The organism is Acinetobacter sp. MF4642, from assembly GCF_002018925.1.
GTDB classification, from domain to species: domain Bacteria; phylum Pseudomonadota; class Gammaproteobacteria; order Pseudomonadales; family Moraxellaceae; genus Acinetobacter; species Acinetobacter johnsonii.
This window is the reverse complement of the sequence record NZ_MVON01000008.1, coordinates 1-57,671: the sequence shown is the minus strand read 5'-3', so window position 1 is coordinate 57,671 and position 57,671 is coordinate 1. Positions and strand designations below refer to the sequence as shown.

60 protein-coding genes and 1 rRNA gene (1 of these 61 running past the window's edge) are annotated in these 57,671 nt (G+C 42.4%); 28 read left to right on the top strand and 33 right to left on the bottom strand.

Annotation, left to right across the window (positions count from 1 at the left end):
• The 5 genes from MF4642_RS06440 to secF all read left to right on the top strand — a co-directional run.
• Positions 1–439: the 3' portion of a LemA family protein gene (locus tag MF4642_RS06440; RefSeq protein ID WP_004697696.1), read on the top strand. 131 nt of this gene lie to the left of the window's left edge; 439 of the gene's 570 nt are visible here — the last part of the coding sequence; the start codon falls outside the window, past its left edge; its stop codon occupies positions 437–439.
• Between the two features lie 316 nt (positions 440–755).
• The gene (tgt, locus tag MF4642_RS06435; protein WP_078425676.1) at positions 756–1,886 is read left to right on the top strand and encodes a tRNA guanosine(34) transglycosylase Tgt; all 1,131 of its coding nucleotides are present in this window, start codon (positions 756–758) and stop codon (positions 1,884–1,886) included.
• A 104-nt stretch (positions 1,887–1,990) separates the two neighbouring features.
• Positions 1,991–2,320 (top strand): preprotein translocase subunit YajC, encoded by a 330-nt coding sequence (gene yajC / locus MF4642_RS06430; protein ID WP_004697692.1) that lies wholly within the window; start codon positions 1,991–1,993, stop codon positions 2,318–2,320.
• A gap of 55 nt (positions 2,321–2,375) precedes the next feature.
• Complete coding sequence (secD, locus tag MF4642_RS06425) at positions 2,376–4,277, top strand: protein translocase subunit SecD (protein ID WP_078425675.1); 1,902 nt, start codon at positions 2,376–2,378, stop codon at positions 4,275–4,277.
• Positions 4,278–4,285: 8 nt separating this feature from the next.
• Complete coding sequence (secF, locus tag MF4642_RS06420) at positions 4,286–5,260, top strand: protein translocase subunit SecF (protein ID WP_171262502.1); 975 nt, start codon at positions 4,286–4,288, stop codon at positions 5,258–5,260.
• 33 nt (positions 5,261–5,293) lie between these two features.
• Here secF and MF4642_RS06415 read toward each other — a convergent pair whose 3' ends face one another.
• From MF4642_RS06415 to MF4642_RS06310, 22 genes are all read right to left on the bottom strand, one after another.
• Positions 5,294–5,968, bottom strand: coding sequence for a 4'-phosphopantetheinyl transferase family protein (locus tag MF4642_RS06415; protein WP_171262501.1), 675 nt, complete (start codon positions 5,966–5,968; stop codon positions 5,294–5,296).
• 90 nt (positions 5,969–6,058) lie between these two features.
• Positions 6,059–7,468 (bottom strand): ribosome biogenesis GTPase Der, encoded by a 1,410-nt coding sequence (gene der / locus MF4642_RS06410; RefSeq protein ID WP_004697684.1) that lies wholly within the window; start codon positions 7,466–7,468, stop codon positions 6,059–6,061.
• A 168-nt stretch (positions 7,469–7,636) separates the two neighbouring features.
• Positions 7,637–8,782, bottom strand: coding sequence for an outer membrane protein assembly factor BamB (gene bamB / locus MF4642_RS06405; RefSeq protein ID WP_078388498.1), 1,146 nt, complete (start codon positions 8,780–8,782; stop codon positions 7,637–7,639).
• Entirely contained in the window at positions 8,779–9,477 is a 699-nt protein-coding gene (locus tag MF4642_RS06400; protein WP_078425673.1) for a YfgM family protein, read from the bottom strand. The genes bamB and MF4642_RS06400 overlap by 4 nt, the downstream gene beginning before the upstream one ends.
• A gap of 27 nt (positions 9,478–9,504) precedes the next feature.
• A complete protein-coding gene (gene hisS / locus MF4642_RS06395) occupies positions 9,505–10,800 on the bottom strand; it encodes a histidine--tRNA ligase (RefSeq protein WP_078425672.1) in 1,296 nt (431 codons plus the stop codon).
• A gap of 3 nt (positions 10,801–10,803) precedes the next feature.
• Positions 10,804–11,925, bottom strand: a complete 1,122-nt coding sequence (gene ispG / locus MF4642_RS06390) for a flavodoxin-dependent (E)-4-hydroxy-3-methylbut-2-enyl-diphosphate synthase (RefSeq protein WP_010327530.1) — start codon at positions 11,923–11,925, stop codon at positions 10,804–10,806.
• Positions 11,926–11,943: 18 nt separating this feature from the next.
• On the bottom strand, positions 11,944–12,720 hold the full coding sequence (locus MF4642_RS06385) for a helix-turn-helix domain-containing protein (RefSeq protein WP_004697676.1): 777 nt from the start codon (positions 12,718–12,720) through the stop codon (positions 11,944–11,946).
• Positions 12,711–13,511, bottom strand: coding sequence for a type IV pilus biogenesis/stability protein PilW (gene pilW / locus MF4642_RS06380; protein WP_004697674.1), 801 nt, complete (start codon positions 13,509–13,511; stop codon positions 12,711–12,713). The genes MF4642_RS06385 and pilW overlap by 10 nt, the downstream gene beginning before the upstream one ends.
• A 16-nt stretch (positions 13,512–13,527) precedes the next feature.
• The gene (gene rlmN / locus MF4642_RS06375) at positions 13,528–14,763 is read right to left on the bottom strand and encodes a 23S rRNA (adenine(2503)-C(2))-methyltransferase RlmN (RefSeq protein ID WP_004697671.1); all 1,236 of its coding nucleotides are present in this window, start codon (positions 14,761–14,763) and stop codon (positions 13,528–13,530) included.
• Positions 14,764–14,886: 123 nt separating this feature from the next.
• On the bottom strand, positions 14,887–15,318 hold the full coding sequence (gene ndk / locus MF4642_RS06370; RefSeq protein ID WP_078425671.1) for a nucleoside-diphosphate kinase: 432 nt from the start codon (positions 15,316–15,318) through the stop codon (positions 14,887–14,889).
• 110 nt (positions 15,319–15,428) lie between these two features.
• Positions 15,429–15,629 (bottom strand): Fe-S cluster assembly protein IscX, encoded by a 201-nt coding sequence (iscX, locus tag MF4642_RS06365; protein WP_004697668.1) that lies wholly within the window; start codon positions 15,627–15,629, stop codon positions 15,429–15,431.
• Positions 15,630–15,719: 90 nt separating this feature from the next.
• Positions 15,720–16,271: a phosphatase PAP2 family protein gene (locus tag MF4642_RS06360; protein WP_004697666.1), complete on the bottom strand. Its 552-nt coding sequence runs from the start codon at positions 16,269–16,271 to the stop codon at positions 15,720–15,722.
• A gap of 192 nt (positions 16,272–16,463) precedes the next feature.
• Positions 16,464–17,744 carry a glycosyltransferase family 4 protein gene (locus MF4642_RS06355; protein WP_078425670.1) on the bottom strand — a complete coding sequence of 427 codons (1,281 nt, stop codon included), beginning with the start codon at positions 17,742–17,744 and terminating at the stop codon, positions 16,464–16,466.
• 81 nt (positions 17,745–17,825) lie between these two features.
• On the bottom strand, positions 17,826–18,296 hold the full coding sequence (locus MF4642_RS17060) for an IS5/IS1182 family transposase (RefSeq protein WP_005399975.1): 471 nt from the start codon (positions 18,294–18,296) through the stop codon (positions 17,826–17,828).
• 118 nt (positions 18,297–18,414) lie between these two features.
• Positions 18,415–18,639 carry a transposase family protein gene (locus tag MF4642_RS17055; RefSeq protein WP_202971249.1) on the bottom strand — a complete coding sequence of 75 codons (225 nt, stop codon included), beginning with the start codon at positions 18,637–18,639 and terminating at the stop codon, positions 18,415–18,417.
• 164 nt (positions 18,640–18,803) lie between these two features.
• A complete protein-coding gene (locus tag MF4642_RS06340; protein WP_004983505.1) occupies positions 18,804–19,220 on the bottom strand; it encodes a hypothetical protein in 417 nt (138 codons plus the stop codon).
• Positions 19,221–19,233: 13 nt separating this feature from the next.
• Entirely contained in the window at positions 19,234–21,537 is a 2,304-nt protein-coding gene (locus MF4642_RS06335; RefSeq protein ID WP_078425669.1) for a fimbria/pilus outer membrane usher protein, read from the bottom strand.
• Between the two features lie 20 nt (positions 21,538–21,557).
• Positions 21,558–22,262, bottom strand: a complete 705-nt coding sequence (locus MF4642_RS06330; RefSeq protein ID WP_078425668.1) for a molecular chaperone — start codon at positions 22,260–22,262, stop codon at positions 21,558–21,560.
• A 72-nt stretch (positions 22,263–22,334) separates the two neighbouring features.
• On the bottom strand, positions 22,335–22,847 hold the full coding sequence (locus MF4642_RS06325) for a hypothetical protein (RefSeq protein WP_004983496.1): 513 nt from the start codon (positions 22,845–22,847) through the stop codon (positions 22,335–22,337).
• Positions 22,848–24,011: 1,164 nt separating this feature from the next.
• Complete coding sequence (gene ilvC / locus MF4642_RS06320; protein ID WP_078425667.1) at positions 24,012–25,028, bottom strand: ketol-acid reductoisomerase; 1,017 nt, start codon at positions 25,026–25,028, stop codon at positions 24,012–24,014.
• 105 nt (positions 25,029–25,133) lie between these two features.
• The gene (gene ilvN, locus MF4642_RS06315; protein ID WP_004697653.1) at positions 25,134–25,625 is read right to left on the bottom strand and encodes an acetolactate synthase small subunit; all 492 of its coding nucleotides are present in this window, start codon (positions 25,623–25,625) and stop codon (positions 25,134–25,136) included.
• Entirely contained in the window at positions 25,622–27,349 is a 1,728-nt protein-coding gene (locus MF4642_RS06310) for an acetolactate synthase 3 large subunit (RefSeq protein ID WP_010327538.1), read from the bottom strand. Before MF4642_RS06310 ends, ilvN begins: the two co-directional genes overlap by 4 nt.
• 769 nt (positions 27,350–28,118) lie before the next feature.
• Between MF4642_RS06310 and MF4642_RS06305 the strand changes: the two genes are divergently transcribed.
• The 7 genes from MF4642_RS06305 to MF4642_RS06275 all read left to right on the top strand — a co-directional run bounded on the left by MF4642_RS06305 (position 28,119) and on the right by MF4642_RS06275 (position 37,823).
• Positions 28,119–28,484, top strand: coding sequence for a DUF4124 domain-containing protein (locus tag MF4642_RS06305; protein ID WP_078425666.1), 366 nt, complete (start codon positions 28,119–28,121; stop codon positions 28,482–28,484).
• 134 nt (positions 28,485–28,618) lie between these two features.
• Entirely contained in the window at positions 28,619–31,240 is a 2,622-nt protein-coding gene (leuS, locus tag MF4642_RS06300) for a leucine--tRNA ligase (RefSeq protein ID WP_078425665.1), read from the top strand.
• A 214-nt stretch (positions 31,241–31,454) separates the two neighbouring features.
• Positions 31,455–31,964: an LPS assembly lipoprotein LptE gene (lptE, locus tag MF4642_RS06295; protein ID WP_004983482.1), complete on the top strand. Its 510-nt coding sequence runs from the start codon at positions 31,455–31,457 to the stop codon at positions 31,962–31,964.
• Positions 31,965–31,973: 9 nt separating this feature from the next.
• Positions 31,974–32,963 carry a DNA polymerase III subunit delta gene (gene holA / locus MF4642_RS06290; RefSeq protein WP_005401715.1) on the top strand — a complete coding sequence of 330 codons (990 nt, stop codon included), beginning with the start codon at positions 31,974–31,976 and terminating at the stop codon, positions 32,961–32,963.
• 115 nt (positions 32,964–33,078) lie between these two features.
• Complete coding sequence (locus MF4642_RS06285) at positions 33,079–34,413, top strand: MacA family efflux pump subunit (protein WP_078425664.1); 1,335 nt, start codon at positions 33,079–33,081, stop codon at positions 34,411–34,413.
• Positions 34,414–34,415: 2 nt separating this feature from the next.
• Entirely contained in the window at positions 34,416–36,407 is a 1,992-nt protein-coding gene (locus MF4642_RS06280; protein WP_078425663.1) for a MacB family efflux pump subunit, read from the top strand.
• A 9-nt stretch (positions 36,408–36,416) separates the two neighbouring features.
• Positions 36,417–37,823: an efflux transporter outer membrane subunit gene (locus MF4642_RS06275; protein ID WP_078425662.1), complete on the top strand. Its 1,407-nt coding sequence runs from the start codon at positions 36,417–36,419 to the stop codon at positions 37,821–37,823.
• A gap of 57 nt (positions 37,824–37,880) precedes the next feature.
• On the opposite strand, the gene MF4642_RS06270 is transcribed toward MF4642_RS06275, so the two are convergent.
• From MF4642_RS06270 to orn, 3 genes are all read right to left on the bottom strand, one after another.
• On the bottom strand, positions 37,881–38,684 hold the full coding sequence (locus MF4642_RS06270; RefSeq protein WP_004697637.1) for an enoyl-ACP reductase: 804 nt from the start codon (positions 38,682–38,684) through the stop codon (positions 37,881–37,883).
• Between the two features lie 144 nt (positions 38,685–38,828).
• Positions 38,829–39,563 (bottom strand): Bax inhibitor-1/YccA family membrane protein, encoded by a 735-nt coding sequence (locus MF4642_RS06265; RefSeq protein ID WP_078425661.1) that lies wholly within the window; start codon positions 39,561–39,563, stop codon positions 38,829–38,831.
• Positions 39,564–39,721: 158 nt separating this feature from the next.
• On the bottom strand, positions 39,722–40,276 hold the full coding sequence (gene orn / locus MF4642_RS06260) for an oligoribonuclease (protein WP_004697635.1): 555 nt from the start codon (positions 40,274–40,276) through the stop codon (positions 39,722–39,724).
• A 124-nt stretch (positions 40,277–40,400) separates the two neighbouring features.
• Here orn and rsgA point away from each other — a divergent pair, with 124 nt between their 5' ends.
• The 4 genes from rsgA to secB all read left to right on the top strand — a co-directional run bounded on the left by rsgA (position 40,401) and on the right by secB (position 42,715).
• Positions 40,401–41,459, top strand: a complete 1,059-nt coding sequence (gene rsgA, locus MF4642_RS06255; RefSeq protein ID WP_004983468.1) for a ribosome small subunit-dependent GTPase A — start codon at positions 40,401–40,403, stop codon at positions 41,457–41,459.
• A gap of 97 nt (positions 41,460–41,556) precedes the next feature.
• A complete protein-coding gene (locus tag MF4642_RS06250; protein ID WP_004697633.1) occupies positions 41,557–41,964 on the top strand; it encodes a rhodanese-like domain-containing protein in 408 nt (135 codons plus the stop codon).
• A gap of 19 nt (positions 41,965–41,983) precedes the next feature.
• Entirely contained in the window at positions 41,984–42,238 is a 255-nt protein-coding gene (gene grxC, locus MF4642_RS06245) for a glutaredoxin 3 (RefSeq protein ID WP_004697632.1), read from the top strand.
• Positions 42,239–42,265: 27 nt separating this feature from the next.
• Positions 42,266–42,715 (top strand): protein-export chaperone SecB, encoded by a 450-nt coding sequence (secB, locus tag MF4642_RS06240; protein ID WP_004697631.1) that lies wholly within the window; start codon positions 42,266–42,268, stop codon positions 42,713–42,715.
• A gap of 58 nt (positions 42,716–42,773) precedes the next feature.
• Here secB and MF4642_RS06235 read toward each other — a convergent pair whose 3' ends face one another.
• Positions 42,774–43,163: a cytochrome b562 gene (locus tag MF4642_RS06235; protein WP_078425660.1), complete on the bottom strand. Its 390-nt coding sequence runs from the start codon at positions 43,161–43,163 to the stop codon at positions 42,774–42,776.
• Positions 43,164–43,239: 76 nt separating this feature from the next.
• Positions 43,240–44,514 (bottom strand): bifunctional phosphopantothenoylcysteine decarboxylase/phosphopantothenate--cysteine ligase CoaBC, encoded by a 1,275-nt coding sequence (gene coaBC / locus MF4642_RS06230; protein ID WP_078425659.1) that lies wholly within the window; start codon positions 44,512–44,514, stop codon positions 43,240–43,242.
• Positions 44,515–44,625: 111 nt separating this feature from the next.
• On the opposite strand from coaBC, the gene radC reads away from it, so the two are divergent.
• Positions 44,626–45,318 (top strand): RadC family protein, encoded by a 693-nt coding sequence (gene radC / locus MF4642_RS06225; RefSeq protein WP_078425658.1) that lies wholly within the window; start codon positions 44,626–44,628, stop codon positions 45,316–45,318.
• A gap of 75 nt (positions 45,319–45,393) precedes the next feature.
• On the top strand, positions 45,394–46,305 hold the full coding sequence (locus MF4642_RS06220; RefSeq protein WP_004697627.1) for a bestrophin family protein: 912 nt from the start codon (positions 45,394–45,396) through the stop codon (positions 46,303–46,305).
• A 67-nt stretch (positions 46,306–46,372) separates the two neighbouring features.
• Here MF4642_RS06220 and MF4642_RS06215 read toward each other — a convergent pair whose 3' ends face one another.
• Positions 46,373–47,224, bottom strand: coding sequence for a PHP domain-containing protein (locus tag MF4642_RS06215; protein WP_078425657.1), 852 nt, complete (start codon positions 47,222–47,224; stop codon positions 46,373–46,375).
• A gap of 44 nt (positions 47,225–47,268) precedes the next feature.
• On the opposite strand from MF4642_RS06215, the gene MF4642_RS06210 reads away from it, so the two are divergent.
• Genes MF4642_RS06210 through mnmC form a run of 4 tightly spaced genes read left to right on the top strand, consistent with a single transcriptional unit; the run spans position 47,269 to position 50,667 of the window.
• Positions 47,269–47,883: a septation protein IspZ gene (locus MF4642_RS06210; RefSeq protein WP_004697624.1), complete on the top strand. Its 615-nt coding sequence runs from the start codon at positions 47,269–47,271 to the stop codon at positions 47,881–47,883.
• A 29-nt stretch (positions 47,884–47,912) separates the two neighbouring features.
• Positions 47,913–48,215, top strand: coding sequence for a YciI family protein (locus MF4642_RS06205; protein ID WP_004697623.1), 303 nt, complete (start codon positions 47,913–47,915; stop codon positions 48,213–48,215).
• A gap of 4 nt (positions 48,216–48,219) precedes the next feature.
• The gene (locus tag MF4642_RS06200) at positions 48,220–48,723 is read left to right on the top strand and encodes a hypothetical protein (protein ID WP_039890816.1); all 504 of its coding nucleotides are present in this window, start codon (positions 48,220–48,222) and stop codon (positions 48,721–48,723) included.
• A gap of 30 nt (positions 48,724–48,753) precedes the next feature.
• Positions 48,754–50,667, top strand: coding sequence for an FAD-dependent 5-carboxymethylaminomethyl-2-thiouridine(34) oxidoreductase MnmC (gene mnmC / locus MF4642_RS06195; RefSeq protein ID WP_413772801.1), 1,914 nt, complete (start codon positions 48,754–48,756; stop codon positions 50,665–50,667).
• Between the two features lie 99 nt (positions 50,668–50,766).
• Here mnmC and MF4642_RS06190 read toward each other — a convergent pair whose 3' ends face one another.
• Positions 50,767–51,081, bottom strand: coding sequence for a rhodanese-like domain-containing protein (locus MF4642_RS06190; protein ID WP_078425655.1), 315 nt, complete (start codon positions 51,079–51,081; stop codon positions 50,767–50,769).
• A gap of 91 nt (positions 51,082–51,172) precedes the next feature.
• On the opposite strand from MF4642_RS06190, the gene MF4642_RS06185 reads away from it, so the two are divergent.
• From MF4642_RS06185 to MF4642_RS06175, 3 genes are all read left to right on the top strand, one after another.
• Positions 51,173–51,661, top strand: a complete 489-nt coding sequence (locus MF4642_RS06185; RefSeq protein WP_078425654.1) for a YajQ family cyclic di-GMP-binding protein — start codon at positions 51,173–51,175, stop codon at positions 51,659–51,661.
• A gap of 28 nt (positions 51,662–51,689) precedes the next feature.
• Complete coding sequence (locus MF4642_RS06180; RefSeq protein WP_078425653.1) at positions 51,690–52,190, top strand: DUF4442 domain-containing protein; 501 nt, start codon at positions 51,690–51,692, stop codon at positions 52,188–52,190.
• A gap of 137 nt (positions 52,191–52,327) precedes the next feature.
• The gene (locus MF4642_RS06175) at positions 52,328–52,825 is read left to right on the top strand and encodes an ester cyclase (RefSeq protein ID WP_078425652.1); all 498 of its coding nucleotides are present in this window, start codon (positions 52,328–52,330) and stop codon (positions 52,823–52,825) included.
• A gap of 74 nt (positions 52,826–52,899) precedes the next feature.
• On the opposite strand, the gene MF4642_RS06170 is transcribed toward MF4642_RS06175, so the two are convergent.
• From MF4642_RS06170 to MF4642_RS06160, 3 genes are read right to left on the bottom strand one after another with little or no spacing between them, the layout of a single operon-like run.
• On the bottom strand, positions 52,900–53,322 hold the full coding sequence (locus MF4642_RS06170; protein WP_004697616.1) for an acyl-CoA thioesterase: 423 nt from the start codon (positions 53,320–53,322) through the stop codon (positions 52,900–52,902).
• Positions 53,323–53,339: 17 nt separating this feature from the next.
• Positions 53,340–53,774 (bottom strand): thioredoxin TrxC, encoded by a 435-nt coding sequence (trxC, locus tag MF4642_RS06165; protein ID WP_078425651.1) that lies wholly within the window; start codon positions 53,772–53,774, stop codon positions 53,340–53,342.
• Complete coding sequence (locus tag MF4642_RS06160) at positions 53,775–54,671, bottom strand: alpha/beta hydrolase (protein WP_004983429.1); 897 nt, start codon at positions 54,669–54,671, stop codon at positions 53,775–53,777.
• A gap of 124 nt (positions 54,672–54,795) precedes the next feature.
• On the opposite strand from MF4642_RS06160, the gene MF4642_RS06155 reads away from it, so the two are divergent.
• The 3 genes from MF4642_RS06155 to MF4642_RS06145 all read left to right on the top strand — a co-directional run bounded on the left by MF4642_RS06155 (position 54,796) and on the right by MF4642_RS06145 (position 57,134).
• Positions 54,796–55,131, top strand: coding sequence for a TIGR01244 family sulfur transferase (locus tag MF4642_RS06155; protein ID WP_005401736.1), 336 nt, complete (start codon positions 54,796–54,798; stop codon positions 55,129–55,131).
• Positions 55,124–55,549, top strand: a complete 426-nt coding sequence (locus MF4642_RS06150; protein WP_078425650.1) for a beta-lactamase hydrolase domain-containing protein — start codon at positions 55,124–55,126, stop codon at positions 55,547–55,549. Before MF4642_RS06155 ends, MF4642_RS06150 begins: the two co-directional genes overlap by 8 nt.
• 208 nt (positions 55,550–55,757) lie before the next feature.
• On the top strand, positions 55,758–57,134 hold the full coding sequence (locus MF4642_RS06145; RefSeq protein WP_162841302.1) for a dihydrolipoyl dehydrogenase: 1,377 nt from the start codon (positions 55,758–55,760) through the stop codon (positions 57,132–57,134).
• Between the two features lie 419 nt (positions 57,135–57,553).
• Here the strand turns inward: MF4642_RS06145 and rrf are convergent.
• Positions 57,554–57,668 (bottom strand): 5S ribosomal RNA (gene rrf, locus MF4642_RS06140).
• Positions 57,669–57,671: the final 3 nt, after the last annotated feature.

Genomic DNA, 57,671 nt, shown 5'->3' with positions numbered 1-57,671 from the left:
GAAAATAAAAATTCTAGATAGCTTAGAGCCTCTGGTCGAACAATACTCCAGCTTTGAAAAAGGCACCTTGGAAAAAGTTACTGAGCTCCGTCAGAACATTCTCAACCTGAACTTGAACAATACAGATGTCAACCAATTACAGCGCATTGAAGCATTAAACCAAGAGCTAATGCGTAGTCTCAATGTCGTGGTCGAAAACTACCCTGAACTCAAAGCCAATGATATTTATCTAAAGATGATGAATGAAATTGAAGAGCAAAACGAAAATGTCGGTGCCGCGATCAGCATCTTTAACCGCAATGTCGAACTGTTTAACAACCACATTCAAATCTTTCCAAACAACATTGTAAACACCATGACTGTCGGTAAAAAAGCTGTGCGTCCATTCCGTGACGCTGCTGCGCTGCAAAATTTTGATTACCGTCCCAATTTCAACTAAAAAGATCGCTTTAACACAAATCACACATCCAAGGCACTCAAAATGAGTGCCTTTTTTAATATCTAAATTTACTTCACTTCTGGCAGCTATCGCTTGCTATGCCACGGCAATTCATCTCCCTCCTCTCCCCAACACACTCAAATCAAAACCGTTGTCACCGCACACAATTTCGTACAGAAAAGCTTTGCGTTAAAAGTGTTACAACACTGGTGTTTATTTGCATAATCAAGGAAAATAGCCTCCTTTTAGCGGCGAACTGTTTTTTCGCTCTTGCACTGCAAGCAGAGCAGTGCTTTGCTCTTGTTCAGGATATTTTATGAAGTTTGAAAAATTAGGTCAGTCGGGTCGCGCCCGTCGTGGTCGTTTAACTTTAGAGCACGGTGTGGTTGAAACCCCAGTGTTCATGCCTGTCGGTACTTATGGTACGGTGAAAGGCATGCTCCCGCGTGACATTGAAGACATCAAAGCGCAAATTATTTTAGGTAACACCTTCCATCTTTACCTACGCCCTGGCCTTGAAGTGATTAAAGAGCACGGCGGTCTGCATAAATTCATGAAGTGGGATAAGCCCATTCTGACCGATTCAGGCGGCTTCCAAGTCTTCAGTTTGGGCGCGATGCGTAAAATTAAAGAAGATGGCGTAACGTTCCGCTCTCCAATTGACGGTTCTAAAGTATTTTTGTCTCCTGAAATCTCAATGGACATCCAACATACATTGAACTCAGATATCGTGATGATTTTTGACGAATGTACGCCTTATCCTGCAACGCATGAAGAAGCGCAAAAGTCGCTACAATTGTCATTGCGTTGGGCAAAGCGTTGTAAGACTCAGCATCATGATGTGCTTGAAAATAAAAATGCGCTATTCGGCATTATTCAAGGCGGTATGTATGAAGACTTACGTGATGAGTCTTTAAAAGGCTTGCTTGAAGTGGGTTTTGACGGTTATGCCATTGGTGGGCTGTCCGTCGGTGAACCGAAAGAAGAAATGATTAAAGTGCTGGATTACCTTCCAGAAAAAATGCCTGCAGACAAACCGCGCTACCTGATGGGCGTGGGTAAACCTGAGGACATCGTAGAAGGCATCCGCCGTGGCGTCGATATGTTTGACTGTGTCATGCCTACACGTAATGCCCGAAATGGACATTATTTTGTGACTGACGGTTTAGTGCGAATCCGTAACAGTAAATACCGTCATGATCAAAGTCCGCTTGATCCACACTGTGACTGTTATACCTGTACCAACTTTACTCGCGCTTACTTATTCCATTTGGAAAAATGTGGCGAAATGCTGGGTTCAATGCTCGGTACTATTCACAACTTACGTTACTACCAACGTTTCACTCAAGACATTCGTGATGCATTGGATAATGATCACTTTGATGCCTTTGTTGACGATTTTTATGCACGTCGTGGTTTAGAAGTTCCACCTTGCCCCCAAGATTAATTGTTGTGAGCATTTGCGCTTGGTAAAAAGACAAGGTAAATTGCAGAACAAGTCTATTTATGATCAATTCGTTGGTCACCGTTTTTTTAGTTTAGGAATTTGAAATGAGCCTTTTTATTTCTACAGCTCACGCAGCGGGTGAAGCTGCACAACAACCAAGTATGGTCGCAAACTTATTGATGATTGCTGTTTTTATTGCAATCTTCTACTTCTTAATTTGGCGCCCTCAAGCAAAACGTGCCAAAGAGCACCGCTCTTTGGTTGAAAGTCTTGGCGTAGGCAGCGAAGTGGTATTTGCTGGTGGCTTAATGGGTAAAATCACTAAACTCGAAGGTGACTTTGCAGTGGTTGAACTGAGCCGCGGTGTAGATGTAAAAATTCAACGCGCAAGTGTGATTTCAGTTCTTCCTGAAGGCACATTAAATAACCTTTAATCAAAAAAATTAGTCGTGCATCCGCACGACTTTTTTCATTTTAAGAAGAAAACAAATGCGTTACCCAGCATGGAAATATCTACTGATTCTCGTGGTTTTGACGATCAGTACATTATATGCCCTGCCTAGTTTGTATCCGGATGAGCCTGCGGTTCAAATTTCTGGTGCCAAAGCTGGTACCCAAATTGACCAAAGCATCGTACAAAAAGCAGAGCAGATTTTAAAATCTGAAAGTATTTCAAGCCATGACAACAGTTTTAGCAATAATGCTGCACTGTTACGTCTTGACTCTAGCGAAGCACAATTAAAAGCCAAAGAAGCGTTACGTCGTGGCCTTGGTGATGACTATGTTGTCGCGTTGAACTTGGCGCCAACCACGCCAGAGTGGCTACAAAAAATTGGTGCAAAACCAATGAAGCTCGGTCTGGACTTACGTGGTGGTGTTCACTTCTTATTAGAAGTGGATATGGATAAAGCGATTGCTCAGCGCATGGAAACCTCTGCGACTGATTTACGTCGTCAGTTCCGTGACAACAAAATTAAATTTAACAGCCTTGCATTAAACAACAACACCATTACCGTTCAGTTCGCCAACAACGATGATCGCACTGCAGCTCAAGACTACTTACGTAGCAATGGTAATGAGTTTAATCAGCAAGCGTTCGCAACCGCGACAGGTTCAACCTTACGTTTAACCTATACCGATGTTCGCCGCCAAGAAATTCAATCTTATGCCGTGAACCAAAACTTAACCACTTTACGTAACCGTATTAACGAGTTAGGTGTGGCAGAAGCCTTGGTACAAACACAAGGTAGTAACCGCATCGTGGTTGAGCTCCCAGGTGTTCAGGACACTGCAGAAGCAAAACGTGTCTTGGGTCGTACAGCAAACCTAGAGTTCCGTTTGGTCTCTGACCAAAATGACCAAGTGATTGACCCTTATACCGGCAAGAGCAATGGTCAACCGCTTCCACCAGGAACCGAACTTTTTGCATATCAGTCTTTAGACAGCGGACGTGAATTACTTTTAAACCGTAACCGTATTTTAACGGGTGAACGTGTTCAAAACGCATCAAGTGGCTTTAGCCAAGACACTGGCGGTGCTGAGGTAAACATTACCTTAGACACAGCAGGTGGTAAACTGATGGCGGATGCAACCCGTAATGCGGTGGGTAAGCGTATGGCTGTGTTGTTCATTGAAAATAAACAACGTATTAGCTATATCACCGATCCTGCGACTGGTGCGCAAACCGAAGTCCGTACACCTTATGCAGAGTCTGTCGTGATTAACGCTGCAACTATTCAAGCAGTCCTCGGCTCTCAATTCCGTATTACGGGTCTAGATTCACCTCAAGAAGCGTCTGAACTCGCACTAATGCTACGTGCGGGTGCACTTGCTGCGCCAATGTACTTTGTTGAAGAGCGTGTTGTTGGTCCAAGCCTCGGTCAAGAAAACATTGATAAAGGTGTGCTATCGACTCAAATCGGTTTCTTACTTGTCGCGATCTGGATGGTGGTGTTCTTCCGTCTCTTTGGCTTAATTGCTAACTTTGCCTTGGTCTTCAACTTAGCCATGATTCTAACGGTCATGTCTTGGATTGGTGCTTCCCTTACCCTCCCAGGTATTGCGGGTATCGTGATTACCATTGGTATGGCGGTCGATGCCAACGTCTTGATCTGTGAGCGAATACGTGAAGAAATAAAGTGGGGAGCATCGCCCAAACAAGCCATTGTAGCGGGTTATGACCGTGCTTATAACACCATTTTCGACTCAAACTTAACCACGTTCTTGGTTGCGTTTATCCTATTTGCTATCGGTACTGGCCCAATTAAAGGCTTCGCTGTGACCTTAATGATCGGTATTATCTGCTCTATGTTTACTGCTATTACAGTAACACGTGCGATTGTACAGCTCATTTATGGCAAAAAACGTAACTTGAAAAAGTTGAGCATATAAGGAGATCGATGATGACTGATGTGACTCAACAAGATTCAAAAAAATACGGCCGTCCAGATGATGAACGTGTGATTGATTTTATGAAGATTGCGCTGCCTGCAGCCATTCTTTCTATTGTCTTAACCATCGGCAGTTTATTTTTCATTTTCACCAAGGGGCTTAACTTAGGTCTAGACTTCACTGGTGGTATTTCAGCTGAGCTGAACTACACAAAACCTGTTAAATCAGCCGATGTCTCTGCTGCATTAACCAAAGCTGGCTTTCATGACCCTGTAGTACAAACCATCGGTTCAGATCGTGATCTGATAGTGCGTATGCCTGTACAAGAAGACACAGCCGCAGAAGATTTAACCAATGCCATCACCCAAGCTGTTCAGCTTCCAGGCAACTCAGCTTCGGTAAATAAAGTTGATGTGGTGGGTGGGCAAGTCGGAAATGAACTCTACATTCGCTCAGCGGGTGCTGTGGCGTTAGCGTTACTGCTGATGTTGGTCTACGTAACGGTTCGCTTTGAGTTCAAACTGGCAATGGGTGCGGTACTGTCTTTGTTCCATGACGTAGTGGTCACCATCGGTATTTTTGCCATGATGCAGTGGCCATTTGACTTAACTGTATTGGCTGCAATTCTGGCTCTGATTGGTTTCTCACTGAATGACAACATTGTCGTTTCGGATCGTATTCGTGAAAACTTCCGTAAGATTCGTGGCGCTTCGCCTTTAGAGATCGTTAACATCGCTTTAACTGAGACCCTACGTCGTACCATTCACACCTCAATGACTTTATTGTTGGTGGTGATCTCGATGATGATCCTCGGTGGTGATGGCCTTAAATGGTTCTCTGTTGCAATGTTTGTGGGCGTTTTTGTGGGTACCTACTCTTCAATCTACATCGGTACAGCTTTTGCTTTATGGCGTGGCTTAAACCGTCAAGACTTCATTGTTCAAGTGAAGCCTGAGTTTGAAGAAGAAAATGAAATTCCATAAATACATATCATAATGTGTAAAAAGGAAAGCCTCTCAATCGAGAGGCTTTTTTATGTCGGTGTGAAGATGTTGTACCAGCTCAATCTGAGGCAACGCATAGCCACGACAGGACTGCTCTGACCGCCAAGCCACGGTCAACATCACATCTCCCAACTCAAAATTTTGATAGGCAAAACTTCCAATCAGCGAATGACTACACATGCCGCCATTATGCGTTGGATGTGCTTGGGTATTCAGTTCATTTAAGTTTAAACGAATGCCTAAACCTGATGCTTTAAGCACAGCTTCTTTGGTGGTCCAGACCTTAAACCAGTATGCTTTGTCCTGATCAAACTGGTGCCACACGCGAAGTTCCTCTACGTGAAAAGCATGTTTAGCCAAAGCCTCAAAACGGACTTTTCGGCTTAATTCTTCCACGTCCACACCAAGATCCTGCATCCGCTCACTTGTAGCTAAAGCGTAGTAGTTTTGGCTGTGACTATGATTGAAATAAAAGGAAGGTTGATCAAGTAAATAAGGTTTACCTGTCTCACTCAGCGCAATGGAGCGATCATCCACAACCATCTGCTGTTGTTCAGATAAGCATTGATTGCGATATTGATAAATGGCTTGTTTTCGCTGCGTAATTTGCTCAACACGTGACAGGCTGTGATCCACCTGCACAATGTCCCCAATCTTTTTCAGCTCAACACGTATTGTCCTTGCCACTTTGCCTTCCTATCATGGTTTCATGCATCATAAAATAAAAAAGCCCAAAGATCACTTTGGGCTTTTCAGCATCAAAACTTTAATGCCTGATTAGCGTTTGAATTTCTTCTCAGCTTTCTTAAATTTCTGAACATAACGACGCTTACGCGCTGCAGTACGTTCATCCACCTGTGACTTACGTCCTTCAAATGGGTTTTCAGAGGTTTTAAACTCAATACGCACTGGCGTACCTTCAAGTTTGTACACTTTACGGAATACGTTTTCTAAATAACGACGATAATCCGCAGGCGTTTTATCAACTTTGTTACCATGCACCACAATCGTAGGTGGATTTTGTCCGCCCATATGGGCATAACGCATTTTAATACGGCGACCACCGACCATTGGCGGCTGGTGCGCATCCGTAGCATCACTTAAAATTTGTGTGATTTTTGCAGGTGAAACTTTCAAATGTGACGAATCATAAGCACGGTGAATCGATGGATATAGATCCCCCACACCCGTACCATGCAATGCAGAAATCAAATGCACTTTCGCCCAAGGAATAAAGTCAAAGCGACGATCGACATCCAATTTACATTGTTTACGATCATACTCAGACATGTTGTCCCATTTGTTAATCGCAATCACCATCGCACGGCCCGCTTCAAGCGCGTAACCAATCAAATGTAGATCTTGCTCAACCACACCTTCACGTGCATCAAGTACAACCACAATGACATGGGCATCTTTAATGGCCTGGAGTGTTTTCACAATTGAGAACTTCTCAATCATTTCATCGACTTTACCTTTACGGCGCACACCTGCAGTATCGATTAAGGTGTACTGACGGCCATCACGTTCATACGGGATATAGATCGAGTCGCGGGTTGTCCCCGGTTGGTCAAATGCAACTACACGCTCTTCACCCAATAAACGGTTCACTAGCGTCGATTTACCGACGTTTGGACGACCAATAATCGCTAAACGTAAGCCTGTGTTCTTGTCGTGCTCATCTGCATCTTCATCTTCGGGCACACTTGAAAGCACGTCTTCAAGCATTTGCTGTACACCGCGACCATGGCTCGCAGCCACTTGCATAGGTTCGCCCATACCTAACTTGTAAAATTCAACAAGTGCAGCTTCGGCATGTACACCATCAACTTTATTCGCCACAAGGTAAACTTTCTTACCGAGTGTACGTAGCTCACGAGCAATTTGCTCATCCGATGCGAGCAGGCCTGCGCGTGCATCAACTACGAATACAATAATATCGGCTTCATTGATGGCAGTTTTAGACTGTTCTGCCATGTAAGAGTCGATACCACCTTCATTTTCGCCAATACCACCAGTATCAACCACAATGAAAGACTTATTTTGAAATACAGCATCACCATATTTACGGTCACGAGTCAGACCGGCAAAGTCAGCAACAAGCGCGTCTCGGCTTTTGGTGATCTGGTTAAATAGCGTTGATTTTCCGACGTTCGGACGACCAATGAGCGCAATTACGGGTTTCATAGATTAACCTTTATTCAAGATCAGCCAGTGAGACTGGTCTGAACATCAGAAACTGGAAGAAAAATTAGGTGAAAAACCTGAATAAAAACTCGGGGTTTTGACTAAGCAAACACCCCGAGGAATTTAAAAAATACGAATTTCGACTAGTTTAACATAAGTCGAACAGAATTAACGATTCTGCCAAATGCTTAATGCACCCTTTCGTGTTGCAACATAGAGTTGATCATCAATCACACGTAAAGTACGAACTTCACCAGACGTCTTCGCACGACCGATCAACTCACCTGTCGCAGGGTTCAGCATGTGCAATACGCCATCTAGATCACCGACAATTAGGTCTTGGCCCAACATCACTGGATTACTCAATTGGCGGTTCAGCAAGCTGTCATTTTCCCAAAGCTTTTGACCCGTGCTAATTTCATAAGCCACTAACTTGCCGTCAGTTTGCGCCACGAATACACCATTACCCACCACTTCAGGGCGCTGCGTACTACTCGAATCTTCACTCCACACCACTTGCTGTGAAGCCAAGTCTGTCATGGTCACTTGACCTTGATAGCTGGTCGTAATCAAGTACTGACCTGCCACTACAGGATCACCATCAACATCATTCAAACGTTGAATATCCGAACGACCATCCGACACAGCTACACGGCGCTGCATACGTGGTACACCTGTAAGCACATCTAAAGCATAAACATAGGCATTAGCTGAAGAAATGAGCACTGTACGCGCATCAACAGGAACAGGCGCTGCATTACCACGTAAGCTAAGTTGTACATTTGGTAAGTTATAGGTCCACACTTGCTGACCTGTTGCCAAATCATGCGCAAAAACAGTGCCATCATTACTTACAGAAATGACACGACCCGCTTGAATCAACGATGGCGCAAGAAGTGCACCTGTTAATTGTGCTGTCCATTTTTGCTCGCCAGTTGCCTGATCTAAAGCAAACAATTGACCTTTGGCGTTACCTACAATGACATGACCATCGGCAGCTTCAACGCCTGAACTCAAACCGGCTTTAGATACTTCTTTCTGCCATAGTTTTTGTTTGCCTTGATATGCCGTCACTAGACCTTTAGGGTCAAGTGCAAAAACTACACCGTTGTCTGCATCTAAGCGTAAACGTAAAGGATCAGCAGTCGAAGTTGAAGACACACTTTGAGAAAATACAGGAGTCAGGGTTTTCGCCTGCGTCAGTTTTGGAAGTGGATTCGGCTTAACTTCTTCTACTTTTCCGCTACTTGCACAACCCGCAAGTGCTAAAGTTAATACGGTTAATGCGCACGAAATTTTGTATTTTCTATTCATTCAGTTTCTTCCGCTGCTGTTTCTATAAGTGGACGTTCGATTTCAGGATCATCAACTAAAATACCAACACTTTCGAGTTTAATTTGTAAAATTTGGCGTTCTTGTTTACGTTCAACCAACTGATCCCATGCACTTTGATAGGCTTTCTTTGCATTTTCGATGTCGTTTTTAGCCACATAGACATCGCCCAAAGCTTCATCGGCTGTCGCTTTAAAAGCAGGATCTTTTACCAATGCAAGGTTTTTAATCGCATCATCAAACTTCTTTTGCGCCAATTGTGCATACGCTAAACGCAATTTCACAATTTGCACTAAGCCGTCGTCATCCACTTTCGAGTTTTCAACTTTCTTCAACGCTTTTTCAGCACTGGCATAATCCGCTTTGTCATAGGCCAATTTTGCCATCAACAATTGCGTTTGAATGGCATGCGCCGAATCTGGTGCTTCTTTCACAATTTTGTCCGCAGTTGCAGACAAGGCTGTAAATGCATCACCTTGCGTTGCACGTGCTTCATCCATCAATTGCTGAACTTTAGCCGTGTTCATTTGGTTCTCAGCTAAAGTCTTCTTCTGCCAGTATTGCCATCCAAAAAAGGCAATCAGCGCAATTAAAATCCCACTAATAATGGCTGAACCATATTTCTTAGTGAAAGACTTTAAACTATCAAGTTGTTCTTCATCACTTAATGCGCTCATGTGACTACCCTTTCCTTATATTTTGGCTTATTTTGAAGAAAATTTTTCAATCATAAATGGCACGATGTCATCCACCGCAACCAAAGTTTGTTCAGCTGTTGCCAACTCTTTTACGGCAAACTGTGCAGCTTCCACCTCGCGCTCACCCAAAATGAGGGCAAACAATGCGCCAGACTGATCCGCTTTTTTCATTTGCGACTTCATTGAACCATGTGAACCAACTTTCAAACGAAGCGTACTTGATGCAGCATCTAACTGGTTACGAATTTGTTCTGCAAGGACCAAAGCTTTGCCTTGAGAAGCAGGATCTGCCAATAAAAACATTTCGCAATCACGTATAGGTGTAGCGTCTTCGACTTGCTCAAGCAACAACAACAGACGCTCCATACCCATCGCAAAGCCAACTGCAGGTACAGACTGATCGGCCTTGCCTTTAAGCTGACCCACTAAGCCATCGTAACGACCGCCCGCACAGACTGTACCTTGTGAACCCAAATGCGTGGTGGTCCATTCAAATACAGTTTTATTGTAATAATCTAAGCCACGCACCAGTTTTTGGTTAATCACGAAGCTCACACCTGCATCGGTTAAATACTGCTGCAAAGTGGCAAAGTGCTGTAGTGTCTCTTCCCCCATAAAGTCATGCAACTTCGGCGCATTTTCTAAAATGGCTTGGGTTTTTGCATCTTTAGAGTCAAGGATACGTAGTGGGTTGGTGGTTAAACGACGCTGTGAATCTTCATCTAAATCATTTTTATGTGATTCTAGGAACTCCACCAATGCCGAACGATAAGCTGCACGCTCATCAGACTCACCGAGAGTATTTAACTCAAGTTGAACTTTATCTGCTACACCCATACGTTTCCACAGACGTGCCGTCATCAAAATCAGCTCAGCATCCATATCAGGGGTTGCGACACCAAAGGTTTCCACGCCGAACTGGTGGAACTGACGGTAACGACCCTTTTGCGGCTTTTCATAACGGAACATCGGCCCGATATACCAGACACGAGGCGTCGCACCGCGAAGCAAGTTATGCTCCAGCATGGCACGTACACAGCCTGCTGTTCCTTCAGGACGTAAAGTCAAAGACTCAGGCGGATTACCTTTGTCCAAGAAGGTGTACATTTCTTTTTCAACGATATCCGTTGCATCACCAATCGAACGTTTGAACAAATTGGTCTGCTCAACAATAGGCAAACGAATTTGCTGGTAGCCATACGCATCCATCAATGATGCGAGATGCTGTTCCAGACGTCTCCACGCTGGTGTTTGCATTGGCAGAATGTCATTAAAACCTTTGATTGCGACAATTGAACTCATGATCTACTCAGAAAAACTTGTGCGAATAATCTCTTTAGCTTTAGCGTCTTCAAGATCGCTAACACGTTGACGAACCATCGCTTCGATTTCGTCAACCAACTGATTTGTGTCAATTAAATGGCTCTTTTCACCATTACGATACACCAGTGAACGTGGACTTGCCCCCACCACGCCAATATCAGCTTCTTTGGCTTCGCCGGGACCATTCACTTTACAACCAATAACCGATACGTCCATTGGGGTACGAATGTCTTCCAAACGCTCTTCTAAGGCTTGCATTACTGAAATCACATTAAATTCTTGACGTGAACAACTTGGACAAGCAATGAAGTTGATTCCATTTGAGCGAAGACTGAGTGATTTTAAAATATCAAAACCAATCTTAATCTCTTCTTCAGGTTCCGCTGCCAAGGAAATACGCATGGTGTCACCAATGCCATCCAACAACAAACCGCCCAATGCAATCGCAGATTTCACTGAACCTGTACGGTAAATCCCAGCTTCTGTTACACCCAGATGTAACGGATTATCAATTTGCTGTGAAAGTAGGCGGTAAGCATCCATGGTTAAAAACACATTGGATGCTTTTACAGAAACCTTAAACTCATGAAAGTTCAGACGATCTAAAATATCAATATGACGCATCGCCGACTCAAGCAATGCCTGACCGGTTGGCTCACCATATTTCTTTTGAATATCTTTTTCCAGTGAACCTGCATTCACCCCAATACGCATAGAAATATCGTTATGGCGCGCTGCAGCCACTACTTCACGGATTTTAGCTTCAGAGCCAATATTTCCAGGGTTAATTCGTAAACAATCCGCACCCAAGTCCGCAACACGCAGTGCAATCTTGTAGTCAAAATGAATATCTGCAACCAACGGCACCGATGAACGCTTACGAATTTCACCAAAAGCCTCTGCCGCTTCCATCGTTGGTACAGAAACGCGCATGATGTCCGCACCTACATCTGCACAGCGCTGAATTTGCGCCAGCGTTGCTTCCACATCACAAGTTTCAGTATTGGTCATACTTTGAATGCTGATGGGTGCATCGCCACCGACATAGACTGAACCTACACGAATCTTACGAGTAGGCTTGCGTTTAATTGGATTTACAATCATTGCTTTTCCTTGATCCCATTAACGTGACAAGCGGAAATCTGCTTTTCCACCGACGGTATATGGTGACAATGAAATACTTTCATTATTTAAGCTGAGTGACACAGCAGCAGCATCATCGATACGAATTTGAAAAGGAGTCTCACCCGCAAGCTCAAGCGTAGAAGCTTGACGCCCTGTTGCCAGTACTTTCCCCGTTGAATCGACAATATGTACAGACGTAGGACGATTGAACTCAAGTTTCAACTGATCCCCTGTGGTTGCAGCAGCCCCATTCATATTGATGATTTGTACATCAGATTCCGTCTGCGGAGTCGCAGCCTCATCTGTACTGCCTGACCAATTCTGAATCATGCCGAACAACGCTGCCAAAATCGCAATTACAACAATCGCAATCAGTCCACGTTTCAACCATTTACGGTTACGGTCACGGTTAGAACCGGGTAATTTACCCATGATTTTAATCGGTGAATTATTCAATGCATGATTCGGCAATAGCCCCGTATCATTGGCATAGATGTCATCAAAACGCTGAATAATCGTAGTAGCATCCACTTTTAGGAACTTCGCATAAGTACGATAGTAACCCTTAATGAAGGTTGCTTCTGGAAGCGCTGTATACTCGTCCTGCTCAAGCGCAGTTAAGGTCTTGAGTGGAATATTCAACTCTTTGGCAACGTCGCTTAATTCACGTTTTTGTGTAATACGAATTTGACGAAGATAATCACCCGGACGTTGGATATTTCCTAAAGCATTGCTAGAACCATTCGATTGTGGTGAATTAGGATTTACTTCCATACGGCCTCAGTAGTGTACTGTAATTGCAAATAACGTTTGTATTCTTGACTGTCTGGATACAATGCACGTAGCTGGTTGACCAGTACTTGCGAACCCATCGTGTCATGATTTGCTCGCGCAATTCGGATCCCAATCCAAAGCGCACGCGCATCTAAGTTTTTCTCGCCCACCGCTCGCACAAACTGTTCATAGTACTGCGTAGCTTCAGCATTTTGCTGACGTAAATATGAAATTTCCGCCATTTCGATCATGGCAAGATAGGCACCTGAGTTTACCTGTAGGGCTTGTTTAAAAGCTGCTTCGGCTTCCGCCACTCGACCTACTTGTAGATACGCACGACCTAAATTTTCCAATGCTCGATAACGTTGATCATACCCTAAAGTTGAACCTGCAACTTGAAGTTGATCAATCGCGTCATTATAACGCCCAATTTGATATAAATACGTACCGTAGTTGTTACGAGCCTGTGCATTTTTTGGCTCAGCCGCAATTGCATGCTTAAAATAACGCTCTGCCTTTTCCACATTTTGTGGACTGCCTTCACGCTGTAACAACACCCCCATCATCATATTTGCAGATGCATCACGAGAGTCGATGTCTAATGCCTGATCCAATGTGCGTTTCGCAGCATCGTAATCATTCGACTTAATATATTCAGCCGCCAACTGCGTTCTAACTTGTACTGCTTTACTTGGATCACCTTTCGTATTCACGGTTTGGCAACCCACCAAGTACCACACTGACACACCTAGTGTCAGCGCAAGGTAAAGTTTAGAAACGGGTTTTTTCAATTGGCATCCCCTTATATTATCCTTGTGAACGTAGAATCTCGTTTTTCTCTGCTACTTTCTTTTTCCACTGCTCAGCACGACGTGTTCGATCGGCCACTTGACCGACCAATTGTCCGCAGGCAGCATCAATATCATCACCACGCGTTTGACGAATCGTACACACAAATCCGGCGTCAGACAAAGTTTTTTGGAAAGAAATAATGCGGTTGCGACTTGAACGACCATAAGGCGCATGTGGAAATGGATTAAACGGAATTAAATTAATTTTACTTGGTAAATTCTTCAACAGTTTAATCATCTGCTGTGCATGCTCAGGATGATCATTCACCCCATCCAACATCACATATTCAATCGTGACATGCTTACGCGCACTTTCATTACCGTCTTTAGCGATATAACGCTGACATGCTGCAATCAGTTGTGCCAATGGATATTTTTTATTGATTGGAACCAATTCATTTCGCAGTTCGTCATTTGGTGCGTGTAGGGAGATTGCCAATGCAACATCAATATCTTGTGCCAATTGATCAATTTTCGGCACCACACCTGAAGTTGACAAGGTCACACGGCGCTTAGACATACCATAAGCAAAGTCATCTAGCATAATACGCATTGAGCTCAATACGGCATCATAGTTGAGTAATGGCTCGCCCATCCCCATCATTACGACGTTGGTCACCGAACGCTCACGCTCAGCTACAGGCACATCTTCCATATAAGAATAGTTTGCGACCCATAACTGACCAATAATTTCATCTGGGTTTAAGTCGCGCTGAAAGCCTTGTTTACCGGTTGAACAGAATGAACAATCCAGTGCACAGCCTACTTGAGATGAAATACATAAAGTACGGCGCAAACCACTGCGATGCTCAGCAGGAATCAATACGGTTTCAACCAAAGAGCCTTCGCCCTCACCGACACGAAACACCCACTTACGCGTACCATCTTTAGAATAGTTTTTATGCACCACTTCTGGCGCTTTAATTTCACAGAGCTTTTCAAGTTTTTCACGCAATTTGCCTGAGATATTGGTCATCTCAGCAAAATCAGTCACAAAAAACTGGTGAATCCATTTCATCACCTGTCCTGCGCGAAACTTTTTTTCTCCCATATCTTCGAAGAATTTTTCAAGCTGCGGACGTGACATGCCAAGTAAGTTCACTTTCGCAACAGAGTTTTGCTGTGCAGGAGCGGATGGAGATTGTTGCTGTTCAGCCGAAACTGTAGAGACAGCGACCACTTCAGTACTCATGTGTATTACCTAAACTATGTCTAACGATGAAAGGAGAAGCTCAATAAACGAGCAGAAACTTATTCAGGGAATAAAAAAAACCAGATAAGTATAATAACACTTATCTGGTTTGAATACTTCGAATTAACGAGTACGTGGAGTAATCTCAGTTTGAGCGAAGAAGTAGTTAACTTCACGATCAGCAGATGCTACAGAGTCAGAACCGTGAGCAGCATTTTCGTCGATGCTTACAGCGAAGTCAGCGCGGATAGTGCCTGGAGCAGCTTCTTTAGGGTTAGTTGCGCCAAGAATTTCGCGGTGAGCAAGAACTGCGTTTTCGCCTTCAAGAACTGAAACAACAACTGGACCAGAAGTCATGAACGCAACTAGGTCAGCAAAGAAACCACGTTCTTTGTGCTCTGCGTAGAAACCTTCAGCTTCAGTTTGAGTCAAGTGTTTCATTTTAGTTGCAACGATTTGAAGACCAGCTTTTTCAAAACGAGCAAAGATGTCACCGATGTGGTTTTTAGCAACTGCGTCTGGTTTTACGATAGATAAAGTACGTTCAATAGCCATGATTGGCTCCTTAAGTCAATGTAGACATGAAAATTTTGGCGCATTATACCGACATAATGCACAATTTTCTGCTTTTACTCTGTAAAAAGTTGCTTTTTTCGATGCAAGGATTATCGTGCTTCGTCAATCCATGCCATTTGAATTGCTTCAAGCAAACCTTCAGTCGACTTGGTCGGATCATCACTAAAGTCTGGTAAGGCACACACCCAAGCATGTAAGTCTGTAAAGCGAATCCACTGCGGATCGACATCTGGATGAGCTTCATACAACTCAATAGCAATATCAATAGTGTCTGACCAACGTAAGCCCATGGTGGAGTCTCATCACAATGTAGAAGATGCTGTACTGTAGCAAACTCTGAAATTTAAGCGCTAGTTTGTTTGGGATAAAATTGGGCTTTTTTACAACACGATATTTAAAAATGGTGCACTACAAATTAAAGCGACGGCTACAACCGCACCTATAGCCGCTCCGACCAACACATCACTTGGATAATGTAGCCCTAAAATCATGCGTGACGCGGCAACCAAAACAGTAAAAGGCAACATGAGCACCAATAAAATTGGCTGTACAAAGCCCAATAACGTACTGACCATCACTGCATGTAGAGTATGACCTGAAGGAAAACTAAAATGGTCAAGCGGTCGCTCACCCATTCGAATCACCTGATGTACTTGATAGGGTCTTGGGCGAATAGTTTTGATTTTTAAAACTTTATAAATTAAGGTCCCGCACAATGAACCAAGAACCAAATACACGATTTGCAAACTGTAGACCAATCCTTGCAACAACCAAGTTAAAGCCAACATCGTGTACCAAAAGATGCCATCTCCCAATCGACTGATCCGCTTAAAAAAATTGGCTACAGCATGCGAATGGGAAAAATGATTGAGATAGACACAACCTTTTAAATCTAAATCTAATATTCTTATTTTTGCAGTTTTAAGATTCATACCACTTCTCCTTAACAACAATGTTGAAAGTTCAGCTGAAAAATCATTGTTATATGACGATTTAATTCATCAAAATCGCTTCTCGTTAAGCTCATATTAAAGGGTGTTTTTGACAGTTTGATGATTTAAATTAAAACCCATCAAAATTACCCAACTCATCTTTATCACTGACACTTTTAAAACAGCTATTGGTTAAGGTGCTGCCTTAATATTTGCCGCGTGATATAAGGCTTGCTCAAACTGTTTTACAGGATACTGCCAGCCCACACTTTCAATGTCCTGACGCGCTTGAGTTCCCATACATCTAAGCACCTTTTGCTCTGGCAACTGAATAATAGTTTGCATAAAGTGTGCCACTTGTCCAAAAGGACTCAACCACCCTGTTATACCTTGCTTGATATAACGCTGCGGACTGGCATAGTTATAGGCCACCACAGGTAAGCCACTGGCCATGGCTTCGAGTACCACATTACCAAAAGTCTCTATTTGACTAGCAAAAACAAAAGCATCTGCACTGGCGTAGACTTGAGCGAGTGACTGCCCTGTTAAGCTTCCCGTAAAAATAACATCTGAGCCATTTGCCATCTCAGTTAAGCGCTTGCGATCTGGCCCATCTCCCACAATCACCATTTTCAACTTGCGTGATTGCTGCTTCTTGATATTCAAATAGCTTTGAATGAGCACATCGACTTCTTTTTCTGGAGATAAACGCCCCACATATAACAGCACCGTAGTATTTGCATCTGCTTGCCAATGCTGACGCAATTGTTCTGAGCGGTGCTCTGGATGGAAGCGAGTTGTATCGACCCCTCGCCCAACCTCAACCAAAGGACAAGTCACCCCAAAGGCCTGGAGTTGATTTAACGTGGTTTCACTCGGCACACAGGTGAGTACCGTATGGTTATGAAACCAGCGAAGATAACTTTCAATCGGTTTGACCAGTAAAGCCAAATCAAAGAAGCGACTAAAGTCATGAAAAGTTGAATGAAAGCCACTCGACACTGGAATTTGATGTGCTTGAGCAGCATACAGTGCCGTCAACCCCAACGGTCCTTCCGTCACAATATGGACCACATCTGGTGCGAAGCGTTCAATCGCTTTGCTGACTTTAACATACTGTGGCATACCAAATTGCATGTCGGCATATTTAGGAATGCTCTTTGCCCAAACCAAACACTCCTGTTCTGCCTGAAAGTCGGTACATATGGTTTTTTGTACTGGGCGGATGAGCTGAATACGATGCCCCAGTTTTTGCAAACCTTTACACAGTTGTAATAAAGAGTTCGCAACACCATTGATTTCTGGTGACCATGTTTCCGTCACGATGGTTATTTTTAACTTGGGCTTGAGTGTTTCTTGAAGGATAGAAAGTTCTTGCTGAATATTATGCTGATGTTGTTGCTTGAGATAAAACCGCTGAGGTTCCGGGAAATTGTGCTGTTTGAATAATTTTGTTGTCATTGAAGCGATCATGTTATTCCAAACTTTTCTTATTTTCCTCCAAGTTTAATTAAACTATTTGACAGTTTGATGATAATAGACCTCTTTCATAAATCATTTTTTACTCAGTTCCAAATTATAGATCCCAGCAATTAGATTGAACCTCAATCCCAATCTTTTTCCTCGATTGCGATATCGCTCAGCAAGGATTTTGAAGGTTTTCAAACTGCCAAATACATGCTCAATGCCAATTCTTCTTTTGTTAATTTCTCGATTGTAAAGCTTTAGCTCAGGATCTAGTTTGCAGCGTTTTTTTGCTTTTAATGGCAATAGGCTATTTCGATACACTGTGTAAATCCCTTGATAACCCTTATCTGCAAGTATAAAGGCACTTGCAGGAATCTGATTCAAATTGCGTTTGAAAAGTTCGAAATCATGTACAGCACCACGACTTGTGCATAAACTCAGAATTTGCTGAGTTTTATAATGAACAATGGCTTGAACTTTGAAAGTATGTGCCTTCTTCTTACCACTATAGCTTTTCTTCTGTTTTTTTAGGCCTTTGTATTGGAATTTCTGTGGCATCTACGATCACCACATTCCAGTCAATACCTTCGCCTTCAGGCAAATGCTTTGGTAAATTAAATAAATTGGACTTGATGAGGCAGTCCTCTACATGGTGTACGATTCTTGAAGCAGTGGGCTATGACACGCCATAACTTGTTGCGACATGGAATAATGTTCGGTATTCACGCCAATAGCTTAAGCATAAGAGAATCTGATCTTCTAGGCTTAATTTAGATGGTCTACCTTTGGCAGGAACATGCATTTTCAATTGCTCAACCATTAAATTAAAGGTTGACCATGAGATGCCGGTATATCGCTTAAACTGTGTTTCAGAAAGCTTCTTTGAATAGATGTATTTCATTCAAAGATTATGCCTGAATGTTTAAGATTCTTCGGTACAAATAATCAGCAATAGATAGGTCGTTTTTTGATTTATGAAAGAGATCTAATGAATGCAATAAAATAAAAAGACACCTATGATTAGTAGGTATCTTTTTACATATTAATAGTTTAAAGACCTAAAATTTAAAACATCAAATTAATATACAAGCTATCTTTATACACACCTGCTGGGGTTAAGGCAGTTGGGCGCTCCATCAATTGCACCAAGACTACAAACTTATTTTGCTCAGTTGCTGGTTGAGCAATAGGGCTATTCCAACGTGATGCACTTGCTCCTGAAATATTCATTTGAGTTCTCAATTTATAGTTTTTCTCATTGACTAAATAACTACTCCCTGTTGCATTAGTTAAATTACGCGAATTGAATTTAATCGCGTAATTACTATCACAAGCCACTGAGAAAGAAGTTGCAGCTTGACTAAGATACGATGAACTTAGATTCAACTGGCTTGAAGTTAAACGCTCAATTTGACACTGTTTTGCATAAGCTATTGGGGTGGCCGCTACACAAAACAGCAGTATAATAATGTTCAGTTTCATGGCTCTACTCCATTTATTTACACTGAAGATCCAGTACTGATGAGTTGTCATCATTCTTAGTATCTGTAATTGTAAGTTCTGCCGAACAACTGCGTGCTTCTTTAGTTTTAATTTGTATCTTATATGTTCCCGGAATCAAACCATAAAGCGTTACGCTACCATCGGTAGAAATCGGATAAACCTCTCCTTCACCATTATTATCAATATAAAGCTCTGAACCAGCAGCAAAAGACCGATTGTTACTATCTACTGGCTTAACAGTGACTTGTTTCGCATGGAATACTGGGAAATTGATGATATAACCGCGTTGATTTAAAGCTGTTAATTGTTTGCTTGAATACTGTATTTTATCTTCGATAGGTAGTTGATTTTGATCAAATGCAATGTCGTATTTAACATAAGGAATAACATCATGAATAAAGGCATACCCCTTTTTATTGGTTTTATCAACATAGGTCAGCGATCTTAAAATATCAATATCTTGATAATCCCCTACTTTGACTAGAGTAAATGCGTTATCAACCATTTTAGTAAAACTGATTTTATTACCCAACCAAACAACTGCTCCTCGATAATTTAACTGTGATTCACGATCTTCACGACCTTGCACATGATAGAAATCTAAATCTCCTACATCTGTTTTAACAACACCATTAAAGTTAAACATCGTATCTTCACTACGACGGTTTACGCCAAGAGAATAATCAAAACCGACTTGATTGGAATCATATTTCACCAACTGGAGATTTGTATTTTGGTCAGCTGATTGACTAAAGTAAACGGACTTATTATCAAAACTGTAGCTAAGTGAAAGAATGCCGCCTGAGTCTTTCCTGTCACCAAAAGAGTTGAAATAGCTTAAACCAAATGAAATTCGACGACCAAAATTCCGATTAAACCCAACATTTATTACCTTTTGGTTACTATTAGGAAACTCAGGATTTTCATAATATTTTTGTTCTGCATAGTTAATATTTAGATTATGTAAATAGGGCACATTACTCATACCAAAATATGCAAGATTTTCAAATTTCGGATAGTTAGAATTGGCACCTAACTCATCTCCTAAAAATTTAAAATCTTTTTCTGTATATTTTGAACTAGCCCCCATTGAAAATCGACCAAAGTCTTTACTTGCGGATAACCCATAGGAATAATTAAATTGGTTTTCATCATCATGAGAAGCAAGAACAACACTATCGAGAACAAAAATATTACTAATCGCTTGTGTCCACATGAACCCTATATTTTGTAAATCTTTACTGTAAGATAAATTGCTTCCTAACGTAGTTGAGTTTGACATACCTCTGCGAAAATAAGTATTCACAAAGAAGTCCCTATAATCACTGCTATCCAAATTATAGTTGTAACGAAGTTTACCTGCTGCAACACTATATTCATTCAAACCAGATCGTAATAGTCTATTGGTCACCATAATAGGAAAGCTTTGTACACTTCGATTCCCGAGTACATCCTCAACTACAATTTGCGCATTACCTGCTTGTTGGATTTGTGCCCCCATCAGTAAGTTATAATCACCAGGGCTCACCTTTTGATTATAAATATTTACGCCATTTATATATAAATCAACAGTAGAAGGAACGCGTGCACTCCCTTGTAAACTTGGCATATTCCAGTACACAAAATTTGGTCTTTCAGTGTAATTCGTCCCCCAATTTAAACCTGCAAAACGTAAAGAATTAATCAAAGGGTTATATGTAGTTGTAGTATCCCCTATCGTTAAGCGGGTCATATGTTTAGGAAATTCAAAATCGACACTACTACTTAAGCGAACCACCCGCTCATCAGTGGGGGTATTCTGATACAACATCGAGTTTTTCATGATCCAATAATCTTTGAAAACCCCTAACTCCATCAGTCCACTATAAGATTTATTAGAATTACTAGTTGCATAAAGAAAATCATAATTTATGAAACCACCAAAACTGGCTTTTTCTGGAATAACACTTCCATTTAAGTTATTAAAATCAGATTCAAAAGAGTCTGTAGGAATAGTCAATTTAATGGATTGTGATGTGTCATCAAACGCTGACTGAATTACTCCTGATGACACTGAACAAAACTCTGGCCGAGAGGAGAGCGTTTTTAATTGGCTTGTTGTAATTTGACGTTCTGCCAGTATATTACATTCAATATAGTATTGATCGCCTTCTTTTAATAAGGCAACATCCGTATGATGATCTAAATCATTAATCCATAAATTTGCAATATTTTCTTCCAGCACAGCTTCACTGGCATTCACATTTAGTGCAAAAAAAATATGAATAACGATAAGTATTCTTATTTTCGTATTCATCGTAAACTCCCCACCTCAGACTAATCCGAGAATTTGAGTTCCACCATTTTATCGTTCTTATCAGTAAACAATTGAACATAATAATTTTTAGGATTTGATATTCGTGTATTGTTTAAATCATAAGACGTGCTTTTATTTGCAAGCAAATAACTCATAGTCTCCGTTTTAAAAACTTCTTTTTTATTAGCATCGACAATCTTCAAATTTGCAATTTGAATATGGGAATTCGCGTTATTTTTAACAACGAGTTTATTATTTTCTACATTAAATTTGAGCTTAACATCTTCTTGCTTTCCAACAAAGAGTGGTAAGTTAAAACTTACAAGAAAATTCACAGATGACTCTTTCACTGCCTGCGGAATCTCATCAACCATCACACGCCATGTACCTTCTTGCTGTCCACTTAAAATAGACTCAATGGGACGGTTAAAGCCCACACGAATAATCTGTTTACCATTCGGCTGCAAAATAAAGTTTTTAGGATTAATAATTAAGGAGTTATCAGGCTCCAGTACGTTTTCGCCATTTTCTTTTTGCGTCCACTTAAATGCTTTTACTTCAAAAATTCTCTTCTCAGTTTCATCTTTAGATTCTAAGGTAAGTGTTGTCGTTCTTTGTTTTGTTGGATTTTGAATATACATTTGGACTGGATCAACTGAAACACCAGCATTTGATACCGACATATAAAACATCGAAGACACCAAAATCGCTATTATTTTTTTCATGTTACACCGCCTTATTATAATTTATAAAAAAACCTAACCTGATGCTGTGATCAAGTTAGGTTTAGTAAAAAATTAGTAATAGACTTTGATACGATAAGTATCAGTATATGTACCCGCACGTTGGAATGCACCAACTGCTGCATTAGTTACCGAAACAGAATATTGATCGTCAGCTAGACCATTATGATTTGAATTACCGAATGGAATTACACCGCCACCTGTTTTATTTGTAACAATTGTTGTTGGTACACGAACACTGCCATCGTCCTCATGTTTAACATAAGTACTTGCACTTGTACCTGTGTTCGCTGTTTGAATGTTAAGTGTATAGTGCGTATTACTACGTACAGTGTAATTTGAACTTTGTGTTCCACCATTTTTATTCAGCGTAATGGCACTACCGCCAAGCACTTCACATTTTTTAGGGATTTCTAATTTAATAGGAATATCTTTTTCACAACCTAGAGAAGTACAGTTCCCCCAGTTATAACTAGGGCGTGATGCTGTATCATCCTCTGCATAAAGGGCTGTAGAACCTGCACCTAATAGTGTTGCAACTAGTGATGCTTGAAGTATTTTATTCATAGCTACTCTCCGAGATTTTTCTTTTAAACCTGATTAATTGTTATGATCACCCTTAATCAAAACTGGACCTTGCTTGGCTACCAAGCTTTTCTTAAGTGTGTTTTTATTCTAGTTATTCTGTATAAAAAACCACCTATGCAGCCTTTTTCACTCAAATAAAGAACCAACTTTAAAACCCCAGTAAAGTGAAATTAAGATTTTGTTTTTATTTCTATTTTAGTTGTTAATTAATTTTATGAATCCCTAAAAACAGTTACACTAATTTCAGTGATGCACAATTTTAGTGCTTTTTTATATTTTAAATAGATCTCTGTTTTATATTAGAAATTCACTTTTACATTTCATTACATCTTCAGTTGAATAATTTCTTAAATCGCTAAAAAATTCATTTTTCATCCTTTTTTTACTTTATATTTCTATCAATTTTTCAATTCAGGTCGATCATCTTGCTAAAATCCAAAGTTTATTCACATGCTATTTACCCAGTTTTAGGGATTGAATAACATGACTAAAATCACATAATCAAGCCTTAAATTTACATGACCTACTATTTTAGAAATCAAAAACTCACACTAAAAACCCAAACGTAAGCATAAGTACACTTTTTGAGAGTTGCATTTATTGCAATAAAGCTCATAGATACGTTATTAATCCAATAGTTTTTTAACAATATATGCTGCCCATATATCTAGCACTGAAATGGAATTCTCGTTGATTCCATATAACGATTTTGAACACGGGTAAGATCAACTTATAGCTGTGTAGCAATATCCATATCAGCATCCCATTTGTACTCACAGCTTTTTAGTCAATAACTTTGCCCTACATAACAAATTAGTAGTAGATTAATAAAAAACCCTGCCAAAGCAGGGTTTTATTACTTAAAATTAGCTAGATAAGAAACTTAGTTCTTTTCTTTATCTACGATTTTGTTCGCTTGAATCCAAGGTACGAAAAAAATGGGAAAGCATTGCTTTCCCATTTTTAAAGGCACGTAACGTAACCTTAGTTCTTTTCTTTATCGAAGATCTTGTTTACTTGAATCAAAAGTACGAAAAAGATGAAAGCACTGCTTTCATCTTTTTGAGGCACGTAACAATAAAAATAGAAAAAACCCACTCAAATAGAGTGGGTCTTCGCATTCAAATCAATTGATTCGAGAAATTAGTTCTTCTCTTTATCAACGATTTTGTTGGCTTGAATCCACGGCATCATTGCACGAAGTTTATTACCTGTTACTTCAATACCATGCGCTGCGTTTTGACGACGACGAGCAGTCATTGATGGGTAGTTCAACGCACCTTCGTTAATGAACATCTTCGCGTATTCACCAGATTGAATACGTTTAAGTGCATTGCGCATCGCTTCACGAGACTGTTCATTGATTACTTCAACGCCAGTTACATATTCGCCATATTCAGCGTTGTTTGACACTGAATAGTTCATGTCCGCGATACCGCCTTCAAACATCAAGTCAACGATTAACTTAAGTTCGTGTAAGCATTCGAAGTAAGCCATTTCAGGTGCATAACCTGCTTCTACCAAAGTTTCGAAGCCCATTTTCACAAGTTCTACTGCACCACCACAAAGAACTGCCTGCTCACCAAATAAGTCAGTTTCAGTTTCTTCACGGAATGAAGTCTCGATAATACCTGTACGACCACCACCTACACCAGAAGCATATGAAAGTGCTAGGTTACGTGCATTACCAGACGCATCTTGATGAATCGCGATTAAGTCAGGAACACCTGAACCACGTTGGTATTCAGAACGTACAGTATGACCTGGTGCTTTTGGTGCAACCATGATTACGTCAAGATCAGCACGTGGAACAACTTGGTTATAAAGAACAGAGAAACCGTGAGCAAATGCTAACGTTGCACCTTCTTTAATGTTTGGTTCGATCACGTCACGATAAAGTTGTGATTGGAACTCATCTGGAGTCAAGATCATGACTACATCAGCTTGTGCTACGGCAGCAGGAACTTCAGCAACTTTAAGACCTGAATTTTCAGCTTTTTTCCAAGAAGTAGAACCAGCACGTAGACCTACAGTTACGTCTACACCAGAATCTTTAAGGTTAAGTGCATGTGCGTGACCTTGTGAACCGTAACCAATGATCGCTACTTTCTTAGATTGGATGATAGATAAGTCGCAGTCTTTATCGTAAAAAATTTGCATTGCTGTCTCCGCTAAAATGCTTGGTATTCTGTAATTCCATCAAGGGGTTTATTGTTTGATGAAATCCTCCTCTTTCTCAAAAGGAGGTTGAATCGTGTTAATGAATTAAATGGTTAAAACTTTTTCGCCACGCGCGATGCCTGAAACACCTGAACGCACAACTTCAAGAATGGTGTTCTCTGCGAGTGCATCAATAAAACCATCAATTTTTTCAGTCGTACCCGCGATTTGAATGGTGTAGGTCGTTGGGGTGACATCAACAATTTGCGCACGGAAAATGTCCGCAGTTCGTTTGATTTCAGCACGTGCCGAGCCAAGTGATTTGACTTTAATCAACATCAACTCACGCTCAATGTGCGCACCTTCAGACAAATCAACCACTTTCACCACTTCAACCAATTTGTTGAGCTGTTTGGTGATTTGTTCAATTTTATGGTCATCGCCATAAGTCGTTAACGTCAAACGAGATAAGGTCGGATCTTCAGTTGGCGCAACGTTTAAGGTCTCAATGTTATAACCACGTTGAGAGAATAAACCCACCAAACGAGAAAGCGCACCAGCTTCGTTTTCTACAAGTACAGAGATAATGTGTCTCATGACGTGCGCTCCCCTTTACCTAACCACATATCTTGCATTGACTGACCTGCGATAAGCATTGGATAAACATGCTCTGTACGGTCAACCATCACATTAATAAATACACATTTATCATTGATCGCCATTGCTTCAGCAAGCTTCGACTCTAGCTCATCCGCATGGTCAATTTGGATGCCAACATGACCATATGCTTCCATTAATTTAGGGAAGTCAGGCAATGAATCGATATAAGAACTTGAGTGACGTCCTTCATAGTTCATATCTTGCCACTGCTTCACCATCCCTAAAGCTTGGTTATTCAAGCAGAGGATTTTTACGTTTAGACCATATTGCTTACACGTCGAAAGCTCTTGGATACACATCTGAATCGATGCTTCACCTGTGATACACACTACTTGTTGGTCAGGGAAAGCCAATTTCGCCGCCATCGCATAGGGTAAACCAACACCCATGGTACCTAGGCCACCTGAGTTAATCCATTGGCGTGGACGTTTATACTTATAATAGTTCGCACCAAACATTTGATGCTGACCTACGTCAGAAGTAATGATCGCATCACCATTGGTGATTTTATCCAACGCTTCCACCACTTGTTGTGGTTTCATTACCCCATTTGCACCTGACTCATAACGCATGCCATGAACTTTACGCCATTCATTGATTTGCGCCCACCAAGCAGCCATGTCTTCAGGATTTGGTTTAGACACATTCATTTGTTTCAACTGTGTCAACATTTCTTGAAGGACAGGTTCTACCGCACCCACGATCGGGATATGCGCCATGATGGTTTTTGAAATCGTCGCAGGGTCGATATCAATATGAATCACTTTGGCATTTGGACAGAATTTTGCTGGATTATTGGTTACACGGTCATCGAAACGCGCACCGATACACAAAATAACATCAGCATTGTGCATAGTCATATTGGCTTCATAGGTACCATGCATACCCAACATGCCAATAAACTGCGGATCATTGCCAGGAAAGGCACCAAGCCCCATCAAGGTATTGGTGACTGGGAAGCCCAAAATATGTGCCAGTTCAGTTAACTGAGCAGAAGCATTACCTTGAACCACGCCACCGCCAGTATAAATCACAGGACGTTTAGCGTGAATCAGCTCTTCAATCGCTTTACGAATTTGACCTGAGTGACCACGATGCGGCGGTTGATACGAACGCATCTTCACTTTTTCTGGGTATTCGTAAGCAAATTTCTCAGCAGGATTGGTTGCATCTTTTGGAATATCGACCACAACTGGACCCGGACGACCAGAAGCTGCAATATAAAATGCCTTCTTAATAATCGAAGGAATTTCGCTGGCATGGCGCACTTGGAAACTATGTTTTACGATCGGACGAGAAATACCGACCATATCTGTTTCTTGGAATGCATCTTCACCAATTAAATGTGACGCAACCTGACCTGACAAAATCACCATTGGGATTGAGTCCATATAAGCCGTTGCAATTGGAGTCACAGTATTGGTTGCACCCGGACCTGAAGTCACGAGGACCACACCCGTCTTACCTGTTACGCGTGAGTAAGCATCTGCCATATGACCAGCAGCTTGTTCATGGCGCACGAGGTAATGATTGATTTTGTCTTGTTGAAAGAACGCGTCGTAGATATGTAAAACTGCGCCGCCTGGGTATCCAAATACATGTTCAACGCCTTCGTCCGCCAATGCGCGAACGAGCATTTCACCACCAGATAAAAGTTCCAACGTGATTCACCCTAATCTTTATCACTGCAATGGTGGAAGGCACCAGCAGTGTTTCATTCATTGATTGTCTGCACTGTTATAGCACACATATTTCTTAGTTTTCATAGCAATAGGAAAAAATTCTGATCTGTATGCTGTTTGAGCAATATGAGATCTAAAACGTGTTGGGATAAACACATTTTTTTACTTTGTTCACGGTCTCGGCTAGAAAGCGTGTCCATTGCATGAAATGACACTTTATCGAAGGGTGATCGAGTAAAGGCATATAAAACTAAAGACAGCATTTTTAGGAGTTTCGTGACTAAAGTCAAGTTTAAAAATTAGCTTTTTTTTGTTTATTTACAGAGCGTTTGTTTTTTATTCATCGCGGACAAAGAAAACTGAGTCGCTTTTTCTCTGTTTTTTAGTGCAAAAACAAATAGATTTCTATTTCACTGAATTTATTAATAAAAAAACATAATAAAACCCATAAATAAGTTTAATAAGATATTCACCCAAATTTAAATCCAACATCTATCTCAGATTTTTTCAGTTTTAAATATAGATCAGCATTTGTTCATCAGGTTTTAGCATAATCTTCTTATTTTCATACTGTGCCATAACGCATATTTCAGACTTTAAACTGAGGATTTGACCTGCAAAACATTTCAAAAACACAGATGAAAAAATGCATCAAACACTGCTTATTGCTCTCAAATTGGCATAAAATAACGACAACGATAAACCCGATAAAATCCAATGATTACGGATATAAAAAGGACAATGCTAGATGAGTATTCAGTTTGCAAAAATGGCAGCATGTTTGGTGGGGATGGGGCTTGCAATAGGCAGCACACAAAGCTTTGCTAAGACGTATTATAAGTGGGTTGATAGCCAAGGCTCGACACATTACACCACGACACCTCCACCCAAAACAGCAAAGAAAAAAGGCAAAGTCGACACCTATGGTTGGAAAAATTCGCCACAAGCTGCGTCATCGGAAGCACCGCCACCTTCCAATATGCCAAATACCGTACCAGCCCCTCCCAACGCTATACCGAGTGCTGCCCCAGCACCAGCGGTTGATTTAGAAAATCAACGACGTGAAGCGAATGAAGCACTTCAACAAGGACAACAAGTCCGCCCTGCGGTTTAATCATTCCGTACGGTTCCGGATTTATTTTCAGCTTGTTTAATTTCCTGCACAAAACATAGCGCAAAATTCACTTTTAGGTGCATTTTGCGCTATGCTGTGCAACAAACTTTTTAACCATTGTTCTACATACGTATATGACTACTCACATTGACCCTGAATATCAAGCGAGCGCGATTGAACCTACCGTCCAACAAGACTGGGAAGCTCGTAAAGCCTTTAAAGTTGCCGACTCTGTAGAAGGTCCACGTCGTTATATCCTCTCGATGTTCCCTTATCCAAGTGGCAAACTGCATATGGGTCATGTGCGTAACTACACCATTGGTGATGTCATCAGCCGTTTCCACCGTCTCAAAGGAGAAACTGTCCTGCAACCGATGGGTTGGGATGCTTTTGGTTTACCTGCTGAAAATGCTGCAATTGCACACCAAGTTGCACCTGCAAAATGGACCTTTGAAAACATCGCATATATGCGTGACCAATTAAAAAAATTAGGTCTATCAGTCGATTGGGATCGTGAATTTGCAACGTGTACCCCTGAATACTACCGCTGGGAACAGTGGTTATTTGTACAACTTTATAAAAAAGGCCTTATTTACCGTAAGTTATCTACCGTAAATTGGGATCCTGTGGATCAGACTGTACTTGCCAATGAACAAGTTGAAAATGGTCGTGGCTGGCGTTCAGGTGCATTGGTTGAAAAACGTGATATTCCAATGTATTACTTCCGCATTACTGACTATGCGCAAGAATTATTAGACGATTTAAATACCTTAAAAGACGGTTGGCCACAACAAGTCTTGACCATGCAACGCAACTGGATTGGTCGCTCACAAGGGATGGATATCACCTTCCCTTCTGCAAATCCTGACGTTTATGCAGAAGGCTTAACAGTATTTACGACACGTGCTGACACCTTAATGGGTGTGACTTATGTAGCTGTTGCTGCTGAGCATCCAATGGCACTGAAAGCTGCGGAAAATAATGCTGAACTTAAAGCATTTATTGAAGAATGCCGTATGGGTTCGGTAGCAGAAGCCGACCTTGCCACTGCTGAAAAGAAAGGGATGGCAACAGGTCTGTCTGTGAAGCATCCTGTGACTGGCGAAGAAGTTCCGGTTTGGATCGCCAACTATGTATTGATGTCTTATGGTTCAGGTGCAGTGATGGCAGTTCCATCACACGATGAACGTGACTTCGAATTTGCCAATAAATATGGCTTGACCATCAAGCAAGTGATTGATGCTAAAGGCGCAGATGATGCTGACTTTGATGCGACTCAATGGCAAGAATGGTATAGCTCGAAAGAAGGTAAACTGGTCAATTCAGCCGAATTTGACGGTCTAGATTTCCAAGGTGCATACGATGCATTCCTTGCTAAATTAGAACCAACAGGCCTAGCAAGTTCTAAAGTTCAATTCCGTCTACGTGACTGGGGGGTTTCCCGTCAGCGTTATTGGGGTTGCCCAATTCCAATGATCAACTGTGAAAAATGTGGTCAGGTTCCTGTACCTGAAGAGCAACTTCCAGTGGTCTTACCGACTGATGTCGTACCTGATGGCTCGGGTAATCCATTGAACAAGATGCCTGAGTTTTATCAAACCACTTGCCCAAGCTGTGGTGGTGATGCGCGTCGTGAAACAGATACGCTGGATACCTTTGTAGAGTCATCTTGGTACTATGCACGTTATGCATCTCCTGATTTTACTGATGGTTTAGTTAAACCTGAAGCTGCTCAAACATGGCTTCCAGTAAATCAATACATCGGTGGTGTTGAACACGCGATTCTGCACTTACTTTATGCACGCTTCTTCCACAAATTGATGCGTGATGAAGGTGTAGTACAAGGCAATGAACCATTTACCAACCTGTTAACTCAAGGTATGGTCTTGGCAGACACTTATTACCGTGAAGCTGAATCAGGCAAGAAAACTTGGTTTAACCCTGCGGATATCGACCTCGAACGTGATGAAAAAGGTCGTATTCTATCTGCGAAATACCAAGGCGATGGTCAAGACGTGATTGTTGGCGGCCAAGAGAAAATGTCGAAATCGAAAAATAACGGTATCGACCCACAAGCCATTATTGATCAGTACGGTGCAGATACAGCACGTGTATTCATGATGTTTGCAGCGCCACCAGATCAATCACTTGAATGGTCTGATGCAGGTGTGGAAGGCGCAAACCGTTTCTTGAAACGTGTATGGCGTTTGGTTGCCAGCTTCCTTGAAAAAGGCAATGCAGCATTTGCCATTGATACTGCTCAACTGTCTACAGAAGCACAAGACTTACGTCGTAAAACGCATGAAACCATTCAAAAAGTGGGTGATGACATCGAACGCCGCCATGCCTTTAACACGGCTATTGCAGCAATGATGGAACTGTTAAATGCGAACAATAAGTTTGAAGCGAAAAATGATAATGATGTTGCGGTTGCTCGTGAATCGATTACGACGCTTTTAACTTTACTTGCGCCATTTGCACCACATTTAAGCCAGACTTTATTGGCTGAATTTGGACTGGACTTAACCAGCGTGTTGTTCCCGACTGTAGACGAATCTGCACTCACACGTAATACACAAACGATTGTTGTTCAAGTGAATGGTAAACTGCGTGGCAAATTAGAAGTGTCTGTCGATACATCGAAAGATGAATTGCTTGCACTGGCTAAAGCATTGCCAGAAGTTCAACAATTCTTGACTGGTCCAACCAAGAAAGAAATTGTGGTGCCAAATAAATTAGTGAATTTGGTGGTTTAAAAAGCTTTAAAACGCCTTCTTAAGTTCCCTCTCCTTCAAGGAGAGGGCTAGGGAGAGGTAAACTCCCCTCATCCTAACCTTCTCCCTAAGGGAGAAGGAACTGAAAACGATAAACAAAACCCAAACAAAGCCCGTTGCCAGTCAACGGGCTTTGCACATACAATCACGACATATTATTTTTCTTTTATCAAAAAGATCAAACAGAGGACAACACATGCATTTAGGCAAACGTTTGGCAGCTATTGTTTTAACTTGTGGCCTAAGTGCTGGCTTGGTCGGGTGTGGCTTTCATTTAAAAGGCACCAATCCAAGCGCAACGCCGATTGCTTATTCAAAAATGAATTTGGTGCTTCCGAAGAACACCGATGAACTGCATGAAAAATTGGCCATTTATTTAGGTGCGTCGGGTGTACAGCTGAGCAGTGGATCAGATGCCTATGTGCTTCGCGTGCTAGACTATAAACCACAGCGTTTAGAGCTGAATGGTAAACTGATTGAAGTATTACTACGCCTCAATGTCACCTTCCGTATCGAAGATGCGCAAGGCCGTGCGCTGACTGAACCACGAACCGTAGTTGCAACGCGTAGTTATCAATACAACGTTGAAACCGTCAACACCGATGACCAAGAGAAAAACTATTTGAATCAAGTCATCGTGGATGATGTCGCGCAGCAAATTGTGCGTCAGATTTCTTCGAACCGCCTACCACCAGCACAGCAGTAAGGTTTAACAATGAAACTTGACTATTTGCAAGCCTTAAAACGTGTCGATGAAGCTCGCGGTGCGTGGATTATGCAAGGTCAAGAACCATTGCTTGAGCAAAATTTACTGGATGCATTTCGAGCAAGTTGGCAAAAGCAAGAAATTGAACGACAACGGCATGACATCAGCAATGTCAATGACTGGAAAAATGTCTTTAATGCACTCAACAGCTTGTCCTTATTTTCAAGTCAGCTTGCCATTGAAGTTCATGGTAATATTAAGCCCGATGCTAACGCTTTAAAGTTGCTAAAAAGCTATATCCAAAGCAATGAACAGAACTTGCTTTTGGTGGTGATGCCAAAACAGGACAGCGCCAGCCTAAAAACGGGCTTTTTCCAAACGGTTGAAGCCAATGGAGTCCATGTTGCCCTGACCGCGAATTATCCGCGTGACCGTCAGCAGATTTTAAGCATTGAAGCAGATAAGCTTGGGGTTAAACTGAGTCAGGATGCATGGCAGTGGTTAGAACAACACCATGAACACAACTTACTCGCAGCTAAAAATAGCTTAATGCGTGTCAGCGACACCTTTGCCGAGGTTGAGCTGATTCAGATTGATCATTTACATGCCTGCTTACAAGATCAGTCCCGCTATAGTACTTTCGATTTGAGTGATGCTCTGCTCGAAGGCAATCTGGCGCAATCGATTAAAATTTACCAATACCTGATTGCCTCAGGTGAACCCCTCAGTCTGATTTTGTGGAGTATCAGTAAAGAAATGCGTTTACTCATGCAACTGTTTGAGCAACCGCAAAATGCACTGCAACTGGGGATTTGGAAGAATAAAGTCAGCGTCTATCAACACGCCTTACGTCGACTGAACCCGCAGTGCTTTTTAACGTGGCCCAGTCTCCTGCTTCGCATTGATGCTTCGATTAAAGGTTTGGGGCATGAAAATGCTGAACATGTCGTGATGCAAGCCATTGCGACGCTGTGTGGAAAATCACTCTTTCCCGCTTAAATTGCCGCAACGAGTCTTTTAAAAATAATAATCATTTCTATTTGTTCAAAAAATTCACGATTTATCCGTATTTCGCTTTTATACTATCTGCAATTCTGTTTACTCCCTGATTCCAATGCAAAAAATAAAAGCTGTCAAAATGGTTATCGCGGTACTATGTGTTGCCGTACTTGCTTATGTCGCGTGGACATATTTCAAACCAAAACAAGAACAACCACAATATATTAGCGAATCTGTCACTCGTGGTGATCTTGAAAATACGGTATTGGCGACAGGTACTTTAGATGCAACCAAACTGGTGAGTGTCGGCGCACAGGTCTCAGGTCAAGTACAGAAAATGTATGTGCAACTGGGTGATGAAGTTAAACAAGGTCAATTGATTGCGCAAATTGATTCAACCACCCAAGAAAACAGCTTTAAAACAGCAGAAGCCAACATTAAAAATTTGCAAGCACAGCGTCTACAACAAGAAGCCAGTCTTAATGAGGCGCAACTGGCATATAAACGTCAACAACAAATGTATGCACAAGATGCTACATCAAAAGCAGAATTAGAATCGGCTGAGGCCAGCTATAAAACAGCACAAGCACAAATTAAAGCGATTGATGCACAGATTGAATCTGCAAAGGTGACTAAATCGACGGCACAAACCAATATCGGTTATACCCGCATTGTGGCACCGACTGATGGTACTGTGGTGGCGATCGTGACTGAGGAAGGTCAAACTGTAAACGCCAATCAAAGTGCGCCGACCATTGTTAAAATTGCAAAATTACAAAACATGACCATTAAGGCGCAAGTCAGTGAAGCGGACATCATGAAAGTTGAAAAAGGCCAACAGGTTTATTTCACCACTTTAGGTGATGACAGCAAGCGTTATGCCAGCCTACGTCAAGTTGAGCCTGCACCAGACTCGATTAGCAATGAAAGTACCACCAGCACATCAACCAGCACCGCAATTTACTACAATGCGCTGTTTGATGTACCCAACCATGATGGCAAGTTACGTATTGATATGACTGCACAAGTCTACATCGTGCTCGATTCTGCAAAAAATGCGTTATTAGTCCCTTCTTCTGCGATTTCCACTCGTCCTGCAAATGCAAAGCGTAACAGCAGTTCAAATACGCAAGCTTCGTCCTCGACACAAAGCAAATCGGACTCAGACCGTCCACAAGGTCCACGTCTTGAACGTCTAAATTTAAATGCAGCACAACAACAATTGGTTAAAGAAGGTAAAGCTACGCTGAGCGTAGTTCGTGTCTTACAAGCGGACGGCTCAGCTCAACCCAAACAAATTTTGGTGGGGATCAATAACCGTGTCAATGCACAGGTGCTTGCAGGCTTAAAAGAAGGTGATCAAGTGGTGATTGCAGACAGTTCAGAGAACTCTGCGGCTTCTGCCAATAGCAGCAACCGCCGTCGTAACAGTCCACCGATGGGAATGTAAGCATGACCAAAAAAGCCTTGCTTGAAGTCAGCAATTTGGTGCGAGAGTTTCCAGCTGGCGAAAGTACTGTCCAAATTCTCAAAGGCATTGATCTGACCATTTACGAAGGTGAATTGGTTGCCATTGTCGGCCAGTCGGGTTCAGGTAAATCGACCCTGATGAATATTTTGGGCTGTCTCGACCGTCCAACCTCAGGAAGTTATCAGGTCAATGGCCGCGAAACAGGTAAACTCGAACCGGACCAATTGGCTGAATTACGTCGTGAGTATTTTGGTTTTATTTTCCAGCGTTACCATCTTCTTGGCGACTTAACCGCAGAAGGTAATGTTGAAGTACCTGCCGTTTATGCAGGTGCAACACCGTATGCGCGTAAACAACGTGCCACTGCTTTACTGACAGAATTAGGACTGGGTAATAAAACTCAAAACCGTCCGAGTCAACTTTCTGGGGGGCAGCAACAACGTGTCTCCATTGCACGTGCCTTGATGAATGGCGGTGATGTCATTCTCGCTGACGAACCGACAGGTGCCCTAGACTCGCATAGCGGCGTGGAAGTGATGCGGATTTTGCGTGAGTTAAATGCCGCAGGCCATACCATTATTTTGGTCACCCACGATATGCAAGTGGCAAAAAATGCCTCGCGGATTATCGAGATCAGCGATGGGCAAATCATTGCAGACCGTGTCAATCAACCTGAGCACGACACTGAACTACACAGTGACCCTGATGCTGAAACGGCGATTTCTGCCCAGCAAGAAAAAAATAAAAGTGTCTCTGCATGGCGTTCTCTGCTTGATCGCTTAGGTGAAGCCTTCAGTATGGCACTTTTGTCGATGAATGCACACCGCATGCGAACCTTTTTGACCATGCTCGGCATTATTATCGGGATTGCCTCCGTCGTGACAGTGGTGGCTTTAGGAAATGGGTCACAACAGCAGATTTTAAGTAACATCAGTAGCTTAGGTACCAATACCATTACGGTGTTCCAAGGTCGCGGTTTTGGTGACAACTCCAAAACGGCCAACTTTAAAACTCTTGTTCCTGCCGATGCTGAAGCGCTCGCCACCCAACCGTATGTGAGTGCGGTTAGTCCAATGGTGAGTTCATCCAAAACCATTCGCTATCAACAAAGTGAAGCCAATGCCACCATTAATGGTGTCGGCGGTGATTATTTCACAGTGAAAGGCCTGACCTTCAAAAATGGACAAACCTTTGACCAGCGGAGTGTCCGTGACCGTACCCAAGACGTGGTCATTGATACCAATACACAAAAACAGTTTTTTAGTGATGGTAGCAGTCCGATTGGGCAAGTCGTACTTTTGGGCAGTGTCCCTGCACGAATTATTGGTGTCGTCGAACCGCAAACCAGTGCTATGGGTTCCGATGATACTTTGAATGTCTATATGCCCTACACCACGGTTATGAGTCGTATGCTCGGTCAAAGTAATGTGCGTAATATCGTGGTGCAAATCAATGATAAGTACTCCACCAGTGCGGCTGAAAACGCAATTGTGAACTTACTCACCTTGCGTCATGGTCAACAAGATGTGTTCACCATGAACAGCGATAGTATTCGCCAAACCATTGAAAAGACCACCAGTACCATGACTCTGCTGGTTTCCGCAATAGCCGTGATTTCTTTGGTAGTAGGCGGTATCGGGGTAATGAATATTATGTTGGTTTCAGTGACCGAACGGACGCAAGAAATTGGGGTTCGAATGGCAGTGGGTGCACGTCAAAGTGATATTTTGCAGCAATTCCTGATTGAAGCCATTTTAGTCTGCCTGATTGGTGGGGTGTTAGGCGTGTTGCTCTCGCTGGGTCTAGGACAAATCATTCAAAAATTTGCTGGAGATAATTTCGGGGTTGCCTACTCAACCACGTCGATTATCGCCGCATTTGTATGCTCGACTTTAATTGGTGTGGTGTTTGGTTTCTTGCCTGCAAAAAATGCAGCCAAACTCGACCCTGTTGCAGCACTTGCCAGAGAATAAGGAAAAAATATGCCTTTTTTATTAACGCGCCTTTGTACCGCGATGCTGCTTGGCAGCACGTTGGTTGGCTGTGCAGCTGTGGTTAAAACACCTTATCAAGCGCCAGCGGTACAGACGCCATCTCAGTTTCAATACGACAAAGCAACATCGCAACAACGTCAACAAGCCTTGTATGCCGATCAATGGTGGACGCTATTTGGCGATGCACAACTCAATCAACTGGTCGATGCTGTGCTCGCAAAAAATGCCGATTTGGCCGTTGCAGGGATGACCTTAAAACAAGCGCGTTTACAAGCAGAACTGGCTGAAAATCAGCAAAAGCCAAGAGTGAACTCTACGGTATCTACAGGTCATCAGTTTGACTTAAACTCAGGCAATGACAGCTCCAGTGGCCTGTCTTTGGGTGCTGGCTTAAGTTATGAATTCGATTTATTTGGTAAATTGGCTCGTCAAACTGAAGCAAAGCGATGGGAAGCACTGGCAACTGAGCAAGATTTACAAGCCACTGCTCAAAGCTTAATTGGCACCACGGCGAAGCTATATTGGCAGTTGGCCTATTATAATGAAAGCCGTACAACGGCTGAGCAAAGCCTTGCAACCTCACAAAAACTCTACGACTTGGTGAAAGTTCAGTATCAAGCTGGTGCTGTATCAGGACTGGACTTAACTCAAGCTGAACAGTCAGTACAAAGTCAAAAAGCCAGTCTGAGTCAAATTCAGCAAAGTCTGGTCGAGACCCGTACCGCAATTGCCGTGTTACTGCATATGCCTGTGCAGCAGTTGAATATTGATGAACCAAAGCGTTTACCACGCTTAGCTTTGCCAAGTATTGCTGCGGGCTTACCTGCCGACATTTTGTCGCGCCGTCCAGACTTAAAAGCAGCTGAGCTACGTTTACGTGAGAGTTTAGCGACCAAAGATGCCACCACGGCGAGCTACTATCCTTCGATTAGTTTGACTGGGAATCTTGGTTCAAGCAGCACCTCGCTCACACAACTGCTGAAGAACCCTGCTCTAACCTTAGGCGCAAGTTTAAGTCTGCCGTTCTTGCAATATAACGACATGAAACGTGACCTTGCGATTAGTCAATTGGACTATGAAAAAGCCATCGTGCAATATCGTCAGACCTTGTATCAAGCTTTTGCCGATGTTGAAAATGCACTGTCTGCACGAACTGAGTTGAGTCAACAAGTACAATTACAACAGCGGAATTTAGAACTTGCTGAGAAAGTGGAACGTTTGACCCAAGTGCGTTATCGCTATGGTGCTGTTGCTTTAAAAACCTTGTTGGATCAACAAGAAACCACGCGCACTGCGCGCTTAACCTTGGTCAATACCAAACAAAGCCAATACAACGCTTACGTGACCTTGATGCAAGCACTGGGCGGTAGCCCGATTCAACAGCTCCCTCAATAAAAAGTAGAATAAAAAACGGCACATGATGTGCCGTTTTTTTACATTTTAACTAAGCGATTAGTCATCGAGCATCAAGTCTGGGCTCATGCCTACCGTATTGAAACCTGCATCAACATACATGATTTCACCCGTAATACCATTTGCCCAAGGTGAGCAAAGGAATAATGCGGCATTACCCACATCTTCAATGGTCACATTACGTTTAAGTGGTGAAATTTTTTCGTTTACATCTAACATTTTGCGGAACGATTTAATCCCTGATGCCGCCAAAGTACGGATTGGACCGGCTGAAATCGCATTCACACGAATCCCTTCTGCACCCAAGCTAGAAGCCAAGTAACGTACGCCCGCTTCTAATGATGCCTTCGCCATACCCATCACGTTGTAGTTTGGCATCACACGCTCAGAACCTTGGTAAGTCAAAGTCAATAAACAACCTTGACGAACTAAAAGTAATGGCTTCGCAGCACGCGCCATAGCAATAAAGCTATATGCACTGATGTCATGTGCCACTTTAAAACCATCACGATCCGTTACATCGGTAAAATCACCATCCAAAGTATGCGCAGGCGCAAAACCAATCGAATGTACTACACCGTCTAAACCATCCCAGTGTTTTGCCAATTCAACAAAAGTTTGTTCAATTTCAGCATCGACAGCCACATCACATGGTAGAACAATCGTTGAGCCAAATTGTGCTGCAAATTCATCTACACGTTTTTTCAGCTTTTCATTTGGATAGGTAAACGCAAGTTCCGCGCCTTCACGATGAAGCGCTTGAGCAATACCAAATGCAATTGATAATTTACTTGCAATACCTGCTACTAAAAAACGCTTTCCAGCCAATAGTCCTTGTGCCATGTGACTCTCACTCAAAATAATTTATCTGCATAATGCCAAGTTTAAGTTGAAACCGAAATTGCATAATGCGCCTTTTTTCAATTCATCAACATTCAATAACAAATACGCCCCAATGAAGGGGCGTATTTGTTAAAACTAACGAGATTAGTCGTCGCCACGCAACATGCTGAGTAGGCGTAGAAATGAATAGTACATCCACACCAAAGTTGCTAGTAGCGCAATACCACACAGCCATTCCATCGCTTTCGGAGCGTGTTGTGCCGCAGCACTTTCAATCAAATCAAAATCTAGAATTAAGTTCAGTGATGCAATCACTGCAACAAAAGCGGCAAAACCTAGACCTAATAAGTTGTTTTCAAATAAATATGGAATGCTTGAACCAAAAGCCAAACGCATAACCATTTGCACCACAAACACAATCGCGATGGCAATCGATGCCGACATTACTACAGATTTGAATTTTTCAGTGGCACGAATAATTTGAAAACGATACAAACCAAACATCACTAAAGTAGTGACAAAAGTTGCCAACAGCGCTTGTAAAGGCACACCCGGATATTTCAATTGGAAAATAACCGAGACCCCACCTAAAAAAGCACCTTCAAACAAGGCATATGGAATGGCAAGGGTACGTGCGGTATTTGGTTTAAAAGTTGCAATCAGGCCTAAAATCAGACCACCAATTGCCCCGACTAAGGTTGCAGCATAGGCCAGCGAAATATTTAAGGTCATGAAACAGTAGAAAAACAGCGCCATACCGACCACAGCCGCAATGACTGTAAGTAATACAGACTTCTGAATGGCACCTTGAACAGTCATCGGTTGACTATAGTCCGCATGTGTTTCCACGCGGTTCAAAATAGGGTTATTACTTTGCATAACTCAACTCTTTGTTATAATTTAATTAATTTACTTTATCATAAAGCGTGTTTTAAACTTGTATAGCAAAAAAGTGTTTCTTTTTTCTATACAAATACCCTCAGCTCTATTCTATTCGATTTCAATAAAAAAGAGGCTAGCGCCTCTTTCTTTACTACTTATTTATTCATAATAAAAAAGTATTCACGATAATACTTCAGTTCCGCAATCGAATCACGAATGTCATCCATCGCTAAGTGTGAAGCATTCTTTTTCAAACCACTCATAATTTCTGGACGCCAGCGTTTAGCCAACTCTTTTACCGAAGACACGTCTAAATTACGGTAGTGGAAATATTGTTCCATTTCTGGCATTAAACGGTGTAAAAAACGGCGGTCTTGGCAGATTGAATTGCCACACATTGGTGAGCTTTTTGGATTGACCCATTTCTTTAGAAATTCTAAAGTTTGCTGCTCTGCATCTTGCGCAGTCAATTTACTGCGACGTACACGTTCAATTAAGCCTGATTGACCATGTTGACGGGTGTTCCACTCATCCATTGCATTCAGTACACGGTCTGGCTGATGTACAGCAAGCACAGGCCCTTCAGCTAAAATATTTAAGTTATCATCCGTCACAATTGTAGCAACTTCAATAATTTGGTCATTATCAGTATCGAGACCTGTCATTTCAAGGTCAATCCAAATCAAACGCGTATCAGCGGTGCTGCTCATAAATGTGCAATCTTATTCGGCTTAAAAACGATGATAGTAGCAAATTAATTGCTTCGATGCTGTAACTGATACCCTGCTTCGTGCTATTTTTGCCATCTTGAATTCATGGTTTTTTAGGATATGAATGGCTTTAATTCGTAAACGTCGTTTAACTGAACAGCAACAACGCCGCATTCAGAAACAACAGCAAACACGTCAAGAAGATATCGACACTTCAAATGACTTAGAAGGCTTGGTGGTACAACACTACGGTCGTCAGCTTGAAGTGCAAGCCCTTACGACTCCAGACCCACATCCCATCAAACCGACGGTACAAGCAGGTGAACCTGAACCGTTTTGGAAACCAATTGAACTCGGCAGCATTTGGCGCTGTCATACACGCACCAACCTCGAACTACTGGTCACAGGTGATCGTGTCAAATGGCAAGCCGACCCAAATACGGGGCTCGGGATCATCAATGCCATACAGCCACGTCAATCACTACTGACTCGTCCAGACCGTTATCATAAAGTAAAACCTGTCGCTGCCAATATCAGCCTGATTGTGATTGTATTTGCGCCACTGCCTGAGCCAGCACCAGGTCTGATTGACCGTTATTTGGTGGCCTGTGCCGATGCCAACATTCCAGCACTTTTAGTGCTGAACAAAACCGATTTGCTCAAAGACAATGACCCGATTTTAGCGTTGATTGCGGAATATCAAGCCTTAGGCTATGAAGTGATGCAAACCCAAGCCGATGGTGACTTAACAGCACTGACTCAGCGTTTAAAAAATGAAACTGTGGCTTTTGTTGGCCAGTCTGGTGTTGGTAAAAGCACTTTAATTAATGCCATCGTGCCTGATGCTGCGCAGAAAACCAATGTGATTTCTGAAAACTCAGCCTTAGGGCAGCACACCACGACCTCTACCCGTTTGATTGGCTTTGGCGAAGGCGCCTCGCTGATTGACTCACCGGGAATTCGTGAGTTTGGTTTATGGCACTTAGATGCGGACAAAGTGCAACGCGGCTTTCCTGAAATTGAAAACTTGTTGGGCTACTGTCAGTTCCGTAACTGCACCCATAAACATGAAAAACAATGTGCTTTACGCTTAGCTGCGGCAAATGGTGAAATTTTAACGCGCCGTTTAGACAGCTATTTACGTCTGATTGATGAAATTGCTGAAGCTCAGCAAAAAAATTAATTTTTATTCAACCTTAGCCCTTGAAGCGGTGATTTTGATCACCATATTTTATAAGCTATACTCTCTAGCAATTTTTGAATTGTAATTTAGGTGACTTGTGGAACGTTGGTTCGAGTTTATGGGGAATCACCCCTTCTTATTTGGAACACTTGCGGTATTGGTTGTTTTGTTTTTCGTACTTGAAGGACAACGCAATGGTCGCAAAATTTCACCACAATCTTTAGGTATTTTAGTGAAAGCTAAAAATGCCATGTTGATTGACTTACGTGATGCCAAAGATTTCCGTGAAGGTCATATCAGTGGAAGTCGCAACATTCCCTACAGCCAAATTACAAAACATGCTGAAGAGTTAAAAGCTGCAGATCGTCCACTCGTCTTCATCTGTAATTTAGGCCAAGTGGCAGGTACTGCTTTACAACAAGTTGCACATACTGACAGCTATCGTTTAGATGGCGGGATTAGCAACTGGAAGGCTCAAGGCTTACCACTGGTTAAAGCTAAATAATTTGCACAAGGAGAAACTCATGGCTCAAGTCACTATTTACTCAACGACTGTATGTCCATATTGCGTTCGCGCAAAGCAGCTCCTTGAGCGTAAAGGCGTTGAATATAAAGAAATTAATTTATCTAAAGAAGCGCCAGAAGTCCGCATTGAATTGATGCAACGCACCAATCACCGTACGGTTCCACAAATTTTTATTGATGACCAATTTATTGGTGGTTTTGATCAGCTTTATGCTTTAGAGCGTGAAGGCAAACTCGACCAACTATTGGCATAATTAGCTCAGCATATTAAGGATTAGAAAATGAGTGAAGCTCAACCACAACTTGCTTTAGAACGTATTTACACAAAAGATATTTCTTTTGAAGTCCCTGGGGCGCAAGTTTTTACCAAAGAATGGCAACCAGAGTTGAACATCAACTTATCATCTTCTGCTGAAAAAGTTGATCCAACTCACTACGAAGTTTCACTTAAAGTGGTTGTACAAGCAAACAATGCAGGCGACACGGCATTTATTGTCGATGTTACTCAAGCGGGTATTTTCCTTGTAGATGGTGTTGAAGAAGAACGTCTTCCGTATATCTTAGGTGCATATTGCCCGAACATCTTGTTCCCGTTCCTTCGTGAAGCGGTGAATGATATGGTAACTAAAGGCAGTTTCCCACAATTGTTGCTTACACCAATTAACTTTGATGCTGAGTTCGAAGCAAATATGCAGCGTGCTCAAGCAGCTGCTGTTGAAGGTCAAGCTTAACTTTAAGCCCTTCAAACATAAAAAAGACCGCTTTTGCGGTCTTTTTTATTGTACTGAATTATTTAAATGCTTTATGGCCTTGCTGCTTAATAGCCTCAAACTTGGTTGAACTTTGTTTGGCTTCCGCAAGTTTCCCAGCATGTACCAAATGTTGAGCATGTTCAATTTCTTCGGTTAATGCATCAAACTTTTGTTCATATTGTTTCACTTTAACACTGTCTTTGGGTTGTTTCACCAAACTGTCAGGCTTGTTTTGTTTGGCAGTTGCCGCGGCTTTTTGCATTTCAGCTAATGCGGTATTCGCCTCTGTGGCAGTCTTGGCTTGAGCAAAAGCTTTTGAGTTCTTCGCCAAAGATTTCATCGCACCTTCTAGCACTTCCGACGCTTGTGCAAGTCCTGCCAAACATAAACCACTGCTCAACAGCACAACCTTTAATAATGTTTTCATTCTTATTCCTATGAGTTTGCAAAAAAATGCAGCCTAAGGCTGCATTGAATATCGCAAAAATGAAGACCGATGTAAATTAAAAATCATCATCACTTTCAGGGTCTCGATGTAAAGCATCATGAATCGCTTCAACCAACTGCAAAGCAATTTCTTGTTTCGACGCTTTTTCCAAATCGCGCTTGTCCATTTTATAGCTTTCTGCAAAAAAGACCGTCATCGCATTTTCATCAGAAGCAAAACCAATATCAGGACGTGACACATCATTACAGGCAATCATATCGAGCTTTTTCGCCACCAATTTACCTGCGGCATATTCCTCGACATTGCGTGTTTCTGCTGCAAAACCCACCATGAATGGGCGTTTATCTTGCTGTGCAATGGTCGCCACAATATCAGGGTTTTTGATTAAAGAAACATTGAGCTCGTCCCCTGCTTTCTTAATCTTATGCTCTGCGACTTCTGCGACGCGATAGTCCGCAACAGCGGCTGTCGCGATAAACACATCACAACCATCATCTAACATTTGCATGCTGGTATCCAGCATTTTCATGGCAGATGAAACATTGATACGACATACACCATTCGGTGTGTCTAAGCTGACAGGACCTGCAATTAAAGTCACTTTGGCTCCTGCCGCATAACATGCAGCAGCAATGGCAAAGCCCATTTTCCCAGTACTGTGGTTGGAAATATAACGCACAGGATCAATCGCTTCACGCGTTGGCCCAGCAGTAATGGTGACTTTTTTACCCGCCAACATCCCAAATTTTTCAGCCATGGCACGCTGTGCTTTATGGAAATATTCTGTCACTTGATGTGCTAAATCCTCAGGCTCGGGCATACGGCCTAACCCGACATCACCACAAGCTTGCGCACCCGCATCTGGCATGATCACATGCACGCCATCCTCCACCAAAGTCGCTAAATTACGCTGCGTCGCTTTTGCCGCCCACATTTGTTGGTTCATGGCTGGTGCGACCCATACAGGGGCTTTGGTGGCTAAATATAAAGTAGAAAGCAGGTCATCGGCTAAACCCGCAGCAAACTTTGCAATGGTGTTGCAACTGGCAGGCGCAACCAAGAGTAAGTCTGCCCAACGTGCCAGCTCAATATGGCCCATGCCCGCTTCGGCTTCAGGGTCGAGAAGTGCGGTATGGACAGGGTTGCCCGACAAAGCTTGAAAAGTTAGCGGCGTAATAAAAGCCTGTGCACCTTCGGTCATCACCACACGGACTTGAAAACCCGCATCTTTTAAACGGCGAACCAAAATGGCACTTTTATAAGCAGCAATACCACCCGTAACAGCTAAAAGGATATTTTTATTTGGAATTACACTGAGATCAAAGCTCACGAACAGGCTACCTTTCTGTTGCAGTGGCGCTCACAATAGCATTAAATAGTCTCGTACCCAATCATCGATTGGGCCCTGTTTCTCAGATTAAGAATAAAAAAGTATAAAATAATGCACTTATCCATAAAAAAATGGCCTGAACAAGAACGGCCACGTGAACGCTTATTACAACAAGGGCCAGCCAGCCTCTCCGATGCAGAACTGTTGGCCATTTTCATCCGTTCGGGCTCAACGCAACATTCTGCGGTCGAATTGGCACGTCTTTTGTTGCAACATTTTGGTAGTCTGAATGCGGTTTTCGATGCTGAACTGCCCGAGCTCAGCCAATTTCACGGCATTGGCCCGACCAAGTATTCACAATTAATGGCCGTCAAAGAATTGGGACGACGCTACAGTAGCCAGCAGCTCAAGCAACAAAAGTTAGAACTCAATCATTCAGCTCAACTGCTCAAGTTTTTACAATATGAGTTTTCAGGCGAAAACCAAGAGGTCTTTGCAGTGCTCTGCTTGGATGCACATTTAAGAAAAATAAACTTTAAAAAATTGTTCTTTGGTGCGGTAAATTCTTGTGAAATTTCGATCAATCAATTGCTCCGTTATTGTATTGCTCAACACGCCACTTTCATGGTGATTGCCCATAATCATCCACTTGGGAAAGCTCAGCCCTCCATAGCGGACATCGAACTGACTGAGCACATTCTTCAAGCCAGTCAGCTCGTGGATATTCAACTGATTGATCATTTCATCTTATCGCCCGAAGGTGCTTTTTCTTTTGCTGAACACGGCCTGATCCAATCCGTTTAAATATGCAGACAAATGATTGACAAATACCGCGACAAATATGAAGATCAAGCAAAATTTTAAAAGAATTCTAATCACATGATTGTGCGTGATCAGCCAAGTATTTTTAAGGTGCTTTTTTCATGGCGTGGCACCATTCTTCCCAAAGTTTTACCCCCTTTGGGCGTGGTCATGTTGGTCTCCGCCATTATTGGCATTTTGTCCTATGTCGGCTATTTCCACTTCCCTGAACTGCCCTTGGTCGGCTTCACCCTCATTGGGGTGGTACTTTCTATTTTCCTCGGCTTTAAAAATAGTGCCTGCTATGACCGTTGGTGGGAAGCGCGAAAGTTATGGGGCATTTTAATTGCCAACTCACGTCACTTTGACCGCGACTGTCGTATCTTGACCCAAGGTCGTCGTGAACGTGTAATTCAACATGTAATTGTCTTTGCCAATGTCTTACGTGACCGTTTACGTCATCAAACGGCCAATCCAACAGAATTAGTGCAGACCAGTGGCTTAAGTCAAAATGCACTGACTCAGCTATATCAACAAGCCAATGCCCCGCAGTACACGCTCAGTTTGATTCAGTGGGAGTTGATGCAGGCATTAAAAGAAGGTGAAATTAGTGACATTGTGTATGCACAGCTGAATCAGCACGTTGCTGACCTGAGTGTGGTGCAAACTGGTTGTGACCGTATTGCGACAACGCCGCTACCTTTTGCCTATTCGGTATTACTCAATCGTACGGTGTATTTTTTCTGTCTCATTTTACCGTTCAGCTTAGGCTCAACCTTGGGTATTTTCACCCCGCTATTGGTTGGTGTGTTGGCCTATACTTTCTTAGGACTCGATGCTTTAAGCTCGGAAATTGAAGAACCTTTCGGAACGCAAAGTAATGACTTGCCGCTGGACTCGATGGTACGTACCATCGAAATTGAACTGCTTGGGACTTTAGGTAAACCGACTCCACCCCCCATTCAAGCACAAGACAATAACTTACTCTAATCAAGCGCACACTGACCTTCTCTTAGGCTATATAGCTCTTGGAGAAGGTAGGAATGGTCAAAAATCTTTAGATAAAACTTTCCCAAATCCCCACTTGTCCGTCTTTGACTCTGGGAATATTGCCCAACTTAATCCACGGCATATTGTCACCATGAAAGTCACTCCCGACCGATACTTTTAAACCATGCTCGGCAATCATTCGGTCCACCATTTGACGGGTAGATGTCGGTTCGACATTGGGCGGCAACTCAACCGCATCCCCACCAAACTGCGCAAATATTTCAATCAGATAACGAATGTTGGTAGCAGATAAGTCATAACGTGTCGGATGCGCCAATACGGCAAAACCACCACTGGCATGAATCACTTGAATGGTTTCTTCTAAACCCAGCCCATCAAATTTTACGTAGGCTTTCTTACCTTCTTTAATATATTTATCAAACGCTTGTTGCGCACGACTCACATACTTTTTTTCAACCAAGGTCTTGGCAATATGCGTTCGAGTCACACGGTCAGGCATCTGTTCAACTTTCGCCAAAACATCGAGATAAATATCTTCACCAATCAGTGGAATCAACAAATCACAGATTTGCTTAGCACGTCGTGCACGGATTTGTTTTTGCTGTTCAAGGCATTTTTGCAGTGGTTCTAAGTCTTGCATATTCAATGCAACCACATGTACACCATAGTTTTTCTGGGTTGAGGGTCTCGACCACTGACTCGAAATTTCTACCCCCGAAATAATACGCATCGTATGCGACTTTGCAGCCAACTCTGCCAACGCAAGACCATCCATGGTGTCATGGTCTGTCAAAGCCAAGGTGTGGATGCCTTTTTCCGCGGCAGCATCAACCAATTGCTTCGGTGTGAAAGTACCATCAGAAATATTGCTGTGAGTATGTAAATCTACGCCTTCCATCACTTATACTAGCTATTTATTTGAACAGATTTAGATACTCTAACATGAAAGCACTTTTAGACTTTGTGCCGCTGATAATTTTCTTTTATTTATATAAAACTGTAGATCCTAAAAATACTGATCACCCATTGCTCCAATTGATTGGTTCTGCTGGGGGTGTCGATAACAATAATATTCTTGTAGCCACCACAGGTTTGATTATTTCGATGCTGGTGGTTTACGGCGCACTGTTCTTCATGCAAAAGTTCCGTTTAGACAAACAACAGTGGATTGTGTTGTTTATGACGGTTATTTTCGGCGGTGTCACCTTAATGCTGTCGGATGACTTTTACATCAAACTCAAAGCAGCCTTACTGAATATTATTTTCTCAGGCGCTTTCTTACTTTCTCCTTATTTTGGCAAAGAACGTAAACCGCTGATCAAACGCTTGTTCGGCCCAATCTTCAATTTAACCGACTCGGGTTGGATAAATTTAAACTTTGCATGGGCTGCTATGTTTGCCCTCATGTCTTTTTTACATGTATTTTTCGCATTTTTATTTATGGACGGAAAATATTGGGGAGAATTCACGGCTTTTGGTGACATGATCGTGATGTTTTCCTTTATCATTATTCAGTTTATTGTATTGCGTAAATACTTTAAATCTTCTGAAGAGTAATTTAGCCAGAACATACATCGAGAACCCTTATGCCGCTATTCGTCGTCACATGTACCGATCAAGAAGGTACAGTCGAAAAACGTCTTGCTACACGTCCAGAACATCTTGCTCGTTTACAAAAGCTCAATGATGAAGGTCGTTTAATTGTTGCAGGAGCGATGCCGAAAGATCCAAGCAATCCGCAAGCAGGCTTTTACGGCAGTACAATCATTGTTGACTTTGACTCACGTGAAGCACTCGATGTCTGGTTACAGGAAGAGCCATTCTTAAAAGCAGGGGTTTATCGTCAGATTGATGTTAAACCATTTAATAAAGCATTCCCTCAAGGATAAGGTCATGCGCGTTGTTGTCACAAGCTTATTGGGCTTATCTCTTCTTTCTTCTATGGCGTGGGCCGTTGAAACCGCTCCTGCCCCGAGTGTAGCCTCTGCTGTACCAGCAACGACTGCCGCACCTGTTCAAGTGCAAGGCAGTGCAACTCAACCGAAAATCATTCCTGCGGTAGCCACAGTTAGCCCAACAGGTCAACCGCAAGAAGCCAAACCACTCACCGCTGAACAACTTGCTAAGAACAAAGCATTGCAAGATGCAAAAGTCAAAGCACTGGTCAAAGACCAAGCTTCGCGTCTTGCACAATTGGAAAAAGCTAATCTTGATGCTTTAGCGCAAAACCAAGAGCTACAACTCAAAAATGACAGCCTCGGTGTACAAGTGCAAGTCTTACAAAGCGAACGCAGTGCGCAAATGTTCCTCTACGGCGCAGCGACCATCGCTGTTGGTGTATTACTAGGTTTCTTAATTGCCAGTTACGTTTATACCAAACGTCGTCGTCAGTGGTAAGCTAAGCCCTATTGAAACCAATAGGGTGCTGTGGTTGTGTCGCGTGCAATTCAAACTGCCGATTTAGAGTGGCAACAGATTGATGGCATAGATGTGCCGGTCTCAAAACAATTTGGCGATGTCTATTTTTCCAAAGACAATGGTCTACTCGAAACTCGCCATGTGTTTTTAAATGGCAATGATTTACCTGAGCGTCTGTCCAATCTTCAGCCCTTTGAATACTTTAGTGTTGGTGAAACAGGCTTTGGCACAGGGCTCAACATCTTGGCACTTTGGCAACTTTGGCAACAGGTGCGCCCAAATAACCACAGCCATCTTCATGCCATTTCAGTTGAGAAATTTCCGCTGTCTAAAACGGATCTAATACGCGCACTCAATGTCTGGCCTGAACTCAAACCGATCGCCGATCAACTGATCGCACAGTATCCGCATCCGATTGCAGGTTGTCATCGCCTGAGCTTCCCTGAGGAAGGTTTTAGCCTTGACCTTTGGTTAGGCGATGCCCACGATGTTTTCCCCAGTATGGCAAAAACCAGTAGTGTTAATGCATGGTTCCTCGATGGTTTCGCGCCTGCCTGTAACCCAGACATATGGGAAGAGCAAGTGCTGAATCACATCGTTCGCTTATCTGGTATTGGAACGACATTTTCTTCATTTAGTGTCGCAGGCGTGCTCAAACGTGGTTTAACACAGCATGGTATTTCTATTTCACGTCCGCGTGGCTATAAGCATAAACGCGAAATGCTGAAAGCCATCTGGTTAGCTGCTGAGCCTGAAAATACATCAGACGCTGTAGATACCAAATCAGTATTAAATCAAAATCGACCTGATCAAGTACCACACGCTTTTAAACAACGCCAAATTGCTATCATTGGCGCAGGGATTGCAGGTTTAACTAGTGCATGGGCCTTTGCTGAGCGCGGACACCAAGTCACGCTCTACGACCAATCTGAGCCACTTGCAGGAGGTTCAGGCAATCCGCTGGCCTTACTCAACCCCAAACTTTGTCCGATTGAACAAAGTCATGAACATTTAATGACTTTGGCTTGGCAACATGCTTTACAGTACTATCCCAAGTTTCAGGCTTTTCGCCCCATTCAAGTACATCAACTGGCGCTGAAAAAAGCCGAAGACTTACTCGATCTCGAACAACAATACCCTGCGGGTCTTCTGACAGCCGAAACCGCTGCTGATTCTGCGTTAATCACTGAATATCCCAGTCTAAATTTAACCGAAGCCGGCGCTGTCTCACCACATCAACTCAAAGATCAAATCTTAGCGCATCCGCTCATTCAGTTCGTACAAGCCAACATTACTCAAATCCACCCAGAGCACAATGAACTTTTCAATGAACAAGCCCAATCTTTAGGTCAGTTTGATCATGTGATTGTCTGTTGTGCGCGCCACACGGCTGCTTTCTTTGAGCAGTACCCTGTGCTGAAGCCCATTCGCGGACAAGTCAGTTGGGTGGAGAACACTGCACAACCTTTAGCCCTCGATCAAGCCTATAGCTATGGCGGCTACTGTATGCAGCTTGATGCTCAACAACTCATCTTAGGTGCATCCTTCTATCCCAATCGGGACGACAGCGATGTTTTGCTTGAAGACCATGTGCATAACTACCAGCTTATCCACAGTGTCTTTCCACATTATGCACAATCGCTTCCAGATGTGACGACTTGGCAAGGCCGTGCATCCGTTCGCGCGCAAAGTTTGGACTATTTTCCAGTCCTTGGAAAAATGTCTGAACAGACTGAAATTTATAGCTTTGCTGGCTTGGGTTCTAAAGGCTTTTTGTTTGCACCTTTATGTAGTGAAATTTTAGTGGCGCAGATACTGAAAGAAGCCTGCCCCGTTCCTGAGTCACTGCTACAAAAGTTTAGTCCGACCCGATTCCAGAAAAAGCTCAAAACCAAAAAGCCTTATTTTAAAGCGCAGTCTTAGTTCTGCTTATGACTCAAGAGCAGCGAATGGCGTTATAGAGAAAAAATCACATTTCTAAGACATTAAAAAAGCGCCTTACGGCGCTTTTTTTGCTTCTGCTTAATTACTTTGTTCTAAGGTTAAACCAGCATCACGAGCAGCACGGGTACCACCCATTAAAATCACATACTCACGCTCACTGTCAAAACCTTCGAGTAACTCTGCAGCACGTGGCGCTTTACTACCGCCACCACATAAAATGTAAATCGGTTGATCCGTCGACACTTGAGTAAGGCTTTGTGCTGAAAGTTCTGTGATTGGCTGATTAATCGCCCCTTTCACGTGTGCTTCAGCATAAGCACTTGAATCGCGTACATCCCAGATGATCGCATCCTCTGGGAACTCAAATGTTGTAATTTCTTGTTTACGGATCATTGCGCACTCCTTTGATGTAAACAACACTTGGCAAATGAAGAAAACATCCCTAGCATCTCAGATATTCTTTCCATTTGTAAAGGTTTAATCCATGCCATCTTTTGATATTGTTTCAGAATTAGAAATTTTTGAAGTAAATCATGCCGTTCAGAACACCCAAAAGGAAATCGCAACTCGTTTCGACTTCCGTGGTCAGGACGTTTCAATTGAACTCAATGAAAAAAACAAAGAAATCAAAATCTCAACTGAAAGTGATTTCCAGTGTGAACAAGTGTATACCATGTTAGAGAACCATTTCTTTAAGCGTAAAGTCGATATTCAAGCGCTTGATCCACAAAAAATGACTGCTTCAGGTAAAAATGTACTTCAAGTGGTGAAATTAAAAGACGGACTTGACTCAGATACCGCAAAAAAAATTAACAAGGCCATTAAAGAAAGCGGCATTAAAGTGCAATCTTCAATTCAAGGCGACAAAATTCGTGTGACTGATAAAAAGCGCGATACATTACAGCAAATAATGACGTTTTTAAAAGAACAACAATTTGGTCTGCCTTTACAGTTCAATAACTTTAAAGACTAATACTCTTGTTTGATCATTTGAGGTAACTATGCCAAAGGCCAATCGCTTATCAAAACTTGTAAAAACCACGTCACGCTTGCCGAAAGCATTGCGTACGCGATTATGGAGTCAAGCTTTTGGTCGCATAGTTCCCATGGTCGGCAGTGCCAATATTCGTTATTTGCAAGTCAGTCACAGCGAAGTCGTAGTCAAAATCGAAAATCACCGTGCCATGCAAAACCATATTGGTCAGCTGCATGCCTGTGCCATGGCCTTAATTGCTGAAACGGCAACAGGTTTTGTAACAGGGATGAATGTGCCTGATCATTGCATCGTTCTGATTAAAAGCATGCACGTTGACTTTAAACGTCCAAGTAAAGGTGCCATGACAGCGACAGCCACCTTAACACCAGAACAGCAGCAGTTGATGCAAACCACCGCCAGAGGTGAAACTTTAGTTTCTGTGACAGTGATGGATGAATCGGGTGAAGCACCTGTTCAATGTGAAATGTTATGGGCATGGCTCGACAAAGCATCATTAAAAAAGTAAAAATGTAAATATAACTTACTGTTTAGTAAGTATAAAATTTACAACATTACGCTAAAGCTGCGACTAAAATTTACTATATCTTTACTTCGACTCAGCTCAAAATCATGCTACATAACATGAATATTTGAGCTGACTTAATGAAAAAAAGACTAATTTTAGCGACTGCCTTATTTTCTTTAGGGCTGGTGGCCTGCCAACAGCACAATCCCGCCAATACATTGGTTTCAACAACGCCGAATGACTATTCGACCCCTGCCCTGACCGAACAAAATAAAAAAATTGTAGTGGACTTCTATGAAGGGGTTTTTAGCAAACATCAGGTTCAAACCTATTCTGACCGCTATATTGGTACACAATACATTCAACATAATCCCTATGTGGCAGACGGCAAAGCACCTTTTGTAAACTACTTCACCCAGTACTTTAAAGAACATCCAGATGCAAAAAACACCATCAAGCGTGTCGTAGCCGAAGGTGATTTGGTGGTGCTCCATGTACATTCCACTCAAAATGCACAAGATCGTGGTGAGGCCGTTGTCGATATTTTCCGCGTCGAACAAGGCAAAATTGTAGAACATTGGGATGTGATACAAAGCATTCCCGCGGAGTCCGCCAACCGCAATACTATGTTTTAATCCATCGGACTGCATGGAATAGCAAAAAAAAACCAGTGATTACACTGGCTTTTTTTTGCAGACCAACTCAAGCTTTAGTTGGATTGGCTCGCCAAAAACTTTTCTTTAACATCCGCTGGAATCTGACGTTTATTGCCTTTGACATCAACCGCAACAAAGGTAAATACACCTTCAGTCACACGTACAGGTGGACGTGAACTGTCATGACTATCCCACACTTCAATTTCCATCTGAATAGACGTATTGCCCACTTTTAACAGTTTGGTATAACAACTGATGACATCACCAACTTTCACTGGGACTAAGAACGTCATCTGATTAATTGAAATCGTTGCACAGCGTCCCTTACTAAAACGCTCTGCGTGAATTGCACCCGCCAAATCCATTTGTGACACAATCCAACCACCAAAAACATCTCCACTCCAGTTGGTATCGGCTGGCATTGCAATTGTCTGAAGAGACAACATCCCTTCTGGTTTCACATGAATCTCTGACACGTTGACTCCAATTTTCGTTATGACTGGGCGGCTTGCAACTGTTGATCTAACCATTGTTGCAATTGTGGCGCACGAAGCGCACCGCTTATTCTAGCAATTTCGGTGGTTTTATTCATTAAAACTAAGGTCGGAATGCTGCGTACGTTAAACGCACTGCTCAAGCGCGGAGATTCTTCGGTATTAATTTTGGCAAAAATAACCTGCGGATTTTGCTTAGCCACTTCAGCAAAGTGCGGAGCCATCATTTTACATGGACCACACCACTCTGCCCATAAATCAATAAATACAGGCAAATCGCTATGGCTAATGAACTGGCTAAAATTTTGCTCATTCAATTCAATCGGTACCGCAGGTAAAAGCGCTGCGTGGCATTGACCACAGCTCGGATTAGCACTCAATTTCTCTTCAGGCACACGATTTTTGGCCAAACAAGTAGGACAGACGATAATCATTTAGTTGACTCCAATATGTTGATGTAAGAATTCTAATTGGGTCGAAATGGCTTTTTCAAACCAACTGGCATGATAAATATCAAAATGCTGCATTTCCCACTCATGATATTGAACAAAAGGGGCAATATTGGTCGCGGCTTCACGACTGGATTCAATCGGAATTAAACTATCATGCTTGGCGGCAATGAAAAGTACAGGAATATTAATTTGTCTGACATTTTGAATGGGACGATAACGAATTAAATTAAAAAATAATCGGGCAGGTATCTCACCACTCCAATAATAATCAGGATTAATAATCGAACGATACCCCAAATAGGCATCTTGCGTCGGTAAAAAACATAACTCTCGTGGATCAACCACAGGTAAAGTGGTCGGGGACATCCCCACTTTTCCACCCATATAATCTTGGCTGGATAGTTTTAAGGCTTTGGGGAACTGTTGCAAAGGATATAACTTAGCACTGGCTGCCCCATCCACAAAAGGCACTTGCGCCATCACGGCCTGTACATTTTTGAACTCTGCCGCTATATCGAGCACATAACCACCACTGAGCGCCGTCCCCCACAACACGATCCGTCGACTATCGATCGACTTACGTTCTTTGAGGTGGTTAATCATGGTCCGCCAATCTTCAAGCTGCTTCTTAATCGAGACCAGTTCTCGTGGACGTCCGGTACTACCGCCCCAATAACGGTAGTCAAATAACACGACTGCATAACCCGCTTGTGCAAAACGTTGTGCAAATTGGATCAGTTTGAATTGGCGAAGCCCAGCCAAACCATGGGCCATCAAAATCACTGCTGGCTTTTCTTCGGTTTTCGGACGATAGAAATCCGCAGCAATGACCTCTTGGCCACTTTTGACATATAGCGGTTCAACGGTATAGGCGTGCATACCTGCTCCATTGCGTTATTTTATGGTTGTAATCGCTTATAAATATTTCAACAGCATAGGCTGAACTTTCAGCTTAATGCTATCATAAAGCATATCTCGATTAGTTTAATTTTGGAGTGACAGCATGAGCGAAAATGTAGGCTTTGCAGGTCAAATTGGCCCAGAACATTTGGTTCAAGTGGTTGAAAAAGGGTTTAAATCTGTGATCAATAACCGTCCAGATATGGAAGGTGGCCCAGAACAACCAACCAGCGCTCAAATTGAAGAAGCAGCACGTGTTGCAGGCCTCGATTATGTCTATCAACCTGTGGTTGCAGGGCAAATCACAGAAATGGATGTACGCACTTTTGCTAATCATTTCAATGAGCTACCAAAACCTGTTTTAATGTTCTGCCGTACAGGCAATCGCTCAAACAACTTATACCAACTAGCGAAGCAAATGGACCTGTTAGATGACTAAACGGTTGTTTAAAAGTGTTATCTGCACTGCTCTAATTTTAACGAGCAGTGCATTATGGGCGACAACGAACAACCTGAGTCAAGCACTCAGCCCACAGCTCAGCGTTTCAGGGGAAATGACCCAAGACAAGTTTCAACAGTTGATAAAACAAGGTTTTAAGTCGGTCATTGTCAACCGACCAGATCAAGAACAAGGTAATACCGTTCGCGTTGATCAACTACGTAATATTGCGGAACAGTCCAAAGTCAGCGTAATTTACCAACCGGTTAACAGCAGTAAAATTTCTGAAACAGACGTGGTCGAATTTGCTAAATATTATAATGAATTGCCCAAGCCTATTTTAATGGTCTGTAAGAGTGGTGCTCGCTCTAGTCTGCTGTTCAATCAGGCAAAACAACGAGGATTACTCCATGAATAAACTGTTGCTGCTTTTACTCTGCTGTACCTTAATGACAGCATGTAGTTCAATGAATGTACGTCCTACCGTTGGGGTAAGCGTTGGTACTGGCTTATAAGTCAAATGAAAGTAAAGACGGCATCTAGTGCCGTTTTTTACAAAATATAATCATCTACAGCCCTGAATATGTTAACTATAGAGTATGTCTCGCTTAGATAAACGTTTGCTTATGTATGATCTGATTATTATTGGGGCTGGAACTGCGGGTATCGCAGCCTACCAACAAGCCGTGAAGTCCACACAAAATCTATTAATCATTAATGATGGGTCATGGGACACCACCTGTGCACGTGTCGGCTGCATGCCGTCAAAAGTGCTAATTTCTACAGCAAATCGCATGCATGATATTCAACATGCGGATCGTGTGGGATTGCAAGTAGAGTCAAAAATAGACCGCAGTCAGGTCATGCAACACGTACAAAAACTCCGTGATCGCTTTACTCATAGTACCCTTAAAACCGTAGAGAGCTGGCCTGAGTCCCATAAAATTCAGGGCCGTGCTCGCTTTCTCGATTCAAAAACAGTCGAAGTTAATGGGCAACATTACCAAGCCAAAAGCTTTATTTTAGCTGTAGGCTCCACCCCTAGCTTTGACCCAGCATGGAAGGATGAACTTGGTGATCGACTCATCACCTCCGATCAAATCTTTGAACTCAATGCTTTACCCAAATCTTTAGCGGTGATTGGGAGCGGCGTCATCGCGATTGAACTTGCGCAAGCCATGCAACGACTTGGCGTCAATACCACAGTCTTTGCACGTAGTCGTAAAGTCGGCGTTCTGACCAGTCCTAAATTGCAGCAGTTGGCACAAACAGAAATTAGCGCTGAACTTGAGATCAAATTTGAGGTTTTACCTACAGAAGTAAATTATACAAACGATCAAGTCGAACTTAGTTTTACTGAAAATGGTCAGCCTAAAACACTTAACATCGATTATTTACTGGTCGCTACTGGACGAAGCAGCCTTTTAAATACCCTTCAACTCAAAAATATCGACACCTCATTCACAGACTTAAAACATTTACCTGTTGATCCTGAGACCAAACAACTCGCCGACTATCCGATTTTTATCATTGGCGATGCACATACCGAAACTCCATTACAACATGAAGCCGCTCACGAAGGTAAGGTCTCAGTCAAAAATGCATTGAACTTTCCCACTATAGAATCATGTAAGACCCTAACGCCCTTAGGCATCGTTTTTAGTAGCCCAGAAATGGCAATGGTTGGACAAAACTTTAAGCAACTACAAAGTGCACCTATCGATTTTGTAATCGGCGAAGTATCTTATGCTAAACAAGGACGTGCATTGGTTCTGGGTAAGAACCATGGAGCCATTGAGGTCTATGTGGATAACACCAGCCGAAAACTAATTGGTGCTGAATTACTCACAGAGTCTACTGAACATTTGGCCCATTTACTGGCATGGATGATTTCAGAACAGCTGACCGTCGATGAAATTTTGGAAAAACCATTTTATCACCCAACTCTTGAAGAAGGTTTAAGAACAGCATTAAAGCATGCACGCCGACAGCTGGATACGTAGGCTGCGAAATTTATGATTCATGTTCTTTTAATAAGGTTTGCTGTGTGTAATTAAACGATTTCATCAACGTTGTGCAGCAAACTATAAATCATTCGCGGCATACGTTGATTTAATTACAAGACACATGCTTGGTAGATTTTCAGTAAAGTTCTTATTTTAGTGCGTAACTTAACTGCTCTAAAGCATAATACCTCGTATAAAACCATAATTTGTAGCATATAAGTCAGTAATTCCTGATCTATTTTTGTCTCTTTAGATAAGACATAAAAGCCAGCAAATGCTGGCTTTTTACTATTTAGGCCCTTATAGATAGCTTATTTCTGGCTCTTTTCATCTGTTTACTTCTTCTTATTTTCCCCTATTTTCAGCTATAAAAAAATCCCCCTCAGCGATTAGCGGAGGGGGATTTAGAATTAATGAGCTGGCGATGACTTACTCTCACATGGATAACTCCACACTACCATCAGCGCTAAGAGGTTTCACTTCTGAGTTCGGGAAGGGATCAGGTGGTTCACTCTTGCTATTGTCGCCAGCACA

Bases quoted from the DNA above. Each gene is read 5' to 3' on its own strand.
- tgt (WP_078425676.1), top strand. From the start codon at position 756: ATGAAGTTTGAAAAATTAGGTCAGTCGGGTCGCGCCCGTCGTGGTCGT.
- yajC (WP_004697692.1), top strand. From the start codon at position 1,991: ATGAGCCTTTTTATTTCTACAGCTCACGCAGCGGGTGAAGCTGCACAA.
- secD (WP_078425675.1), top strand. From the start codon at position 2,376: ATGCGTTACCCAGCATGGAAATATCTACTGATTCTCGTGGTTTTGACG.
- secF (WP_171262502.1), top strand. From the start codon at position 4,286: ATGATGACTGATGTGACTCAACAAGATTCAAAAAAATACGGCCGTCCA.
- der (WP_004697684.1), bottom strand. From the start codon at position 7,468: ATGAAACCCGTAATTGCGCTCATTGGTCGTCCGAACGTCGGAAAATCA.
- bamB (WP_078388498.1), bottom strand. From the start codon at position 8,782: ATGAATAGAAAATACAAAATTTCGTGCGCATTAACCGTATTAACTTTA.
- MF4642_RS06400 (WP_078425673.1), bottom strand. From the start codon at position 9,477: ATGAGCGCATTAAGTGATGAAGAACAACTTGATAGTTTAAAGTCTTTC.
- hisS (WP_078425672.1), bottom strand. From the start codon at position 10,800: ATGAGTTCAATTGTCGCAATCAAAGGTTTTAATGACATTCTGCCAATG.
- ispG (WP_010327530.1), bottom strand. From the start codon at position 11,925: ATGATTGTAAATCCAATTAAACGCAAGCCTACTCGTAAGATTCGTGTA.
- MF4642_RS06385 (WP_004697676.1), bottom strand. From the start codon at position 12,720: ATGGAAGTAAATCCTAATTCACCACAATCGAATGGTTCTAGCAATGCT.
- rlmN (WP_004697671.1), bottom strand. From the start codon at position 14,763: ATGAGTACTGAAGTGGTCGCTGTCTCTACAGTTTCGGCTGAACAGCAA.
- ndk (WP_078425671.1), bottom strand. From the start codon at position 15,318: ATGGCTATTGAACGTACTTTATCTATCGTAAAACCAGACGCAGTTGCT.
- iscX (WP_004697668.1), bottom strand. From the start codon at position 15,629: ATGGGCTTACGTTGGTCAGACACTATTGATATTGCTATTGAGTTGTAT.
- MF4642_RS06360 (WP_004697666.1), bottom strand. From the start codon at position 16,271: ATGAATCTTAAAACTGCAAAAATAAGAATATTAGATTTAGATTTAAAA.
- MF4642_RS06355 (WP_078425670.1), bottom strand. From the start codon at position 17,744: ATGATCGCTTCAATGACAACAAAATTATTCAAACAGCACAATTTCCCG.
- MF4642_RS17060 (WP_005399975.1), bottom strand. From the start codon at position 18,296: ATGCCACAGAAATTCCAATACAAAGGCCTAAAAAAACAGAAGAAAAGC.
- MF4642_RS17055 (WP_202971249.1), bottom strand. From the start codon at position 18,639: ATGAAATACATCTATTCAAAGAAGCTTTCTGAAACACAGTTTAAGCGA.
- MF4642_RS06340 (WP_004983505.1), bottom strand. From the start codon at position 19,220: ATGAAACTGAACATTATTATACTGCTGTTTTGTGTAGCGGCCACCCCA.
- MF4642_RS06335 (WP_078425669.1), bottom strand. From the start codon at position 21,537: ATGAATACGAAAATAAGAATACTTATCGTTATTCATATTTTTTTTGCA.
- MF4642_RS06330 (WP_078425668.1), bottom strand. From the start codon at position 22,262: ATGAAAAAAATAATAGCGATTTTGGTGTCTTCGATGTTTTATATGTCG.
- MF4642_RS06325 (WP_004983496.1), bottom strand. From the start codon at position 22,847: ATGAATAAAATACTTCAAGCATCACTAGTTGCAACACTATTAGGTGCA.
- ilvC (WP_078425667.1), bottom strand. From the start codon at position 25,028: ATGCAAATTTTTTACGATAAAGACTGCGACTTATCTATCATCCAATCT.
- ilvN (WP_004697653.1), bottom strand. From the start codon at position 25,625: ATGAGACACATTATCTCTGTACTTGTAGAAAACGAAGCTGGTGCGCTT.
- MF4642_RS06305 (WP_078425666.1), top strand. From the start codon at position 28,119: ATGAGTATTCAGTTTGCAAAAATGGCAGCATGTTTGGTGGGGATGGGG.
- leuS (WP_078425665.1), top strand. From the start codon at position 28,619: ATGACTACTCACATTGACCCTGAATATCAAGCGAGCGCGATTGAACCT.
- lptE (WP_004983482.1), top strand. From the start codon at position 31,455: ATGCATTTAGGCAAACGTTTGGCAGCTATTGTTTTAACTTGTGGCCTA.
- holA (WP_005401715.1), top strand. From the start codon at position 31,974: ATGAAACTTGACTATTTGCAAGCCTTAAAACGTGTCGATGAAGCTCGC.
- MF4642_RS06285 (WP_078425664.1), top strand. From the start codon at position 33,079: ATGCAAAAAATAAAAGCTGTCAAAATGGTTATCGCGGTACTATGTGTT.
- MF4642_RS06280 (WP_078425663.1), top strand. From the start codon at position 34,416: ATGACCAAAAAAGCCTTGCTTGAAGTCAGCAATTTGGTGCGAGAGTTT.
- MF4642_RS06275 (WP_078425662.1), top strand. From the start codon at position 36,417: ATGCCTTTTTTATTAACGCGCCTTTGTACCGCGATGCTGCTTGGCAGC.
- MF4642_RS06270 (WP_004697637.1), bottom strand. From the start codon at position 38,684: ATGGCACAAGGACTATTGGCTGGAAAGCGTTTTTTAGTAGCAGGTATT.
- MF4642_RS06265 (WP_078425661.1), bottom strand. From the start codon at position 39,563: ATGCAAAGTAATAACCCTATTTTGAACCGCGTGGAAACACATGCGGAC.
- orn (WP_004697635.1), bottom strand. From the start codon at position 40,276: ATGAGCAGCACCGCTGATACGCGTTTGATTTGGATTGACCTTGAAATG.
- rsgA (WP_004983468.1), top strand. From the start codon at position 40,401: ATGGCTTTAATTCGTAAACGTCGTTTAACTGAACAGCAACAACGCCGC.
- grxC (WP_004697632.1), top strand. From the start codon at position 41,984: ATGGCTCAAGTCACTATTTACTCAACGACTGTATGTCCATATTGCGTT.
- secB (WP_004697631.1), top strand. From the start codon at position 42,266: ATGAGTGAAGCTCAACCACAACTTGCTTTAGAACGTATTTACACAAAA.
- MF4642_RS06235 (WP_078425660.1), bottom strand. From the start codon at position 43,163: ATGAAAACATTATTAAAGGTTGTGCTGTTGAGCAGTGGTTTATGTTTG.
- radC (WP_078425658.1), top strand. From the start codon at position 44,626: ATGCACTTATCCATAAAAAAATGGCCTGAACAAGAACGGCCACGTGAA.
- MF4642_RS06220 (WP_004697627.1), top strand. From the start codon at position 45,394: ATGATTGTGCGTGATCAGCCAAGTATTTTTAAGGTGCTTTTTTCATGG.
- MF4642_RS06215 (WP_078425657.1), bottom strand. From the start codon at position 47,224: ATGGAAGGCGTAGATTTACATACTCACAGCAATATTTCTGATGGTACT.
- MF4642_RS06210 (WP_004697624.1), top strand. From the start codon at position 47,269: ATGAAAGCACTTTTAGACTTTGTGCCGCTGATAATTTTCTTTTATTTA.
- MF4642_RS06205 (WP_004697623.1), top strand. From the start codon at position 47,913: ATGCCGCTATTCGTCGTCACATGTACCGATCAAGAAGGTACAGTCGAA.
- MF4642_RS06200 (WP_039890816.1), top strand. From the start codon at position 48,220: ATGCGCGTTGTTGTCACAAGCTTATTGGGCTTATCTCTTCTTTCTTCT.
- MF4642_RS06190 (WP_078425655.1), bottom strand. From the start codon at position 51,081: ATGATCCGTAAACAAGAAATTACAACATTTGAGTTCCCAGAGGATGCG.
- MF4642_RS06185 (WP_078425654.1), top strand. From the start codon at position 51,173: ATGCCATCTTTTGATATTGTTTCAGAATTAGAAATTTTTGAAGTAAAT.
- MF4642_RS06180 (WP_078425653.1), top strand. From the start codon at position 51,690: ATGCCAAAGGCCAATCGCTTATCAAAACTTGTAAAAACCACGTCACGC.
- MF4642_RS06175 (WP_078425652.1), top strand. From the start codon at position 52,328: ATGAAAAAAAGACTAATTTTAGCGACTGCCTTATTTTCTTTAGGGCTG.
- trxC (WP_078425651.1), bottom strand. From the start codon at position 53,774: ATGATTATCGTCTGTCCTACTTGTTTGGCCAAAAATCGTGTGCCTGAA.
- MF4642_RS06160 (WP_004983429.1), bottom strand. From the start codon at position 54,671: ATGCACGCCTATACCGTTGAACCGCTATATGTCAAAAGTGGCCAAGAG.
- MF4642_RS06155 (WP_005401736.1), top strand. From the start codon at position 54,796: ATGAGCGAAAATGTAGGCTTTGCAGGTCAAATTGGCCCAGAACATTTG.
- MF4642_RS06150 (WP_078425650.1), top strand. From the start codon at position 55,124: ATGACTAAACGGTTGTTTAAAAGTGTTATCTGCACTGCTCTAATTTTA.
- MF4642_RS06145 (WP_162841302.1), top strand. From the start codon at position 55,758: ATGTATGATCTGATTATTATTGGGGCTGGAACTGCGGGTATCGCAGCC.